Source organism: Actinoplanes auranticolor, assembly GCF_018332655.1.
GTDB lineage: Bacteria > Actinomycetota > Actinomycetes > Mycobacteriales > Micromonosporaceae > Actinoplanes > Actinoplanes auranticolor.
The window spans coordinates 1-56,506 of the sequence record NZ_BOQL01000054.1 but is presented as its reverse complement, the minus strand read 5'-3'; the positions used below and the strand labels follow the sequence as shown (position 1 = coordinate 56,506).

General features: G+C 70.4%; 50 protein-coding genes, 2 tRNA genes and 1 pseudogene (1 of these 53 cut by a window edge). 33 read left to right on the top strand and 20 right to left on the bottom strand.

The window, feature by feature from the left end; translation table 11 throughout:
• The 4 genes in view from Aau02nite_RS31845 to Aau02nite_RS31830 are tightly spaced (at most 25 nt apart) and all read right to left on the bottom strand, a layout consistent with a single transcriptional unit that may run on beyond the window.
• Positions 1 to 185, bottom strand: the beginning of a protein-coding gene (locus Aau02nite_RS31845; protein WP_212992300.1) for a DsbA family oxidoreductase. The gene continues 457 nt to the left of window position 1, outside the view; the window shows 185 of its 642 coding nt (coding positions 1-185); it begins with the start codon at positions 183 to 185; its stop codon lies off the left edge, out of view.
• Positions 182 to 607, bottom strand: a complete 426-nt coding sequence (locus tag Aau02nite_RS31840) for a SufE family protein (RefSeq protein ID WP_212992299.1) — start codon at positions 605 to 607, stop codon at positions 182 to 184. The genes Aau02nite_RS31845 and Aau02nite_RS31840 overlap by 4 nt, the downstream gene beginning before the upstream one ends.
• Before the next feature lie 22 nt (positions 608 to 629).
• Positions 630 to 1,022: a CBS domain-containing protein gene (locus Aau02nite_RS31835; RefSeq protein ID WP_212992298.1), complete on the bottom strand. Its 393-nt coding sequence runs from the start codon at positions 1,020 to 1,022 to the stop codon at positions 630 to 632.
• A 25-nt stretch (positions 1,023 to 1,047) separates the two neighbouring features.
• On the bottom strand, positions 1,048 to 2,799 hold the full coding sequence (locus Aau02nite_RS31830; RefSeq protein WP_212992297.1) for a proline--tRNA ligase: 1,752 nt from the start codon (positions 2,797 to 2,799) through the stop codon (positions 1,048 to 1,050).
• Between the two features lie 116 nt (positions 2,800 to 2,915).
• Here Aau02nite_RS31830 and Aau02nite_RS46790 point away from each other — a divergent pair.
• The 13 genes and pseudogenes from Aau02nite_RS46790 to Aau02nite_RS31770 form a co-directional block, all read left to right on the top strand.
• Positions 2,916 to 3,084 (top strand): annotated as a pseudogene (locus Aau02nite_RS46790) (SGNH/GDSL hydrolase family protein); the annotation flags it as partial.
• Positions 3,085 to 3,089: 5 nt separating this feature from the next.
• Positions 3,090 to 3,989, top strand: a complete 900-nt coding sequence (locus tag Aau02nite_RS31825; RefSeq protein ID WP_212992296.1) for a sulfurtransferase — start codon at positions 3,090 to 3,092, stop codon at positions 3,987 to 3,989.
• Between the two features lie 36 nt (positions 3,990 to 4,025).
• Positions 4,026 to 4,562 (top strand): VanZ family protein, encoded by a 537-nt coding sequence (locus tag Aau02nite_RS31820; RefSeq protein WP_212992295.1) that lies wholly within the window; start codon positions 4,026 to 4,028, stop codon positions 4,560 to 4,562.
• Positions 4,563 to 4,598: 36 nt separating this feature from the next.
• Complete coding sequence (locus tag Aau02nite_RS31815; RefSeq protein WP_212992294.1) at positions 4,599 to 6,359, top strand: HSP90 family protein; 1,761 nt, start codon at positions 4,599 to 4,601, stop codon at positions 6,357 to 6,359.
• Positions 6,356 to 9,217: a tetratricopeptide repeat protein gene (locus Aau02nite_RS31810; RefSeq protein WP_246595593.1), complete on the top strand. Its 2,862-nt coding sequence runs from the start codon at positions 6,356 to 6,358 to the stop codon at positions 9,215 to 9,217. The genes Aau02nite_RS31815 and Aau02nite_RS31810 overlap by 4 nt, the downstream gene beginning before the upstream one ends.
• 52 nt (positions 9,218 to 9,269) lie before the next feature.
• Positions 9,270 to 9,872: a TetR/AcrR family transcriptional regulator gene (locus tag Aau02nite_RS31805; protein WP_212992293.1), complete on the top strand. Its 603-nt coding sequence runs from the start codon at positions 9,270 to 9,272 to the stop codon at positions 9,870 to 9,872.
• Between the two features lie 108 nt (positions 9,873 to 9,980).
• A complete protein-coding gene (locus tag Aau02nite_RS31800) occupies positions 9,981 to 11,342 on the top strand; it encodes an acetyl-CoA carboxylase biotin carboxylase subunit (protein ID WP_212992292.1) in 1,362 nt (453 codons plus the stop codon).
• A gap of 5 nt (positions 11,343 to 11,347) precedes the next feature.
• Entirely contained in the window at positions 11,348 to 12,226 is an 879-nt protein-coding gene (locus Aau02nite_RS31795) for a hydroxymethylglutaryl-CoA lyase (RefSeq protein ID WP_212992291.1), read from the top strand.
• A gap of 182 nt (positions 12,227 to 12,408) precedes the next feature.
• Positions 12,409 to 13,500, top strand: a complete 1,092-nt coding sequence (locus Aau02nite_RS31790; RefSeq protein WP_212992290.1) for a hypothetical protein — start codon at positions 12,409 to 12,411, stop codon at positions 13,498 to 13,500.
• 235 nt (positions 13,501 to 13,735) lie between these two features.
• Complete coding sequence (locus tag Aau02nite_RS31785; RefSeq protein WP_212992289.1) at positions 13,736 to 15,022, top strand: chaplin family protein; 1,287 nt, start codon at positions 13,736 to 13,738, stop codon at positions 15,020 to 15,022.
• Between the two features lie 271 nt (positions 15,023 to 15,293).
• On the top strand, positions 15,294 to 16,775 hold the full coding sequence (locus Aau02nite_RS31780; RefSeq protein ID WP_212992323.1) for an acyl-CoA carboxylase subunit beta: 1,482 nt from the start codon (positions 15,294 to 15,296) through the stop codon (positions 16,773 to 16,775).
• Positions 16,776 to 16,787: 12 nt separating this feature from the next.
• Positions 16,788 to 17,945, top strand: coding sequence for an acyl-CoA dehydrogenase family protein (locus Aau02nite_RS31775; RefSeq protein WP_212992288.1), 1,158 nt, complete (start codon positions 16,788 to 16,790; stop codon positions 17,943 to 17,945).
• A gap of 113 nt (positions 17,946 to 18,058) precedes the next feature.
• The gene (locus Aau02nite_RS31770) at positions 18,059 to 20,518 is read left to right on the top strand and encodes an ATP-binding protein (RefSeq protein WP_212992287.1); all 2,460 of its coding nucleotides are present in this window, start codon (positions 18,059 to 18,061) and stop codon (positions 20,516 to 20,518) included.
• Positions 20,519 to 20,762: 244 nt separating this feature from the next.
• Here Aau02nite_RS31770 and Aau02nite_RS31765 read toward each other — a convergent pair whose 3' ends face one another.
• Positions 20,763 to 21,260 (bottom strand): MarR family winged helix-turn-helix transcriptional regulator, encoded by a 498-nt coding sequence (locus tag Aau02nite_RS31765; RefSeq protein WP_212992286.1) that lies wholly within the window; start codon positions 21,258 to 21,260, stop codon positions 20,763 to 20,765.
• Positions 21,261 to 21,361: 101 nt separating this feature from the next.
• Here Aau02nite_RS31765 and Aau02nite_RS31760 point away from each other — a divergent pair, with 101 nt between their 5' ends.
• Both Aau02nite_RS31760 and Aau02nite_RS31755 read left to right on the top strand, forming a co-directional pair.
• Positions 21,362 to 21,937: a YceI family protein gene (locus tag Aau02nite_RS31760; protein WP_212992285.1), complete on the top strand. Its 576-nt coding sequence runs from the start codon at positions 21,362 to 21,364 to the stop codon at positions 21,935 to 21,937.
• 210 nt (positions 21,938 to 22,147) lie between these two features.
• Positions 22,148 to 23,626, top strand: a complete 1,479-nt coding sequence (locus tag Aau02nite_RS31755) for a glutamate-cysteine ligase family protein (RefSeq protein WP_212992284.1) — start codon at positions 22,148 to 22,150, stop codon at positions 23,624 to 23,626.
• A gap of 1 nt (position 23,627) precedes the next feature.
• On the opposite strand, the gene Aau02nite_RS31750 is transcribed toward Aau02nite_RS31755, so the two are convergent.
• Positions 23,628 to 25,553: a Hansenula MRAKII killer toxin-resistant protein 1 gene (locus Aau02nite_RS31750; RefSeq protein ID WP_212992283.1), complete on the bottom strand. Its 1,926-nt coding sequence runs from the start codon at positions 25,551 to 25,553 to the stop codon at positions 23,628 to 23,630.
• 106 nt (positions 25,554 to 25,659) lie between these two features.
• Here Aau02nite_RS31750 and Aau02nite_RS31745 point away from each other — a divergent pair, with 106 nt between their 5' ends.
• Positions 25,660 to 26,526 carry a PASTA domain-containing protein gene (locus tag Aau02nite_RS31745; protein ID WP_212992282.1) on the top strand — a complete coding sequence of 289 codons (867 nt, stop codon included), beginning with the start codon at positions 25,660 to 25,662 and terminating at the stop codon, positions 26,524 to 26,526.
• 6 nt (positions 26,527 to 26,532) lie between these two features.
• Here the strand turns inward: Aau02nite_RS31745 and Aau02nite_RS31740 are convergent, their stop codons facing one another.
• Positions 26,533 to 26,832, bottom strand: a complete 300-nt coding sequence (locus tag Aau02nite_RS31740; protein WP_212992281.1) for a hypothetical protein — start codon at positions 26,830 to 26,832, stop codon at positions 26,533 to 26,535.
• A 473-nt stretch (positions 26,833 to 27,305) separates the two neighbouring features.
• On the opposite strand from Aau02nite_RS31740, the gene Aau02nite_RS31735 reads away from it, so the two are divergent.
• The 3 genes from Aau02nite_RS31735 to Aau02nite_RS31725 all read left to right on the top strand — a co-directional run bounded on the left by Aau02nite_RS31735 (position 27,306) and on the right by Aau02nite_RS31725 (position 29,040).
• On the top strand, positions 27,306 to 28,187 hold the full coding sequence (locus Aau02nite_RS31735) for a helix-turn-helix domain-containing protein (RefSeq protein WP_212992322.1): 882 nt from the start codon (positions 27,306 to 27,308) through the stop codon (positions 28,185 to 28,187).
• Positions 28,151 to 28,375 (top strand): DUF397 domain-containing protein, encoded by a 225-nt coding sequence (locus Aau02nite_RS31730; protein WP_212992280.1) that lies wholly within the window; start codon positions 28,151 to 28,153, stop codon positions 28,373 to 28,375. The genes Aau02nite_RS31735 and Aau02nite_RS31730 overlap by 37 nt, the downstream gene beginning before the upstream one ends.
• Before the next feature lie 212 nt (positions 28,376 to 28,587).
• Positions 28,588 to 29,040 (top strand): hypothetical protein, encoded by a 453-nt coding sequence (locus tag Aau02nite_RS31725; protein WP_212992279.1) that lies wholly within the window; start codon positions 28,588 to 28,590, stop codon positions 29,038 to 29,040.
• 73 nt (positions 29,041 to 29,113) lie between these two features.
• Here the strand turns inward: Aau02nite_RS31725 and Aau02nite_RS31720 are convergent, their stop codons facing one another.
• The 4 genes from Aau02nite_RS31720 to Aau02nite_RS31705 form a co-directional block, all read right to left on the bottom strand.
• Positions 29,114 to 29,791, bottom strand: coding sequence for a hypothetical protein (locus tag Aau02nite_RS31720; protein WP_212992278.1), 678 nt, complete (start codon positions 29,789 to 29,791; stop codon positions 29,114 to 29,116).
• 298 nt (positions 29,792 to 30,089) lie between these two features.
• The gene (locus Aau02nite_RS31715) at positions 30,090 to 30,893 is read right to left on the bottom strand and encodes a WecB/TagA/CpsF family glycosyltransferase (protein ID WP_438841190.1); all 804 of its coding nucleotides are present in this window, start codon (positions 30,891 to 30,893) and stop codon (positions 30,090 to 30,092) included.
• Complete coding sequence (locus Aau02nite_RS31710; protein WP_212992276.1) at positions 30,893 to 31,966, bottom strand: NAD-dependent epimerase/dehydratase family protein; 1,074 nt, start codon at positions 31,964 to 31,966, stop codon at positions 30,893 to 30,895. Before Aau02nite_RS31710 ends, Aau02nite_RS31715 begins: the two co-directional genes overlap by 1 nt.
• Before the next feature lie 313 nt (positions 31,967 to 32,279).
• A tRNA-Leu gene (locus Aau02nite_RS31705) sits at positions 32,280 to 32,362 on the bottom strand.
• Between the two features lie 168 nt (positions 32,363 to 32,530).
• On the opposite strand from Aau02nite_RS31705, the gene Aau02nite_RS31700 reads away from it, so the two are divergent.
• The 7 genes from Aau02nite_RS31700 to pknB all read left to right on the top strand — a co-directional run bounded on the left by Aau02nite_RS31700 (position 32,531) and on the right by pknB (position 41,463).
• Complete coding sequence (locus Aau02nite_RS31700; protein WP_203769381.1) at positions 32,531 to 33,316, top strand: FHA domain-containing protein; 786 nt, start codon at positions 32,531 to 32,533, stop codon at positions 33,314 to 33,316.
• A gap of 5 nt (positions 33,317 to 33,321) precedes the next feature.
• A complete protein-coding gene (locus Aau02nite_RS31695) occupies positions 33,322 to 33,804 on the top strand; it encodes an FHA domain-containing protein FhaB/FipA (protein WP_212992275.1) in 483 nt (160 codons plus the stop codon).
• Positions 33,801 to 35,231 (top strand): PP2C family protein-serine/threonine phosphatase, encoded by a 1,431-nt coding sequence (locus Aau02nite_RS31690; protein ID WP_212992274.1) that lies wholly within the window; start codon positions 33,801 to 33,803, stop codon positions 35,229 to 35,231. Before Aau02nite_RS31695 ends, Aau02nite_RS31690 begins: the two co-directional genes overlap by 4 nt.
• A gap of 80 nt (positions 35,232 to 35,311) precedes the next feature.
• Entirely contained in the window at positions 35,312 to 36,766 is a 1,455-nt protein-coding gene (locus Aau02nite_RS31685; protein WP_212992273.1) for an FtsW/RodA/SpoVE family cell cycle protein, read from the top strand.
• Complete coding sequence (locus Aau02nite_RS31680; protein WP_212992272.1) at positions 36,763 to 38,265, top strand: peptidoglycan D,D-transpeptidase FtsI family protein; 1,503 nt, start codon at positions 36,763 to 36,765, stop codon at positions 38,263 to 38,265. Before Aau02nite_RS31685 ends, Aau02nite_RS31680 begins: the two co-directional genes overlap by 4 nt.
• Position 38,266: 1 nt before the next feature.
• Positions 38,267 to 39,652 (top strand): serine/threonine-protein kinase, encoded by a 1,386-nt coding sequence (locus Aau02nite_RS31675; RefSeq protein ID WP_212992271.1) that lies wholly within the window; start codon positions 38,267 to 38,269, stop codon positions 39,650 to 39,652.
• Positions 39,649 to 41,463 (top strand): Stk1 family PASTA domain-containing Ser/Thr kinase, encoded by a 1,815-nt coding sequence (pknB, locus tag Aau02nite_RS31670; protein ID WP_212992270.1) that lies wholly within the window; start codon positions 39,649 to 39,651, stop codon positions 41,461 to 41,463. Before Aau02nite_RS31675 ends, pknB begins: the two co-directional genes overlap by 4 nt.
• Positions 41,464 to 41,484: 21 nt before the next feature.
• On the opposite strand, the gene Aau02nite_RS31665 is transcribed toward pknB, so the two are convergent.
• From Aau02nite_RS31665 to Aau02nite_RS31650, 4 genes are read right to left on the bottom strand one after another with little or no spacing between them, the layout of a single operon-like run.
• Positions 41,485 to 42,135: an aminodeoxychorismate/anthranilate synthase component II gene (locus tag Aau02nite_RS31665; RefSeq protein ID WP_212992269.1), complete on the bottom strand. Its 651-nt coding sequence runs from the start codon at positions 42,133 to 42,135 to the stop codon at positions 41,485 to 41,487.
• Between the two features lie 8 nt (positions 42,136 to 42,143).
• Complete coding sequence (locus Aau02nite_RS31660; RefSeq protein ID WP_212992268.1) at positions 42,144 to 42,428, bottom strand: hypothetical protein; 285 nt, start codon at positions 42,426 to 42,428, stop codon at positions 42,144 to 42,146.
• 9 nt (positions 42,429 to 42,437) lie between these two features.
• The gene (locus Aau02nite_RS31655) at positions 42,438 to 44,705 is read right to left on the bottom strand and encodes a class E sortase (RefSeq protein WP_246595592.1); all 2,268 of its coding nucleotides are present in this window, start codon (positions 44,703 to 44,705) and stop codon (positions 42,438 to 42,440) included.
• The gene (locus tag Aau02nite_RS31650; protein ID WP_212992267.1) at positions 44,705 to 45,514 is read right to left on the bottom strand and encodes a DUF881 domain-containing protein; all 810 of its coding nucleotides are present in this window, start codon (positions 45,512 to 45,514) and stop codon (positions 44,705 to 44,707) included. The genes Aau02nite_RS31655 and Aau02nite_RS31650 overlap by 1 nt, the downstream gene beginning before the upstream one ends.
• Before the next feature lie 168 nt (positions 45,515 to 45,682).
• On the opposite strand from Aau02nite_RS31650, the gene Aau02nite_RS31645 reads away from it, so the two are divergent.
• Complete coding sequence (locus tag Aau02nite_RS31645; RefSeq protein WP_212992266.1) at positions 45,683 to 45,946, top strand: cell division protein CrgA; 264 nt, start codon at positions 45,683 to 45,685, stop codon at positions 45,944 to 45,946.
• Positions 45,947 to 46,149: 203 nt separating this feature from the next.
• Positions 46,150 to 48,288 carry a (Fe-S)-binding protein gene (locus tag Aau02nite_RS31640; RefSeq protein ID WP_212992265.1) on the top strand — a complete coding sequence of 713 codons (2,139 nt, stop codon included), beginning with the start codon at positions 46,150 to 46,152 and terminating at the stop codon, positions 48,286 to 48,288.
• Positions 48,289 to 48,291: 3 nt separating this feature from the next.
• On the opposite strand, the gene Aau02nite_RS31635 is transcribed toward Aau02nite_RS31640, so the two are convergent.
• Complete coding sequence (locus tag Aau02nite_RS31635; RefSeq protein WP_212992264.1) at positions 48,292 to 48,951, bottom strand: GOLPH3/VPS74 family protein; 660 nt, start codon at positions 48,949 to 48,951, stop codon at positions 48,292 to 48,294.
• 92 nt (positions 48,952 to 49,043) lie between these two features.
• On the opposite strand from Aau02nite_RS31635, the gene Aau02nite_RS31630 reads away from it, so the two are divergent.
• The 3 genes from Aau02nite_RS31630 (at position 49,044) to Aau02nite_RS31620 (ending at position 52,358) form a co-directional block, all read left to right on the top strand.
• On the top strand, positions 49,044 to 50,372 hold the full coding sequence (locus Aau02nite_RS31630; protein WP_212992263.1) for a hemolysin family protein: 1,329 nt from the start codon (positions 49,044 to 49,046) through the stop codon (positions 50,370 to 50,372).
• The gene (locus tag Aau02nite_RS31625; protein WP_212992262.1) at positions 50,369 to 51,394 is read left to right on the top strand and encodes a hemolysin family protein; all 1,026 of its coding nucleotides are present in this window, start codon (positions 50,369 to 50,371) and stop codon (positions 51,392 to 51,394) included. The genes Aau02nite_RS31630 and Aau02nite_RS31625 overlap by 4 nt, the downstream gene beginning before the upstream one ends.
• A 76-nt stretch (positions 51,395 to 51,470) precedes the next feature.
• Complete coding sequence (locus tag Aau02nite_RS31620; protein WP_212992261.1) at positions 51,471 to 52,358, top strand: LamG domain-containing protein; 888 nt, start codon at positions 51,471 to 51,473, stop codon at positions 52,356 to 52,358.
• A gap of 4 nt (positions 52,359 to 52,362) precedes the next feature.
• Here Aau02nite_RS31620 and Aau02nite_RS31615 read toward each other — a convergent pair whose 3' ends face one another.
• A complete protein-coding gene (locus Aau02nite_RS31615) occupies positions 52,363 to 52,743 on the bottom strand; it encodes a hypothetical protein (protein ID WP_212992260.1) in 381 nt (126 codons plus the stop codon).
• Between the two features lie 66 nt (positions 52,744 to 52,809).
• Between Aau02nite_RS31615 and Aau02nite_RS31610 the strand changes: the two genes are divergently transcribed.
• The gene (locus Aau02nite_RS31610) at positions 52,810 to 53,412 is read left to right on the top strand and encodes a hypothetical protein (RefSeq protein ID WP_212992259.1); all 603 of its coding nucleotides are present in this window, start codon (positions 52,810 to 52,812) and stop codon (positions 53,410 to 53,412) included.
• Between the two features lie 57 nt (positions 53,413 to 53,469).
• Here the strand turns inward: Aau02nite_RS31610 and Aau02nite_RS31605 are convergent, their stop codons facing one another.
• From Aau02nite_RS31605 to Aau02nite_RS31595, 3 genes are all read right to left on the bottom strand, one after another.
• Positions 53,470 to 54,360 carry a hypothetical protein gene (locus Aau02nite_RS31605; RefSeq protein WP_212992258.1) on the bottom strand — a complete coding sequence of 297 codons (891 nt, stop codon included), beginning with the start codon at positions 54,358 to 54,360 and terminating at the stop codon, positions 53,470 to 53,472.
• Between the two features lie 575 nt (positions 54,361 to 54,935).
• Positions 54,936 to 55,009: transfer RNA gene (locus tag Aau02nite_RS31600), tRNA-Gly, on the bottom strand.
• 136 nt (positions 55,010 to 55,145) lie between these two features.
• On the bottom strand, positions 55,146 to 55,661 hold the full coding sequence (locus tag Aau02nite_RS31595) for a pyridoxamine 5'-phosphate oxidase family protein (RefSeq protein ID WP_212992257.1): 516 nt from the start codon (positions 55,659 to 55,661) through the stop codon (positions 55,146 to 55,148).
• A 75-nt stretch (positions 55,662 to 55,736) separates the two neighbouring features.
• Between Aau02nite_RS31595 and dcd the strand changes: the two genes are divergently transcribed.
• The gene (gene dcd, locus Aau02nite_RS31590; protein ID WP_212992256.1) at positions 55,737 to 56,315 is read left to right on the top strand and encodes a dCTP deaminase; all 579 of its coding nucleotides are present in this window, start codon (positions 55,737 to 55,739) and stop codon (positions 56,313 to 56,315) included.
• Positions 56,316 to 56,506: the final 191 nt, after the last annotated feature.

Sequence of the window (56,506 nt, the reverse complement as noted above, 5' to 3'; positions counted from 1 at the left end):
TCACCCACCTTGGCTGCCATGGCCCGGCGGATCGGCAGCCGCGGCGGGACCGGTGCGGGGTCGAGCTGGTACGCCCGGAAAGTCATCGACACCTCCCCGCCGAAACCGAGCAGCACCGCCTCCAGCCGGCGCTTGCCCAGGTAGCACCAGGGGCAGACGAGGTCGTACCAGATCTCTATGTTCACGACTGCTCGCGGATCTGCCGTTTGAGCCGGCCCAGGATCGCCGTGCCCCCGCGGATCCGCAGCGGGCTGATCGCCGTGGCCAGGCCCATCCGGTTGTAGAGGTCGTCCGGCACGGCCAGGATCTCGGCCGTCGATGCACCCTCCAGACCCTCGGCGAGGATGCCCGCGAAGGCGCGCGTCGTCGGCGCCTCGGGCGGGCAGTCGAAGTAGCTGCGGACGGTGTCGTCCGGCTGCACCTCGGCGCGCAGGAAGAACTGCGTCTGGCATTCCGGCACCTGCTCCATGCCCTCGTGGCCCTTGAGGGAGTCGGGCAGCGGGGGCACCGCGTCGGAGAACTCCAGCATCATCTCCAGCACGACCTCGCGCGGCGCGGAGGCGAAGTCGTCCACGATCTCGGCCAGTTTGGCAGGCATGTCACTCACGGATCGACCTTACGTCCGGCGGTCACGCCGCGGCCGAGGTCGGCACGAGGGCCAGATCACTGAGGCTGATGATGCCGACCACATTGCGGTCCGCGTCGCAGACGAGCAGCCGGCGTACGCCGCGTTCGCGCATCGCCTGGACCGCCTCCTCCACACTGGCCGACTGCTCGATCATGATCACCTCGTGGCTGGCGATCGAGGCGAGCGTCGTCGACTGCGGTGGCCGGCCCTCGGCGAGGGCCCGCACCACGATGTCGCGGTCGGTCACCAGCCCGGAGATGGTCGGGCCCTCGGTCACCACCACGTCACCGATGGACTGGTCGCGCATCGCCTGCGCCGCCTCGTCCAGCATGGTGCCGGCCGGCAGATAGACCACCCGCCTGGTCATGACGTCAGCGACAGTGGTCCTCGCCATGGGTGGTGACCTCCCCGTTCTCGTGTCACTCGTGTCCAGGCCCGTACCCGGGCCCCTGCGTCATTACACGCACCACGTCGGTGAGCGGTACGTCGTGTCGCTCGTCCGTGCGGCGGTCGCGTACCTCGGCGTACCCCTCGGCCAGCCGGCGGCCGACCACGACGATGCGCCGGATGCCGATCAGCTCGGCGTCGGTGAACTTCACCCCGGCCGACAGCTGCGGCCGGTCGTCCAGCAGCACGCGCAGTCCGCGGGCGTCCAGCTCCGCGGCCAGGGTGCCGGCCGCTTCGAGCTGACCGTCCTTGCCCGCGGCGATGACGTGCACGTCGGCCGGCGCGACCTCGTCGGGCCAGAGCAGGCCGCGCTCGTCGTGGTGCTGCTCGGCGACGGTGGCGACCGCGCGGGAGATCCCGATGCCGTAGCTGCCCATGGTCGGGCGTACGGGCTTGCCGTCGGCGCCGAGCACGTCGACCGAGAAGGCGTCGGTGTAGCGGCGGCCGAGCTGGAAGACGTGCGCGATCTCGATGCCGCGCCGGATGGCCAGCTCGCCCGCACCGCAGACCGGGCACGGGTCACCGGCGCGGACCTCGGCCGCCTCGATCGTGCCGTCGGGGGTGAAGTCGCGGCCGGCGACGACCGAGGTCGCGTGCCGGCCGGGCTCGTTGGCGCCGGTGAGCCAGGCGGTGCCGGGCGCCACCCGGGGATCGGCGAGATAGCGCAGCCCGAGACCCTGCGGGCCGATGTAGCCCTTGACCAGGTCGGGCCGGGTGGCGAAGTCGTCGAACAGGGTGGCCGTGGCCGGGCTCAGGGCGGCGTCCAGGCGCTTGAGGTCGACCTCGCGGTCGCCCGGCACGCCGATGACCAGCAGGGTGTCTTCCCGGCCGGGGTGGTGCACGGTGACCACGACGTTCTTGAGGGTGTCGGCCGCGGTCCAGTCGGTGCGGCCGTCGAGGGACTGCTGGTTGGCCAGCCCGACCAGCGCGGTGATCGTCGGGGTGTCCGGGGTGTCGTGGACGGTCAGCGGGCGGTGCTCGCGATCCGGCACAGCCGGGACGGGCGTCACCACGGCTTCCGTGTTGGCCGCGTAGCCGCAGGTGGTGCAGGCCACGAACGTGTCCTCACCCACGTCGGACGTGGCCAGGAACTCCTCCGAGGCCGAGCCGCCCATCGCGCCGGACACCGCCGAGACGATGGTGTGGGCGAGGCCGAGACGGTCGAAGATCCGCTGGTACGCCGCGCGGTGCCGGGCGTACGACTCGGCCAGGCCGGCATCGGAGAGATCGAACGAGTACGAGTCCTTCATCAGGAACTCGCGCCCGCGCAGCAGTCCGGCGCGGGGCCGGGCCTCGTCGCGGAACTTCGTCTGCACCTGGAACAGGGTCAGCGGGAAGTCCCGGTAGGAGTTGGTCATGTCCTGCACGAGCAGAGCGAACATCTCCTCGTGGGTGGGGGCCAGCAGGAAGTCGGCGCCGCGGCGGTCCTTGAGCTTGAACAGATCCTCGCCGTACTCGGTCCAGCGGCCGGTGACGTCGTACGGCTCGCGGGGGAGCAGGGCCGGGAAGGCCACCTCCTGCCCGCCGATGGCCGTCATCTCTTCGCGGACGATCGCGGCGATCCGGTCCAGCACCAGCTTGCCGAGCGGCAGCCAGGTGTAACCGCCCGGAGCCGAGCGCCGGATGTAGCCGGCCCGCAGCAGCAGCCGGTGACTCGGCACCTCCGCCTCGGCCGGCTCCTCGCGCAGGGTCTTGAGCAGCATCGTGGACATCCGCACCAGCATGGGACGCAGCTTAGGAGGCACCACCGTCAGGAATCACCCCGTTATCGAGTGTCGCCGGCGTCACGCTGACGCGCGCGGGCCGGTGCAAAACTGGTCGGTTACGCCAACTTCGCGCCGACCGGCTGCACCTCTCCGCGGCCGGGCACCGCCGGGTCGCCGCGCACGTCCTGGACGGCCGGGCAGCATCTCGCCCCCTGGATCAGAAGGCGTCTCGCCGGCGACTCCTCCGGTGACCTCGTGACCGCTAAGCGTCCCGAGCTGCGTCCCGTCGAAGCGATAGCGTGAGTGACATGTCAGTAGAGAACGATCCGGCGCCGGCCCTGCAGGCGTATGCCCACCCCGACAAGCTGGTCACCACCGAGTGGCTGGCCGCGCATCTCGGCACTCCCGGCCTGGTGGTCGTCGAGTCCGACGAGGACGTGCTGCTCTACGAGAGCGGCCACATCCCCGGCGCGGTGAAGGTCGACTGGCACCTCGAGCTCAACGACCAGCTCACCCGCGACTACCTCGACCCGGCGGCGTTCGCCGCGATGTGCGAGGCCAAGGGCATCGGCCGGGACGACACGATCGTCTTCTACGGCGACAACTTCAACTGGTGGGCGGCGTACGCCCTGTGGGTGTTCAGCCTGTTCGGGCACCGCGACGTGCGCCTGCTCGACGGTGGCCGGCAGAAGTGGGTGGCCGAGGGCCGGGAGCTGACCCGCGACCGCACCGAGCGCCCGCCGGCCTCGTACCCGGTGCCCCAGCGCGAGGACGGTCCGCTGCGGGCCTTCCGGGACCAGGTCATGGCCCACATCTCGAGCGGGCGGCCGCTGGTCGACGTGCGCTCCCCGCAGGAGTACACCGGTGAGCTGACCCACATGGCGGCGTACCCGCAGGAGGGTGCGCTGCGCGGCGGGCACATCCCGGGTGCGCTCAGCAAGCCGTGGAAGTCGGCGGCCAACGAGGACGGCACCTTCAAGCCGGCCGACGAGCTCACCAAGATCTACCGGGACGAGCTGGGGCTGGAGACCGGCGACGACGTGATCGCGTACTGCCGGATCGGTGAGCGGTCCAGCCACACCTGGTTCGTGCTGTACCACCTGCTCGGCTATCCGCAGGTCCGCAACTACGACGGCTCCTGGACCGAGTGGGGCAACCTCGTGCGCGCCCCCATCGCCAAGGGCTCGGAGCCGGGCGGCCTCTCCTGACCGGACGCTTGGCGCTCGCCGCCTAGATTCGGCGGCATGGGAGCAGCCTGGCGGGACCACAGCAGCACGATCATCGCCACGCTGCTGCTGTTGCCGCTCGCCGGCGTCGCCGCGTACCACTGGCGGCGCCGGAGCCGGTCCCGGCGGGACGCTCTCGCCGAGGTCGGCCTGCTCGGCTGGACGTTGCCGTTCCTCGGCATGCTCTTCACCCCGCAGGGCACGCCGCGCTCGGTCGACCTCGTGCCGCTGCACGACCTGCCGTCCTGGTTCTCGTCGGATCCGGGTACGGCGGTCGCGCAGCTCGCCGGCAACCTGGCGGTTCTCGCCGGGGTCGGTTTCTTCCTGCCGGTCCGGTTCGGCTGGGCCGCGTCACTGCCGCGGATGCTGGTGATCGCGGCGACGAGTGCCGTCCTGATCGAGACCCTGCAGTGGGTCCTCGCGATCGGGCGGGTCTCGAGCGTGGACGACGTGCTCGTCAACACGGCCGGTGCGGTGCTCGCGGCCACCTGTTCGGGCCGGTGGTGGGTCACGGAAAAGGCGGACACCGAAGGTCAGATCGTGCCGGTACCCTGAGCGCCTCAGCGCCGACGGGGAGGGCGACGAACCGACGTGAGCAACACCTTTCAGGTCGACCTGCGGGGCATCGTCGACCTGCTCAGCCATCACCTCTATGCGAGCCCGCGGGTGTACGTCCGCGAGCTGCTGCAGAACGCGGTGGACGCGATCACCGCGGTGCGGCAGGACGAGACCGCCGGCACCGCACGGATCAGCATCGAGTCCGCCGCCACGACCGGTGACGGCAGCCTGCGCATCAGCGACAACGGCATCGGCCTGACCGAGGACCAGGTGCACGAGCTGCTGGCCACGATCGGCCGCAGCTCCAAGCGCGACGAGCTCGGTTTCGCCCGGCACGAGTTCCTCGGCCAGTTCGGCATCGGCCTGCTCTCCTGCTTCCTGGTCGCCGACGAGATCCGGGTGCACACCCGCCGGGCCGGCGCCGCGCCGGTGCTGTGGACCGGCTACGCCGACGGCCGCTACGACGTCCAGCCCGGGCCGGAGCGCGAGCCCGGCACCTCTGTGACCCTGGTCCCGCGCCGGGGGTCGGAGATGTTCCTGGCCGGAGCGACGGTCACCCAGCTCGCCACCCTCTACGGTTCACTGCTCCCGGTCGACGTCACGGTGGACGGCACCACCGTCACCGTCGGCGAGGTGCCCTGGGCCGCCGGCCGCCGCGCCGCGATCTCCTACGCCGAGCGCACCCTCGGCTTCACCCCGTTCGACGTGATCGAGCTGGACGTGCCCGAGGCCGGGCTCACCGGCGCCGCGTTCGTGCTGCCGACTCCGGTCAATCCCGCCACCCGCGGCGGTCACCGGGTCTACCTCAAGCGCATGCTGCTGGCCGAGGCCGTCGAGGGGCTGCTGCCCGAGTGGGCCTTCTTCGCCCGCTGCGTCGTCGACAGCACCGAACTACGCCCGACCGCCAGCCGCGAGGCCCTCTACGACGACAGCCTGCTGGTCGCCACCCGCGAGGCCATCGCCGACCAGTTGCGGGGCTGGCTGGTCCGGCTGGCGTCCACCGACCCGCGCCGGCTGGCCGAGTTCCTGCGCATCCATCACCTCGGGGTCAAGGCGCTCGCCCTGCACGACGACGAGATGCTGCGCCTGGTCGAGCAGTGGTGGCCGATGGAGACCAACACCGGCCAGATGACCCTCGCGGAGTTCCGCACCCGGCACGGCCTGATCCGGTTCGCCGCCACGACCGACGAGTTCCGCCAGCTGGCCGCCGTCGCCGCCGCGCAGGACGTGGGGCTGATCAACGGTGGCTACACCTACGACGCCGAGATCATCGAGCGGTTGCCGCAGCTCGACCGCGACATCAAGGTCGAGCGGCTGGAGCCGACCGACCTGGCGACCCGCTTCGACGCCCTGGACGCCGCCACCGAGCTGCGGCTGCGCCCGTTCCTGTCGGCCGCCCAGCGCCGGCTTGACCGGCTCGGCTGCGAGGTGGTCGTGCGGACCTTCGAGCCGGCCAACCTCCCCGCGCTCTATCTGGTCAGCCGCGCCGCGCACTTCCACGAGGAGTTCACGGCCACCCGGGAGAAGGCCGACGAGCTGTGGGGCGGCGTGCTCGACGCGCTCGCCGACAGCGACCCGCCGGACCGTCCCCAGCTGGTCCTCAACCACCGCAACCCGCTGGTCCGCCGGGTCACCGCGATCGGTGACCCGGACCTGACGGCTCTGGCCGTCGAGGCGCTGTACGGCCAGGCCCTCCTGCTCGGCTACCACCCGATCCGGCCCGCGGACGCGGCCCTGCTCAACACGTCGTTCCTCGGCCTGCTGGGCCGGGCCGTCCCCGGGGAGGCGCAGTGAGCCGGTCCGTCGAGGAGCTGTGGAGCCTGCTCCAGGAGGCCCACCGGATGCCGTACGGCGCCGCCCAGATCGCCGTCGTCGAGCAGGTCATCCGGCACGCCGACGCGCTCGGCGACCGGGAGCTGGGCTATCAGGCGCGCATCCTGGCCACGACGGCGTACACGTACGGCGGCGAGGTGGCCAAGTCGTTTGTGACGTTCTCCTGGTGCCTGAGCGACTTCGACCGTGATCCGGCGCCCTTCCACGCCCGCACCGAGCAGGACCTGCTCTGGCACTTCAAGTACATGGTGTCGGCGCTGACGAAGTTCCCGGAGGTGCCGCTGGCCCGCACGTACGCGGTGCTGGACGACATGGAACGCCGTTACCTGCGGGCCGGCCACAGCCTGCAGGCCGTCCACAAGCACCGGTACGTGGTGGCCCGGCACGTCGGCCTGGAGGACGAGGCCGACCGGCTCTACGAGCGGTGGAACACGACCCCGCGCGACGATCTCTCCGACTGCGCCGGCTGCGACCCGTCGGCCCAGGTCACCTATCTCTCCAGCCGGGGCCGCGACGACGAGGCGGTGGCCCTGGCCGAGCCGGTGCTGGCCGGCCGGCTCAGCTGCACCGAGCAGCCGCAGACCATCCTGAGCGGGCTCATGGTGCCGTACCTGCGCACCGGCCGGATGGAGGAGGCGGCGGACGCGCACCGCCGGTCGTACCGGTTGATGCGCGGCAACCTCGCCGATCTGTGGGAGATCGGCGACCACATCGCGTTCTGCGCACGCACCGGCAACGAGAACCGCGGGCTGGAGATCCTGCAGCGGCACATCGACTGGCTGGACCGGGCGCCGTCCCCGGCCGCGGGCATGAACTTCGCCGCATCCTCGGCCCTGCTGCTGCGCCGCCTCGTCGGCCTGGGCCACGGCAAGACGATCGTGCACCGCCGGGAGAAGGACGACGTCACCGCCGCGGAGCTGGCCGAGGAGCTGGCCGCGTTCGCCACCGCGCTGTCGCTGCGCTTCGATGCGCGTAACGGCACGACAGCGCAGAGTCGGCAGATCGCCGCCGAGATCAACGCGCAGCCCTACGACGTGGTCCTGCCACTGTCGGCTTCCGCCCGGCGGCGCCCGGCCCCCGCACCGCAGCCGGCGCCGAAGCCCGCCGAGCCGGCCGAGATCCCGGCCGGCGCGGACGCCGACACCCTGCTCAGCCTGGCCGAGGAGCACGAGCTGCAGGACCGCGACGACGACGCCGACGCGGTCCTGGTCGTGTACGACGCCCGGTTCGGCACGGGCGAGGACGTGGTGGCTGCCGCCGACGGCGATCCGGCGGTGATGCAGCGCGCGGCCCGCCGGGCCATGTTGCTGGGCAGCCAGCGGTGGCGCGCCGATGACCAGGACGGCACGGCAGCCATGTGGCGCCGCGCGATCGAGCTGTTCACCGCGGCGGGCTCGGAGGGGGACGCCTCCGTGGCCCGGGGCCGGCTCGGCGTGTCGGTCGCGCTGGCCGGGCGGCCCGACGAGGGCCGCGCGCTGATCGAGCCCGACACCGCCTATCAGGAGGAGCACGGTGACGCCCGGCAGCGGGCGGCCGCGTGGTCCCGGCTGGCGCTGATCAACCTCGTGCAGGACCGGCCCGAGGAGGCCAACGCGGCACACGACCGGTCGGAGCAGGCCGCCGCCGAGACCGAAGACCCCCGCCTGCGCGCTTTCTACCTGGCCCGGCGCGCTTCGAACCGGGCCGCGGCCGGCCGGCACGAGGAGGCCCTGGCGGCGGCGGCCGAGGCGCGGGCGTACTTCCAGAAGCACGGCCCGGCACTGCGGCTGGCCGACGCCGCCGCTCTGTTCGGCCAGCTCACCTCCGATCCTCAGGAGGCGGCCGAGGCGTTCGGTGAGGTCCTCGCCGCGGGCGAGCCGGCGGCGGCGCTCACCGCCCGGCTCGGCCGGGGGCGGGCCCTCGTGCATCTCGACCGGCCCGGTGAGGCGATCGACGACCTGGTCGAGGCGGTAGCCCTCTGCGCCGAGCAGGATCTGGACGAGGGCGGTGCCTTCATCCGGCAGGAGCTGGCGGATGCGTACAGGCAGGCCGGGCGGATCGTGGAGGCGGCCGAGGTCGCCGAGGAGGCCCTGGCCGGGCTGGCCCGCCTCGGTCACGACGAGGCCGCTGACAACACCCGGTTCCTGCTCGCCGGGCTCTATCGCCAGCTCGGTGACAACCCCGGCTCGCTCGCGCTCTACGAAGAGCTGGTCGAGCGGCTGGCGGACAATCCGGCCGGGCGTGGTCAGATCCGGGAGAACGCCGGGGATCTGTTGTTCCGGCTGGACCGCGACGCCGAGGCGGCGGAGTGGTTCGGCGCCGGTGCCGAGGATCTGCGGGTGGCCGGCGATCCGCTCGGCGAGCTGCGGTTGCTGCGCCGCCGGGTGATGGCGCTGCACTGGGCGGACGACGTGGAGGCGGCCGAGGAGACGTACCGGCTGGCCGACCGCAAGCACACCGGCCTGCCCGCCGAGCTGGCCGACGAGTCGGGCGCGGTGTGGGAGCGGGCGATGCTCGGTTTCGAGATGGGCCGGTTGCTGCTGGCCCGGGGCCGCCCCGGCGAGGCTGTGCCGTACGTCACGGGTGCGCCGGAGCGGCTGCGCGAGATCGGGTCCGACGGCGAGGCCGACCAGGTCGCCACGCTGCTCGGCGAGGCGTTGCTACGGGCGGGCCATCCCCAGCAGGCCGAGGATCTGCTCTGGCCGGTGCTGGGGGAGATGGCCCAGGACGCGCCGCAGCGGCAGGTCACGGCCCGGGTGCTGGCCGAGGCGCTGGAGGCCGGAGGCAACCTTGAGCAGGCCGCGCGGCTGCGGCGTACCGAAGGGGTGGAGGAGGACTAATCGGCTGAACGGCCGTTAAGGCTTCGGCTTGACAGCGGGTTAGAGTTGCCAGGTGACGGTAGATCAGCAGCAGCGTCCCGGACCGCCGGCCCCCCGCCGGCGCTCGCGCCGGGACGAGATCCTCGAGATCGCGGTCGGCCTCTTCGCCGCGCGTGGATATCACGGTGTCTCGATGGACGACATCGGCTCGGCCGCCGGCGTGACCGGTCCGGCTCTGTACCACCACTTCGCCGGTAAAGAGGCCATGCTGGTGGCGGCGCTCATCCCGGTCAGCGAGGGTCTGCTGCACGGCGGCAAGGAACGCGTCGCCCGGCACCCGCAGGACGCGCACGCCGCGCTCACCGACCTGATCGAGTTCCACGTCGAGTTCGCGCTGGCCAACCCGGCCGTCATCGCCCTGCACCTGCACGAGCTGGACCGCCTGCCCGAGGAGCCGCGCCGGCAGATCCGCCGCCTGCAGCGCCTGTACGTCGAGGAGTGGGTCACCGTGCTGGCCACCCTGCGCCCCGAGCTGGAGCCGGCGGAGGCCCGGGTGCTCGCCCACTCCGCGTTCGGCCTGATGAACTCGACGCCGTTCCTCGGCGGTGAGGTCGATCGCCGCCGCCGGGCCGTGCTGCTGCGCGAGGCGACGGTGCACGCCCTCCTCGGCCGCTGACCCGGCCGGCAGCGGGAAGCCGGCGGCGAGTGGCCGGTCGCGGGAAGCCCGGCACCAGCGAGTGGCCGGCCGCCGAGACGGCCGGGAAGTACGAGGGAGAAGAGCGAGATGATCGAGTCGCTGCTCATCGCCAACCGGGGCGAGATCGCCCGCCGGATCATCCGGACCGCCCGGCGCCTGGGGATCCGGTCCATCGCGGTCTACTCGGAGGCGGACGCGGACCTGCCGTTCGTCACCGAGGCGGACGAGGCGGTCTGCGTGGGACCGGCGAACCCGGCCCAGAGTTACCGCAACACCGAGGCGATCCTGGCCGCCGCCAAGTCGACCGGTGCCCAGGCCGTGCACCCCGGCTACGGCTTCCTCAGCGAGAACGCCGAGTTCGCCCGTACGGTCGAGGCCGCCGGCCTGGTGTGGGTCGGACCGTCCGCGGACGCGATCACCGCGATGGGCGACAAGATCAACGCCCGTAATCTGATGGCCGCGGCCGGTGTCCCGGTCGCGCCCGGCACGCACGACCCGGCCGCGACCGTGGCGGCCGCGATCGAGGCCGCGGCGGGCATCGGCTATCCCGTGATGGTCAAGGCCGCCGCGGGTGGCGGCGGCATGGGCATGGCGGTCGCCGAGGACGAGGACGGCCTGCGCACCGAGTACGACAAGGTCCGCGCCTTCGCCGAGCGGATGTTCGGTGACGGCTCGGTGCTGATCGAGCGCTACTTCCCCCGGGTACGCCACGTCGAGGTGCAGATCCTGGGCCTGGCCGACGGCCGGGTGGTGGCCCTGAGCGAGCGCGAGTGCTCGGTGCAGCGCCGCAACCAGAAGCTCGTCGAGGAGGCGCCCTCCCCGGCCGTGTCACCGGAGCTGCGCGAGCGTTTCCTGGCCGCCGCGGTCAAGGCCGGCGAGGCGGTCGGCTACCGCAACGCCGGCACGGTCGAGTGCCTGCTCGACCCCACCACCGGCGAGTTCTTCTTCCTGGAGATGAACACCCGGCTGCAGGTCGAGCACCCGATCACCGAGCTGATCCACGGCATCGACCTGGTCGAGGAGCAGCTGCGGATCGCGTCCGGCGCGGCGCCGACCTTCGATCCGGCGACCATCCACGCCACCTCGGGGCACGCGATCGAGCTGCGGATCAACGCCGAGGACCCGAAGCGGTTCCTGCCGGGGCCGGGCCAGGTCACCACCTGGATCGAGCCCTCCGGCGAGGGCGTACGCGTCGACGCCGGCTACGGCCCGGAGACGACCGTCACGCCGTTCTACGACTCGCTGATGGCCAAGCTGATCGTGCTGGGCACCGACCGTACGGACGCGCTCGCCAAGGCGCGGGCCGCGGTGGCCGGCTTCGAGATCGCCGGCCCCAAGAACAACCTGCCGTTCTTCGCCGAGCTCCTGGAGCACGACGAGTTCCTGTCCGGCGACTACGACACCGGCATCGTCGCCCGGATGCGCCCGGCCAAGGTCAAGAAGGGGTAGCGCTGATGGACACCGTCTCGATCCGCGAGGTCGCGCCGCGCGACGGCCTGCAGAACGAGGAGCCGATCCCGACCGACAGCAAGGTCCGGCTGATCGACGCTCTGTCCGGCACCGGCGTGCGCCGGATCGAGGCGGTGTCCTTCGTGCACCCCCGGGCCATCCCGCAGATGGCCGACGCCGACGAGGTGTGGGCGCGGGCCTGGCACAACCCCGACGTCCGCTACTCCGCGCTGATCCCCAACACCCGCGGCGCCGAGCGGGCGATCGCGGCCGGGTTCCGGGAGATCGAGGTGGTGGTGTCGGCCAGCGACACCCACAACCGCCGCAATCTGAACCGCTCGACCGACGAGTCGCTCGACGACATCACCGGCCTCATCCCGCTGATCCACGCGGCCGGCGCGAAGCTCGAGGTCATCGTGGCGACCAGCTTCGGTTGCCCGTTCGAGGGGGACATCGATCCCGAGCGGGTGGCGTCCATCGTGGAGCGGGTCCGCGCCGACGGCGCCGACCGCATCGCGTTCGGCGACACGACCGGTATGGCGACCCCGCGCCGGGTCCGCGACCTGCTCAGCGAGGTACGCCCGGACCTGCTGCACTTCCACGACACCAGGGGTACGGGGCTGGCCAACGTGCTGACCGCTCTGGAGCTGGGCGTCACTGAGTTCGACGCGAGCGTGGGCGGGATCGGCGGCTGCCCGTACGCGCCGGGCGCCTCGGGCAACATCGCCACCGAGGAGCTCGTGCACATGCTCGAGGACATGGGTATCCGTACCGGAATCGACCTGGACAAGCTCATCACGGTGGCGGAGCTCGCCGAAGATCTGCTCGGTCGCACACTGCCGTCGGGAGTTCTGCGCGCCGGGCCCCGTACCCGATTGGTCTGAACCGCATTCTCTTTACCGTTCTTTGGCTTGACGGTGCGACGCGATCAATTTTCCGGAATGCCTGCGTGACCCTCGCTGTGCCGCTTCGTTACCAATACCGAGTGGCCGATATCGCCTTGTTCCTCCGGGCGGGCAGTCGGCCGGAGGAGCCGACGGACAGGGGCAGGACAATGACGGGACGGATGGTCGAGCGCGATGCGCGTCCGGCGTACCGCTCCGCGTCGGTCCGGCCCACCGGTGTCTCCGCGCTCATGCCGCCCCACAGCCAGGGGGCGGAGCGGCGCAAGGAGCACCGCGCGGGACGCACCGGATCCCGGTGGGGCCTGCGTGCACTGGTCGTCGGCGGTCTGGCCGGCGCGGCCTGGCTGCTCACCGGCGCTGCCGCGCACGCCGCGGACCGTGACCCGGCGGGTGAGGGGTTCTCCCTCGGCCCGTCGCTGATCGGCTCGGTCGTGCACGGTGACGACCACAGCGTTCCGGTGGTGGACCGGGTCCTCAAGGCGGCCGTCAAGCCGCTGGAATCCGATCACCACCGACGTCTCGCCGCCGCGGTGGCGCTCCCGGGCAAGCTCGTGGGAACGCCGGCCCCGGCCACGAAGAGCAACAACGACGCGGATCCCGTCCTGGGCGGGGTCGACGGCGTCGTCCGGGGGTTGACCGCCCCCCTTCGCCTTTCCGGTGAAGCGGTGGACACCCGGGAACCCGTCCAGGTCTCCGATCCGCGGGAGCTCGAGCCGCCGTCGGCGGTCACTGCTCCGGCGACGCCGGTGCGGCACTCCGCGACGCGGGTGAGCGGCTCCGAGATCTCGGGGACCGACGCCCACGTCCCGGTCGCCGACCAGTCCGATGAGGACCTGACCGGAGTCGGTGAGACCGTTGCCGACCAGGTCGGCAAGGTCGGCGAGGTCGTGGACGAGGGCGGGGAGGTACCGGCGGCCGAGCGTCAGCACGACCGGCGGCACCAGGTGGGAAAGACCGTCGCCCGGCAGCGCACGTTCGCTGCCGACCGGCACCGGGCCGCCGTCACGGCGGCCGATCCGGAGACGGTCAGCGACACACCCGGCGGTGACGGACCCGCGCCTCTGCGGGGACACCTCGGGGCAGTGAACGGCGTTCCGGCCTCCGGGCCGTCGACTGCGACGGAGGGTGGCTCCGCGGCCTTCCTTCCGGTCAAGGTCGCTGACAGCACGGTGGCGTACCACCGGCTGTTCCTCGCGACCGACGTCGAGGTCCGGCGCCATGACGCCGAGGCACCGACCGTCTCACCTGACTAGTACCGGCACCGGCCGGCACCTGCGTCCTCCGCTGCACCGGCGTGGATGCGGTGTGCCCGCACCACGGGCCTGATTCCCGAACCGCTTGCGAACAGGCGGCGAATCATCTCGGGGCCCAGCACCGGTACGTCACCGTTTCGTGAAAACGCTCGTGGCACCGCTGCGCCCGAAAGCACCGATCAATTGAATACGCGTCTCACCATTCTCTGACAATTCCGAAAGGCATCTTCTTTCCATGAAGACTTGGGTTCGTAAGACTCTCAGCGTCGGTGTTCTGGCGGCCGGCGCCCTGCTGTTCGCCCCCGGCGCAGCGCAGGCCGACGTCTCGCAGGACAGCTCCGGCAACGTCGGCATCCTCAACGGCACGCAGGTGTTCGCCCCGATCGCCGTGCCGCTGAACGTGGTCGGCAACTCGATCGGCGTGGCCGGCGAGGCCAACTCGGCCGGCTCGGGCATCAACTTCGTCGAGAGCGGCAAGAAGAGGGGCGACCGCGACTGGAACCGTGGCCGTGGCCGCAACGTCTCGCAGAACTCGTCCGGTAACTTCGGCATCCTCAACGGGACCCAGGCGTACCTGCCGATCTCCGTGCCGGTGAACGTGGTCGGCAACTCCGCCGCCGTGCTGGGCCTGGCCAACGCGTCCGGCGCCGGCGTGAACCACGTCGAGAGCACCAAGGTCGAGCACGGCAAGGGCAACCGGGGTGGCCGCGGTGGCCGCGACGGCGACCAGAACTCCTCCGGCAACTTCGGGGTTCTGAACGGCACGCAGGTCTACGCGCCGATCGACGTCCCGATCAACCTGTGCGGCAACGCGCTCAGCATCCTGGGCCTGGCCCAGTCGCAGGCGGCCTGCGTCAACGGTGTCGGTGGCGGCCACCGCCGTGAGTCCACCTCGCAGGACACCTCGGGCAACTACGGGATCGCCAACGGCACCCAGGTCTACGCCCCGATCTCCGCGCCGCTGAACGTGGCCGGCAACTCGATCGGTGTCGCCGGCGAGGCCAACTCGGCCGCCGTCGCGAAGAACGAGTCGACCCGTGGCCACGACTTCTCGCAGAACTCGTCCCGCAACGTCGGCATCCTGAACGGCACGCAGCTCGCGGCGCCGATCAGCATCCCGATCAACGTCTGCGGCAACTCGCTCGCCGTCCTCGGCCTGGCCAACTCCGCGGCGGCGTGCGCCAACGACGTCGACGGTGACCGTGGCCACGGCCACGGCCACAACGGCAACGGCGGCGACAACGGCCACGGCCACGGCCACGACGGCAACGGTGGCGACAACGGCGGCAAGGACGACGACGACTACGTGGCCGGCGACGACGACGTCAAGGACGACGGCTACGGCGACAAGGACGACAACGACGTCGACGGTGACGGCGGCAACCAGGGTGACAAGTACGGCAAGCCGGCCCGCAAGAGCACCCAGGAGGCGGGCGCCGTGGACGGCCTCACCCAGAACCTGAGCAACGCGGGTGGCCTGAACGTCGGTGGCCTGAGCGTCCTCGACACCCTCGGCAAGTAAGTAGTTGCGATGAGGCCCGGGTCACGCCGGTCCCGGGCGTGACCCGAGCGACGCCCCTGGGCGTCGGGCAGTAAACCGGCGCTCCTCCACAGCGCCGGTCGCACCAAACGGACGGGAGTCCCCGCAACCTGCGGGGGCTCCCGTTCGGCGTCTCTGGTCTCCGTCCCGCGAATGGGTTAACCTAACGATCGTTCAGGGAGCGAATGAAGGGGACCAGGTGGCACCCGACCTATATGGCGAGGACGCGCTCGCGCAGGCGCACAAGCGGGCGATGGCCGGTGGCGCCGAGCGCTATCACGCCGCCAACGCCGCGAAGGGCAAGCTGTTCGCCCGCGAGCGCATCGCGCTGCTCGTCGACGACGGTTCCTTCGTCGAGGACGGGCTCTATGCCAACAGCCTGGCGGACGGACTGCCCGCAGATGGTGTGATCACCGGAAACGCCCGGATCGACGGGCGCGAGGTGTGCGTGATGGCCAACGACTCGACCGTCAAGGCCGGGTCCTGGGGAGCGCGCACGGTCGAGAAGATCATCAGGATCATCGAGCGGGCGTACGACTACGGCGTACCCATGGTCTATCTGGTGGATTCCGCGGGCGCGCGGATCACCGACCAGGTCGACCTGTTCCCCGGCCCGCGCGGCGCCGGCAAGATCTTCCACACCCAGGTCCGGGCCTCCGGCTCGATCCCGCAGGTCTGTGCCCTGTTCGGGCCCTCGGCCGCGGGCGGCGCCTACATCCCGGCCTTCTGTGACGTGGTCGCGATGGTCGAGGGCAACGCGAGTATGTATCTCGGCTCCGACCGGATGGTCGAGATGGTCACCGGGGAGAAGACGACGCTGGAGGCGATGGGCGGCGCGCGGGTGCACTGCGCCGAGTCCGGGGTCGGGCACTTCCTCTGCAAGACCGAGCAGGACGCGCTGGACGTGGTCCGCTCGTACCTGTCCTATCTGCCGGCGAACTGGACGCAGCAGCCACCGGCGGCCGAGACGCAGGAGCCGGCCGCGGTCGATCTCGCCGCGCTGGTCCCGGTCAGCGAGCGCCAGGCCTTCGACATGCGCCGGTACGTGAAGGGAATCGTCGACAAGGGTTCCTTCTTCGAGATCCACGCGCTGTGGGCCCGGGAGCTGACGGTCGGCTTCGCCCGGCTCGACGGCCAGGTCATCGGCGTGGTCGGCAACAACTCGATGTTCAAGGGCGGCGTGCTGTTCGTCGACTCGGCCGACAAGGCCAGCCGTTTCGTCCAGCTCTGCGACGCCTTCAACGTGCCGCTGCTCTTCCTCTCCGACGTGCCCGGCTTCATGGTCGGCAGCGCGGTCGAGAAGCAGGGCATCATCCGGCACGGCGCCAAGATGATCAGTGCGATCTCCGAGGCGACCGTGCCCAAGATCTGCGTCGTGGTGCGCAAGGCCTACGGCGCCGGCCTGTACGCGATGGCCGGTCCCGGCTTCGACCCGGAGGCAACCATCGCCCTGCCCACCGCCAAGATCGCGGTGATGGGCGCGGAGGCGGCCGTGAACGCCGTCTACGCCAACAAGATCGCGGCGCTGCCCGAGGACGAGCGGGCGGCCTTCGTCGCCGAGCGGCGCGCCGAGTACGAGCGCGACATCGACATCCTGCGGCTGGCCAGCGAGCTGGTCATCGACACCATCGTGGAGCCCGCCGACCTGCGCGGCGAGCTCGTCCGCCGGTTCGCCGCCGCGCGCGGCAAGGACCGTGCGTTCTCCCGGCGCCGGCACGGCGTCACCCCGGTCTAGAAAGGACCCGTCATGGTTGACTTCCGGCTCAGCGAAGAGCAGGAGGCGCTGGTCATCAGCGTGCGGGAGTTCGCCCGCGAGCAGGTGGCACCGGTCATCGCCGAGCACTACGAGAAGAAGACGTTCCCCTACGAAGTGATCCGGCAGATGGGCAAGATGGGGCTCTTCGGCCTGCCCTTCGCCGAGGAGCACGGCGGCATGGGCGGCGACTACTTCACGCTCTGCCTGGCCCTGGAGGAACTGGCCCGGGTCGACAGCAGCGTGGCGATCACCCTGGAGGCGGGCGTCTCGCTGGGTGCGATGCCGATCTACCGCTTCGGTACGGACGCCCAGAAGGCCGAGTGGCTGCCCCGGCTGACCAGCGGTGAGGCGCTCGCGGCGTTCGGGCTCACCGAGCCGGGCACGGGTTCCGACGCCGGGGCCACCACCACCCGCGCGGTGCTGGACGAGCGCACGAACGAGTGGGTGATCAACGGCTCCAAGGCGTTCATCACCAACTCCGGCACCGACATCACCTGCCTGGTCACGGTGATGGCGGCGACCGGCACGAAGGCGGACGGCAGCAAGGAGCTCTCCACGATCATCGTGCCCTCGGGCACCCCGGGTTTCACCGTCGCGCCCGGCTACTCCAAGGTCGGTTGGTGCGCCTCCGACACTCACGAGCTGGCCTTCGACGGCGTGCGCGTACCGGCGGCGAACCTGCTCGGTGAGCGGGGCCGCGGTTTCGCGCAGTTCCTGCGGATCCTGGACGAGGGTCGGATCGCCATCGCCGCGCTGTCGGTGGGCCTGGCCCAGGGCTGTGTCGACGAGTCGGTGAAGTATGCCAAGGAACGCCAGGCGTTCGGCCGGCCGATCGGCAACTACCAGGCCGTCCAGTTCATGATCGCGGACATGGAGATGCGCGCGCACACCGCGCGGATCGCGTACTACGAGGCCGCGGCGCGGATGCTCGCCGGCGAGGATTTCAAGCACCAGGCGGCCCTGGCCAAGCTGTACGCGAGCGAGGCCGCGATGGACAACGCCCGGTACGCGACCCAGGTACACGGCGGCTACGGCTTCATGAACGAGTCCGCGGTGGGCCGCTTCTACCGCGACGCGAAGATCCTGGAGATCGGCGAGGGTACGTCCGAAGTGCAACGCATGATCATCGCGCGCGGCCTCGGACTGTAGAGCTTGGACTCCCGGTAGGTTTCTGCGGCAAATCCGACGGCGGGAGCGTCGGTTACTCGACAAATTGCATGCTGAAGTCGGCATCCATCGACGTGGGTGCCTAGGTTCGAGACATGACGTCCGATCACGGGGCGGACCATGATGGTCCGGGATTCGACGCCGTGCTGCGCAGTTACCGGCTGCGGGCAAAGCTGACCCAGGAAGAGCTGGCGGCTCGCGCCGGGGTCGGCGTGCGGACGGTGCGTGATCTCGAGCGAGGTCGCGCGTCCAGGCCGCAACGGACCACGGTGGAGCTCCTCGCTGCCGCGCTGGGGCTGGCGGGGGCGGACAGGCTCGCGTTCCTCGCCGCCGCGCGCGGTCAGCAGGCCGGTGCCTCCGCGCCGCCGCGCTTCGTACGCCTGCCCCCGGCCGGTGATCTGATCGGCCGCGACGGCGACGTCGCCGAGTTGGTCACCCGCCTGTCCCCGGCCCGGGCGGACGGGCCCCGGGGCATCACGCTGGTCGGTCTGGCCGGGGTCGGCAAGACCAGTCTCGCGCTCACCGTGGCGCACCGGGTCGCGCCCGCGCACCCGGGCGGCGTCGCCGGCATCGTGGTCACCGACGGGTTCACCGCCGGGGAAGTGCTCGGCAGTGTCGCCGCGGTCTTCGGAGTGGGCCGGCCGGACGACCTCGCGCCCCGCTTCGCCGGCCGGTCCGCGCTGCTGCTCATCGACGCGGTCGACCGCGCTTCGGAGGCTGTGGCCGAGGCGCTCAGCCGGCTGCTGCGCCAGCACTCGACCCTGCGTTTCCTGGCCACCGGCCGACACCCGGTCGGCCTGCCCACCGAGCGGGTCTGGCCGGTCGCGCCGCTGGTCGCGCCGCCGGAGGACGCCGGTTCGGAGCTCGCCGACGTGGCCGGGTATCCGGCGGTCGCGCTCTTCCTCGACCGGCTCGCCCGGGTCCGCGGCGGTGCCGTCGAGCCCGACGAGGTGGCGCCGCTGTCCGCGCTGGTCCGGCGGCTCGGCGGCCTCCCGATCGCGCTCGAGCTGGCCGCCGCCCGTGGCCGGGTGCTGACCGTCGCGGAGATCCTCGACCGGTACGGCGACCGCGTCCTCGATCTGTCCGGCCGGCCGGCCCCCGGCGCCGTGGTCTCCGTCCGGGAAGCGGTCGCCGCCAGCTACCGCCTGCTCGCGCCCGAGGAGCAGCGGGCCCTGCACCGCCTTGCGACCTTCCGCAACCGCTGGTCGCTGGACCTGGCCGAGGCGGTGATCGCGGACAGCTCGGCCACCGACGCGGTGCACCTGCTCGACCGCCTGCTGGAGCTCGGCCTGCTCAGCGCCCGCGGCGCCCGGGCCTTCCGGTTCCGCCTGCTGGACGTCGTCGGCGACTTCGCCCTGGAACGGGCGGCCGCCGACGGCGATCTGCCCGCGGCCCGCCGGCGGCACGCGGAGGTGATCGCCGACCTGGCCCAGGAGATCGCGCCCGACCTCAAGGGTGGCCGGCTCGCCGAGGCCGCCGCCCGGTTGGACGACGTCGCGGGTGACCTGGGCGCCGCACTGACTTTCGCGGCCCGCGAGGATCCGCACACCGCCCTGCGGCTCGCCGCCGCGCTGCCCCGGTGGTGGCGGTTCCGAGGGCGCGACGTCACCGGACGGCAGTGGCTGCGCCGGCTGCTGGCCGACCCGCGGACGGCCGACGCCGATCCGCTGGTCCGGGCGTGGGCGAAGGTCGGGCTGGCCCAGCTCGCCCTCGAGCACGGCTCGGGCAGCGAGGAGATCGGCTCGGCCGAGGCCGCGCTGGCCGACTTCGCGAACCTGGACGAGGTGCCGGGGCAGCTCACCGCGCATACCCAGCTGGCCATCCTGTGGATGACGGCGGGCGGCTACGAGCGGGCCCGCGGGCACGGCGCCGCCGCGCTGGAGCTGGCCCGCAGCAGCGGCCGCACCCGGGACATGGCCGTCGCGGAGAACAACCTCACCTGGCACGAGATCCGCGAAGGTGACCTGAGCGCTGCCCGGGACCGGCTCGCGGAGGTCGACCGGCTGGCCAGCCGGTGTGGTGAGCACCGGCTGCGGGCGGTCGCGGCGGCGAACCTGGCCGAGGTGGAGCGGCTCGACGGCCGCTTCGAGGAGGCCGCCCGGCTGGGCCGGGACGCGATGGCCGAGCTGGAGGACGTCGGAGATCCGGGCCATCGGCGCCGGGTGCTGGCCACGGTCGGCCTGGCGCTGGCCGAGAGCGGGCGGACCACCGAGGCGATCGTCGTGCTGAACGAGCTGCGCGGGCCCGATCCGCACGCGATCGCCGACGGGCCGACCGCGATCGTCGACGCGGCGATCGCGCTGCGGCAGGGCGACGAGAAGCGTGCGGCGGAGAGGTTCACGGTGGCGGCCGAGGCGTACGCCGGTGGCCATGATCCCCGGGACACGGTGGAGGCGCTGGTCGGCGTGGTGCGAAGCACGTCGGACCCGGATCGCCGGCAGGAGGCGCTGGCCGGACTGGCCGGGCTGTGCCGTACGGGTGGGATCACGCTGCTGCCCCGGGAGCGGGAACTGCTCGGCCCGGAGGCTCTGCGCCGGCTCGAAGAGCGGCTCTGAGCTGCGCCAGGGCGCGGACGACCGGCGCTTATGTGCCCCCCACACGCCGGTCGTCACAACGCCCCGGTAACGCGGCGTGAACGAAGGCACCCCCGTTTGCCCACCTTCGGCCTCGGCCGCGCCGCGTCCCCCTGCGGAGATCACCCTAACCGGCACCGCCGAGCGTTTTCTGCGTTTAGGCGGCTTTTGACCACGCGGTAGGAAGCTTCTGCCGGTACTTCTGCCGGTTACCGCCCCGTTCGGCTCAGCGGGTCGGCACGGCGGGTATGTCCTCCTCCGAGCTGCCCGCCGTCGCGCACGGATTGACCGCGTCGCGGATGGTCCGCAGCGACTCCAGCATCTGCGCGAGCTGGTCCGGGGTGAGCTGGTCGATGAACCAGCGCTGCACCAGCTCCAGATGCCCCGGCAGGATCTCCTCGAGCCGGGCCAGGCCGGCCTCGGTGATGACCGCGAACGAGCTGCGGCGGTCGCTGGGACATGCCTCGCGGCGGATCAGCCCGCCCCGGTCCATCCGGTCGACGACCCGGGTCACACCGCTGGTGGACAGGGAGGTCTGGCCGGCCAGGTCGGTCATCCGCAACCGGTTCTGCGGCGAGCGGGCGAGCCGCATCAGCACCTCGAACTCGACCGGGGAGACCCGGTGGTGCTCCAGCTGCGCGGCGAAACGGCTGCTCAACCCGGTGAACGCCTCGGCGAAGAGGCCGATGGCGGTGAACCGGGAGTCATCAAAGTCGGTACCCACGTGAGCCAGCTTACCAGCGGTCTCTTGACAAGGGGAATATTGCTTGGCATATAGTTGCTCCGTCAGACAACAACCTGGCTCTGCCTTCGAGAGGAAATGTCATGACCGACGTCGCCAGCACCCGCGAGTTCGAGGGTCTGCAGATCCCGGCCGCCGGCACCTACCAGCTGGACGCCGCGCACAAGCGGGTCGGCTTCGTGGTGCGTCACCTCATGGTCAGCAAGGTCCGCGGCAATTTCGCCGAGGCCGACGCGACCATCACCATCGCCGAGGACCCGCTGCAGTCCTCCGTCACCGCCTCGATCGTCACCGCGAGCGTGCAGACCGGCAATGTCGACCGGGACAACCACCTGCGTACCGGTGACTTCTTCGAGGCCGAGAAGTACCCGGCGATCACCTTCCGCAGCACCGGTATCAAGTCGCACGCCGGTGCCGAGTTCGTGCTCGACGGCGAGCTCACCATCAAGGACGTCACCAAGCCCGTCGAACTCGTCGTCGAGTTCGAGGGCGCGACCACCAGCCCGTACGGTCAGCAGGTCTTCGGCTTCAGCGCGACGACCGAGATCGACCGCGAGGACTGGGGCCTGACCTACAACATGGCTCTCGAGTCCGGTGGCGTCATGATCGGCAAGAAGGTCAAGATTGAGATTGAGGGCGAGGCCATCCGCCAGGCCTGACCTCCACCGATCCGCAGGGAAGCGCCGTCCGTTCGGGCGGCGCTTCGCCGTGTCCGGCCATCCGAGTGGCGGCATCATCGGGCGAGTGCGAGGGTAAACGTTGCGCTGCCGCGTGCTCACCCAGAGCTGATGTGTGTCCGGTTCGTCCCTGGTCTCGGTTAGCGGGTGCACATACCGTGAGAGCGTCACGCGAACGTGCCAGGAGGAACGATGGGTAAGGACCTCTCAGGGGTCGTCTTCTCGCAGGACGACCGGGTCCACTATCGGCAGAAGGTACGGCGCTGCCTCGACGTACTGGCGCTGATGCTGGACGACTTCGCCTTCGACGCGGAGAGCCCGATGACCGGCCTGGAGATCGAGCTCAACCTCATGGACGCGGACGCCGAGCCGGCCATGCGCAACGCCGAGGTCCTGGCCAACCTGGCCGACCCGACCTTCCAGACCGAACTCGCCCAGTTCAACCTCGAGCTCAACGCCCGCCCCCGGCTGATCACCGGGAACGGCTTCGCCGACTACGAGGAAGACCTCCTCGAGAGCCTGAGCCGCGCCGAGGACCGGGCGAAGAAGGCGGACAGCACCATCGTGCTCATCGGCAGCCTGCCGACCCTGCAGCCCCGGCACCTGGTGCTGGCCAACCTCTCGGCCAACGAGCGGTACCGCGCCCTCAACGACCAGATCGTCGGCGCCCGCGGCGAGCAGTTCAGCGTCGACATCCGCGGCGTCGAACGGCTGCAGACGGCCAACGACTCGATCGCACCCGAGGCGGCGTGCACCAGCGTGCAGTTCCACCTGCAGGTGCCACCGGAGAAGTTCGCGGCGTACTGGAACGCGGCCCAGGCGGTGGCCGGGATCCAGGTGGCGGTGGGGGCGAACTCGCCGTACCTGCACGGCCGGCAGCTCTGGGCCGAGACCCGGATCGCGCTGTTCGAGCAGGCCACCGACACCCGGCCGGACGAGCTCAAAGCCCAGGGGGTACGCCCCCGCGTGTGGTTCGGCGAGCGCTGGATCACCTCGGTGTTCGACCTGTTCGAGGAGAACGTCCGGTACTTCCCGCCGCTGCTGCCGATCCTGGACGAGGAGGACCCGGTGGCGGTCCTCGAAGCCGGCGGCGTGCCGTGCCTCGGTGAGCTGCGCCTGCACAACGGCACGGTCTACCGCTGGAACCGCCCGGTGTACGACGTGATGAACGGCCGCCCGCACCTGCGGGTGGAGAACAGGGTGCTGCCGGCCGGTCCGACGGTGGTCGACATGCTGGCGAACGCCGCGTTCTACTTCGGCCTGGTCCGGCAGCTGGCCGAGGAGGACCGGCCGATCTGGTCGCAGCTCTCCTTCGGCGCGGCGGAGGACAACTTCCACGCCGCGGCCCGCCGCGGCATCGGGGCGACGATGTACTGGCCGGGCGCGGGCGAGATCCAGGTGACCGAGCTGGTGCTCGAAAATCTGCTGGCCAAGGCGTACGCCGGACTCGGCCTGTTCGGCGTGGATCGGGCGCATCGCGACCGGCTGCTCGGCATCATCGAAGGTCGCTGCCGCACCGGCCGCAACGGCGCGACGTGGCAGACCGAAGCGGTGTGGTTCGCGGAACACCACCGCGGGCTGGACCGCCAGGCGGCTTTGCACGACATGTTGCTTCGATACAGCTCACTGCAGCAGACAAACGAGCCGGTCCACACCTGGCCGGTCGACTAGCTCAGTCGGTCTGGTTCTCACCGGTGCGGCGCCCCGGCCGTCGGCGGGGATCCTGCACCGGCAGCTCCGCAGTGTCCGCCTCGTCGGCCCACGGGCCGGCATCCCCCGGTTCTGCACCCTTCACCCCGGCCTGCCTCGGCCCGGTTTCTTTCGCGGCGGTGTCCTTGGGGGTGGCCGGCTTGGCCGAAGTCGTGGCTTTGCCGACCGCCGACCTCGTCTGTTTGGGAGCCGGCGCCTGGGCAGAGGCTCGCGCCGGAGTCGCCTTTGTGGACTTCGCGGGGGTCTTCGGCACGGCGGGCGTTTTATCGGAACTCGCGGTATTCGCCGGTCCCGGCCGCGGATCGGGGTCCGATGCTGCGGAGGAGCGGGGCTGCGGAGCCAGCTTTTCACCCGATTGAGCTTCGTTGATCTTCGCGATCGGGGGAGAGGCCGGCGGTGCGGCGACCGTCGAGCGGCTGTCGGAACGGCCCGGAGCGGTGGAGGCGGCGGGCCGGGCATTCCCGTCGACCGAGGGAACTCCGGATCGGGGAGAGCCGGCGGGACGTGACCTTCCGCGACCGGAGGCGGCGGTGGAGGGCGTGGCCTGAGGCTGTGCCGCGACTACAGCGGGGGCCGAGGCGGTCGCGGAAGCGGGGGCCTTGGCGCGTCCGGTCGCGATCGCCGACGGGTCGACGGCGGACTCAGCGTCACGCTCAGTTGCCTTGCCGCGCCGAAAACGATCCATGAAGGACCGCCGCGGGCCGGGCTCGGCGTCCGGTGCCGGAGCCGAGAGGGGCTGGCCGGTCTCTGCCGCAGGAGGCGTGACGGAAGCGTCCGATCCGGCACGGTCCTGGGTCTCCGAGCGACCCTTCGGCGCCGGCCGGGGTGACGGCACAACGGCCGCGCTCCCGGATCCGACGGCCGCTACCCCAGCGTCCTGTGATCGGGCGGCGGCCGCCGATCCGGCGCTGACGGCTCCGGCGCTGGCAGCTCGGGCGCTCACGGCTCCGGCATCACGGTCCTCTGAGCTGCGGGAACCCGCGAGCGAGGCCGCCTGGGAGGCCGTAATCCCCGCCGGGGAGCCGGTCGCACGACCGGCAGCGCGGCGCTGGCCGAGCGCGACCGTCATCGCCGACCCCGCCAACCCGGCAAGCACCGCATAGGGAGCGATCAGATAAGCCGACTGCAGCGGCCCGGGCGTCCCGGTCAGCTGCGGGGCCAGCACGAAGAACGCCGCCGCCACCAGCAACGGCCCGACCGCCCCGGACGAGGCGGCACCCACCCCGAGGTCACCGCGGCGCACCGCCGGCAGAGCGCCGATGACCCCCACCACCAGCGCCGCGAGCAACGTCAGCAGCGCGCTCGGCCAGGAGATGGTGCCGTACTGCTGGTCGGGGGAGTCCGGGGAGAAGAACTGCCAGCTCGACAGGTAGGTCGCCGAGGGGCGGTGCCAGAAGATCGTGGCCACGACCGCCGCCACGGCCAGGGACCACAGCCAGGCGGCCGTCGCGATCAGGTTCGCCGCCACGGGCCTCGAGACCACGGCCCAGTACGCGATCACCAGGCCGAGCAGCACGCCGATCACCGCGTACCCGCCGGCGATCGTCTGGGGTGAGAAGGTGTCCGTCCGTACCGCTGCCCGGGCCGGGAGCGCGATCAGCGCGACCGTCAGCAGGGCGCCGACCGCCGCGGACGCCGCCAGCGCGAAGCGCCAGGGCCCGCCGTTCGCGCGGCCGAGCCGGCCCGCGATCACCGCGCCGAACACCGTCGCGCTCGCCGCGATCCAGGTCGCCCAGCCGAGGCTGCCCAGCCAGACGCTGTCGTCGGCCGGCCCCGCCGGCCACACCACCACGCCCAGTCCGTAGCCCAGGCCGAGCTGGGCGGCGCCCGTCCCCGCGGCCACTCCGGCCGCGGCTGCCACTCGCGCTGTCCAGCCCTTGTCGGCCATGCCGGGCACTGTAGCCGTCGGTGACGATGCCTGCGAATCAATGAGTTGATGCAGCAAGATTGGTTAGGTTGGCGGCAGAGGACGCCCGAACGGAGAGGATCCGGCGATGTCCGACGACGACGAGCGCCGCCGCCTTGACGAGACGGGCGAGTACTTCCCGTTCACGGACGAGGAGGAAGTTCCCCCGATCGGCGGTCCCCGAAAGGATGACCCGACCGGGTTACTGCCCCGCGCCGCCGCCGACGACGACGCGACGAAGGTGACTCCGCGAGCGCCGCAGAGCGACGCCACGTCCGTGCTTCCCGCTGCTCCGATCGACGGTACGCGCACAGAGCGTCACACCCGCAGCACCGACAACTGGGCCGACGACGACGATGCGGTCTGGTCCGCCCGCGCGGGGGTCCGTCCGCCGCGCCCCGGCTACGACGACGCCACCAGCACCGACTGGGCGGCGGTGCCGGCCGACGAGCCGCGGGGCCGGTGGTGGACGCCGATCGTGGTGGGCATCGTCGCGTTGCTGCTGCTGGCCCTGCTGGGCTGGGGCATCTACCTGATCATGCAGTCCACCGGCGACGAGGCCACGCCGGGCGGGACGCCCTCCCCGGCGGCGCCGGTCACCACCGCCGCCGCGACGACCGGGCCCACCAGCACACCGCCGTCCACGGAGCCTCCGACGACCCGGCCGACGACGACTGCGCCCGCCACGCCGAGCGACGTGACCGTGCCCGCGCTGAAGGGACTGTCCTCGGAAGAGGCCCGGGGAGCTCTCGACCGTAAGGGCCTGAACTACCGCCTGCGCTATGTGACCAGCGAATCTCCGGCCGGAACCGTGATCGACAGCGACCCGGCCGAGGGTCAGCAGGTGCCGGCGGACACGGTGATCACGCTGATCATCGCGGCCGAGCCGACGGCGCCCGCGACCCCCACGCAGACAGCGACCACCGGGCCGGCCGGTCAGCCGGACGAGGACTGACTCCGGTCAGCGGTTGGCGCGCAGGGCGCGCGCCTGGATCGCGCCCGTGGTCATGCCGGGCTGGCGACCGTTACGGGTACGCGGGTCCGGTGCCTTGCCGACCTGTCGCAGGCCGCCGACCTGCACAAAGATGGATCGGCGCTCGACGGCGTCGCCGGAGCCGTTGAGCTCGTAGCCGTCCAGCCAGATCCAGCCCTCGTACGTCGGCCAGTCGTGCACCCGGATGACCCGGAAAAGCATGGGCGCCGCGAATTGGACGCTGGCCGCCTTCGTCACATGTATGACATCGCCGGACCGAGGAAGCACGTCATCTCCTGTCCTGAACCCAGTAGGGGCAAATTGCACTTTGCCGCACGGTGAACACAGATGGTCCAGTGTGCCCGGCTGGTGCATCTTTGCACCATAACGATTGTGCCAATCATCGCAACGGTGCGGTTTGCCGCTTCCCGGCCCGGTCGCTGCTCGCGGACTTCGAAAGTCCTCCGAGGACAGTCGGCTACGGTCGGTCCCCCAGTGCACGGCGTCGCTTTTGGTGCATTGCTGTGTACCCCGGCGCGCGTATCTCAGCTACCTGCAAGAACGCTAAGTGACGTCCGCCATACGGAAAGATTGCACCACGAGGCTAATCGATGCAAGTTGCAGGTCAGCCGAAAGTGACTAAACGATCACTGTGGACGCTTGAGGGATCAAGAGACCACCAGAGAGACTGAGGGCGACAACGCCGTACGGCCGAGCCCTCGCCGTCCGGTTGCATGATGCCACGCAGCCCGGAGGTGAGCGTGAACCCGCGCCGCAGCCCCACCATCCGCCGCCGCCGACTCGGTGCTGAGCTTCGCAGATACCGCGATGCGGCCGGCGTGACCATCGACGTGGTGGCCGACCGTCTCGGCTGTTCACCGTCCAAGGTGTCCAGAATCGAGACCGGCCATACGAGCGCCACTCCTCGCGACGTAAAGGACATGCTGGACATTTACGGCGTCAATGGCGTCGAGTCCGACGAACTAGTGCAAATATCCCGCGAAGCCCGCCAAAAGGGATGGTGGCATCCGTTCAGTCCGGTGCTCACCGGCGCGTATGTCGGTCTCGAGGCCGCCGCGCGCTCGATCAGGGCGTACGAACAGCAGGTGGTGCCCGGTCTGCTTCAGACCGATAAGTATGCAATTGCCATGATCAGAGCTGCCCGATTGGGTGACACTGACCGAGAAATAGAGCAACGGGTACGCGTCCGGATGGCCCGCCAGGCGTTATTGATTCAGGACGATCCGATCGATCTTCAGGTGGTGCTCGATGAAGCGGTGGTGAGTCGCCCGGTCGGCGGCGATCAGGTCATGCGTGACCAATTGCTGCGATTGGTCGAGGCGAGCCGGCTGCCGAACGTCACTCTGCAGATCCTGCCGTTCGCGGCGGGAGCCCACGCCGGCATGGACGGCACATTCGCGATCCTCGACTTCCCCGACGCCGAGGACCCCAATGTGGTGTTCGCCGAGAACGCGACCGGCGGGCTTTTTCTGGAGAAGAGCGACGAACTGGAAAAGTACAACTCCATCTTCGACACCGTCCGATCGTCGGCCCTCTCACCCGAGGAGTCCAGAGACATGATCGTTATGCTGGCAGAGGAGCCATTGTGGAAAGCGAGACCAAGGGTTTCCGGATCGACCTGAGCCGTGCGCAGTGGTTCAAGAGCACACGCAGTGGCCCGAACTGTGACAACTGCGTGGAAGTGGCCTTCATCGAGCAGGCCATCGCCGTACGCGACTCCAAGGACCCGTCGGGACCTGCTTTGATCTTCACCGCCGCCGAGTGGGACGCCTTCGTCGGCGGGGCCAAGGGCGGCGAGTTCGACCTGTAGAGCACGAAATCCCCGGCCGCCCCCGCCGAGAACGTGGGGGCGGTCGCTGCATTTTGCCCCTTTTGCGCCGTCGCCCGTTCGGGTCGGCCTCGTTGAACGCTCTAAGCGCGGACCGGACCGCGCGGAGAACCGCGCCGGCCCGTACGGCTGACCGTCCCCCTCGCGTGACGGTGCGGGCCGGCGATCCATACGAGCGAGGCAAGGCGAAACAGATGACGATGGGTTCCGACAACCTCAGCAACGGATCCGTGACCGCGCAGGACCGCTTCAGCGGAGGCGTGAGCGCGTACCGGCAGACCCGCCGCGATGCGGCCCTGGCCGCGGAGAACGGCGACGGTGAACTGGTCTCGCGCGGCAGCGGCGGAACTGGTCTGTCCGGCCTGCCGACCCGCACGCCGATCGAACCGACCAGCGCGCTGGACCGGGCGGCCAAGCTGCCCTCGCTGGACCTGCCGGGCCTGACCGAGCCGGTCTTCCCGACCAGCGGCGGCTGGGTCGACGCGGGCAGCTCGCAGTCGATGGCGGACCACCCGCTGCTGCGCGGGCTGCTGCTGGAGCTGCCGGTGCGCGGCACGATGCCGGATGCGGCCTGGCTGGACCGCTGGTTCGAGGCGGCCCGCTCGATCCTCGAACTGCTCTACGTCCAGGAAGCCAAGCGCAAGTAACTCCCCGCGGCGCCGTGCCCGGGCAGGCCCGGTGACCCTCACCCGGACCGCCTGCCCGGCGGCGGGTGGGGGGCTATGCGGCCCGGCGCGCCGAGGACGCGTAGTTCTCGGCCGGTCCGGTTTCCAGCGGCAGCGCGGTGTAGGTCTCCGCCGCGGTGTGGCGCACCGGGACCGGCCGCAGCCGGACCTTGCCGATCGGCGCGAAGACCTTGACGTTCAGCCGGCTGTGCCGGATCGCGTGCCGGATGCCGAGCGCGAGCACCGCGACTCCCACCACGGTCAGCACGATCCCGGCGACCTGCGCGCCGGGCACCTCGATCACCCCGGCCGCGATCGGCACGCCGGCCAGCGCGGCCAGGCCGGTGACCTGCAGTGGCGTCGCCACCAGCGGATGCGCGGCGGCGGCCAGCAGTGCCGGCGGGGCCGGCGTCAGCGGCGCGGTGGCGAACGCGCCCGCGCCGCGCCGGACCTGGGCGAGGCGACGCGTGGTCACCAGCACCACGATCAGCGCGGGTACGGCGGGCAGCACGGCCGCGGCCGGTGCCGCCGAGGTCCCGGACAGGATGCCGGTGACCAGCGGTACGGCGATGAACACCGCGACCCCGCCACCGACCAGCATGGACAGTGTGCGAGCGCGCCGGCGCAGCTCGCGAGCCGTGCGAGCGCCCGGCAGGGCGTCCGCCAGCAGTCCGGCGGTGAGCCAGACCCCGGCGAGTGCGCCGATCAGGATGAGATCCGTTGCGGTGTTCACATCGACAGCCTTCACCCGTCGCGCAAGTGGCGAAACCGGGATATGCCCGGACCGGGGACCCGTAGGGGTGCAGCCGTGACGTTGTGTGGTCGCTCTTTTACGCAGCGACCTCATCCCAATGGGCGAAGAGGACAATGCCCCCTGTCGCGGTCGTGACCGGTGTCCTAGTGTCGGGTGCCAGACGGCATCGATGCATCGGTGCCGCCCACGGGCTCGACCTGGGGAGGTCGGCCGGGGTTTCCGGTGGTGACACCGCGGGACCCCGGCACCCGCCCGGGCCGGGATCCGCGGACCGCTCTCAGACCGCGAAGGTCCGGACTGCCTCGGTGGCCGGTGCGGGCGGGGTCGCCTTCCACACGCCGAGCTTCTGCAGAGCCAGCCGCGCGAGGTACGCGGGGTTCAGCAGGATGTAACGTTTCCACAACCGTTTCGGCTCCAGCCCGAGGCGCCACAGCCACTCCAGGGCGTACTTCTGCATCCACGCGGGCGGGTTCTTCAGCAGCCCGGCGTGGTAGTCGAAGGCGGCCCCGACCGCGAGCAGAGGCATGTCGAGCAGCGGGCGCATCGCGTACGTGAAGACCTCCTGGCGCGGGCAGCCCAGCCCGACCAGGACGATGCGCGCGCCCGACGCCTTGATCCGGTCGGCGATCTCCACGTCCTCGCCGGGCTGCACGGCGCGGAACTTCGACGCCTCGACCCCGGCGAGCTTCAGCGCCGGGAACATCCGCTCCAGCGCCGGTACGAGCTTGCTGAGGGTCGGTTCCGTGGAGCCGTACAGGTAGACCGGCAGGCCCTCGGCCGCGGCCTGGCGCAGCACGCGCAGGGTGAGCTCGGGGCCGTAGACCCGGTCGGTCAGGCCGGCGTGGTGCAGCAGGTTGAGCGCGCCGCGGACCGGCTGCCCGTCCGGGGTGATCAGGTCGAACGAGTTGAGCCGGGCGTTGTGCGCCTTGTCCTGCACGCCGGTCATCACCCCGTGCACGGCGAGCGCGGTGACGGCGTAGTGCCGGCGCTCGCGGGCGGCGTCGAGGATCTGGGCGACGGCGGCGTCGTAGTCGACCACGTCGACCAGCACGCCGAGGACGTTCTTCTTGCCCTGCGAGATCACGGCTGGGGCACCCACTTGTCGACGTTGGCCTCGTAGATCTCCTGCAGGATCATCGGGACGTCGTAGACCTGCTTCCACTGCGGGTAGTCCGCCTGGAAGGCCGCCATCGAGCCGATCCACCACTGGTGGTCGCCGATCCGGTTGTCGTCGACGTACTCGGTGACCATCTCGGTGCCGCTGATCTTCTCCGCCAGGGCGAAGGCCTCGAGGTTGGAGCAGTTAGAGTGCCGGCCGCCACCGAGGTTGTAGACCGCCGCCGAGCGCGGGTTGCGGAAGAACGCCTCGAACGCGCTGAGCACGTCGTGGCTGTGGATGGCGTCGCGGACCTGCTTGCCCTTGTAACCGAAGATCCGGTAGAGCCGCCGCTCCATGTTGGCCCGCATCACGTAGCCGAGGAAGCCGTGCAGCTCGGTCGCCGAGTGCGCGGGCCCGGTCAGGGTGCCGCCGCGGAAGATCGCCGTCTTCATGCCGAAGTAGCGGCCGTACTCCTGGGCCATCACGTCGGCGGCGACCTTCGACGCGCCGAAGACCGAGTGCAGGCACTGGTCGATCGACATGTCCTCGGTGATGCCGTCGGCGTACGGGTGCGCCGGGTCGATCTCCCAGCGGGTCTCCTGCTCGATCAGCGGGAGGCGGTTGGGGGTGTCGCCGTACACCTTGTTGGTGGAGCAGTGGATGAACGCCGCGTCGATGCAGTGCTCGCGGGTGTTCTGCAGCATGTTGAGGGTGCCGCCGGCGTTCACGTCGAAGTCGGTGAACGGGTCCCGCACGGCCCAGTCGTGCGACGGCTGGGCCGCGGTGTGGATGACGACCGCGATCTCCTTGCCGTACCGCTGGAAGATCCGCGACAGAGCGTCGCGGTCCCGGATGTCGACCCCGTGGTGCGAGTACGCCGACCCGAGATCCGCGGTGAGCTGCTGCACGTTCCAGGCCGTCGACGCCTCCGCGCCGAAGAACTCCTGCCGCATGTCGTTGTCGATCCCGACGACGTCAAGGCCCAGCCCGGCAAAGTGCCGAACCGCCTCAGAGCCGATGAGACCACCTGATCCGGTTACCAGGGCGACGGCCACGAGCAAACTCTCCCAGAGGTCTCGGGGGCAAAACCAGTCGAGAGCATAACGCCACCCCCCTCACGCTCCGCTGTCACCCAAAGGAGCAGGCACGAACCCAGGAGACAAGAAGGAGGGGAAAGAAGGTGGGGGGAGAGACGAGCCACAGGCCCCGATGCCGAGCGAAGCGAAGGCGAGCCCACGACCAGCGCGACACGATCACTCACCGTGCCCACCGCAACGCGGGGCTTCCGGGGGCTCGGCCCCCGGAGCAGAAATGCCGATCGCCCCCGGTCCGCGCGTTCCGCGGACAGAGGGCGACCAGGTGATCGGGTGGGGATGGGGGGAGTTGAACCCCCACGTCCTTTCGGACACACGGACCTGAACCGTGCGCGTCTGCCATTCCGCCACATCCCCGTGGCATTCAGTTAGCCGGAACAGACTACGCTGTCCCTCGTTACACCGCGAGCAGATACTGCCCTTGGCGCCAGGGAAGACTAGCACGGCGTCAGGGGCCGCAATACGAGGGTCAGGAGCGACCGGTTGCTCTTCGCAGAGATGCGGAAGCGGCGGCCGGATACCATCATGTCCTCGGAACCCGAGGAGGAGCCGGTGAGCGTGCTGCAGCGCTTTGAGAAGCGGTTGGAAGGCCTGGTCGAGGGTGCCTTCGCGAAGGTGTTCAAGGGTGTCGTGCACCCGGTGGAGATTCTTAATGCCATGCAGCGGGAGGCCGAGGCGCACAAGGCTATCCTCGCTGGTGGTCGCACCTTGGTGCCCAACCGCTACGTGATCGATCTCTCGCCGTACGACCACAGCAGGCTGGCACCGTATGCCGCTGCACTGGCCCAGGAGCTGGCCCAGTCGCAGGCGGAGTTCATCGGTGAGCAGGCCTGGACGGTCTACGGCGACGTCATCGTCGAGATCGAGCGCGGGGACGGGCTCGATACCGGCATGTTCCGCGTCACGGCGGAGGTGTACACCGGCGGCGAGGTCGCGCCTGTGCAACAGCCCGCCTACGACGCTGCGCCGGCGTATTCGCCGTACGACCAGCAGCAGGGCGGGTATCCGCCGCACGGGGGGCACAACGGGCGCAACGTCGGCCTGGTCTCCGGTGACGGCCGCACCTATCCGCTGCAGATGGGCTCGACGGTCATCGGCCGTGGGGACCAGGCGAATCTGCGCCTGCCGGATGTCGGGATCTCCCGGCGCCACGCCCGGCTGGACTACGACGGCAGTCAGGTCGTGCTGACCGACCTGGGCTCGACGAACGGCACGATGGTCAACGGTCAGCGCGTGTCGGCCGTGGCGCTCAACCCGGGCGACATGATCCAGTTGGGGACGACCACCCTCACGTTCCGAGTGGACGGCTAGGCACCTTGCCAGAATTTGTCCTCACCGTCGCCCGCTTCGGCTTCCTCATCCTGCTGTGGATCTTCGTGTTCACGGTGGTGGGAGTCATCCGTAAGGATCTCTTCGCCGGGGTCCGGTCCAAGAGTCTCGTCGCCTCGCCCCGAGGGGTGGGTGGCGTGGTGCCGCAGGGCCGGCCGGCGAAGGCGAAGCGGGGCAAGGCTGCCCGGCAGCTGGTAGTGACCGCCGGTCAGCTGGCCGGCACCAAGATCACGCTCGGTGAGGCTCAAATCACTATCGGACGGGCGGAGGACTCGACGCTGGTCATCACGGACGACTTCGCGTCGGCCCGGCACGCCCGGCTCGTGCCGCGGGACGGTCAGTGGTTCGTCGAGGACCTCGGCTCGACGAACGGCACCTATCTCGATCGCGGTAAGGTCTCCGGACCTACTCCCGTCCCCCTTGGCGTGCCGATCCGGATCGGCCGCACTTCACTCGAGTTACGGCCATGACCCTGACCCTGCGCTACGCCGCCCAGAGCGACCGCGGTCTGATCCGAGACGGAAATCAAGACTCCGTCTACGCCGGACCGCGGCTCCTTGCCGTCGCCGACGGCATGGGCGGCATGGCCGCCGGTGACGTCGCCAGCAACATCGTCATCGCTGCCATGGCTCCGCTCGACGAGGACGTTCCCGGCGATGCGCTGGTCGACGCCCTCCGGCACGCCGTGGGCACGGCCAACCAGACCCTGCGCGACACCGTCGACGCCAATCCGCATCTGGAGGGGATGGGCACCACGCTGACCGCGGTGCTCTTCTCCGGCAGCAAGATCGGCATGGTGCACATCGGGGACTCGCGCGCCTACATGCTGCGCCAGGGCGAGTTCGCCCAGATCACCAAAGACGACACCTACGTCCAGATGCTGGTCGACGAGGGCCGGATCAGCCCGGAGGAGGCGAGCAGCCACCCGCAGCGGTCGCTGCTCACCCGGGCGCTCGACGGCCGGGACATCGACCCGGAGTATTCGGTCCGCCAGGTACTCAAGGGCGACCGCTATCTGATCTGCAGCGACGGGCTCTCCGGCGTGGTCAGTGCCGAGACCATCGGCGAGAGCATGCGGGACATCCAGGACCCGCAGGCCTGCGTCGAGCGGCTCGTGCAGCTCGCGCTGCGCGGCGGCGGGCCGGACAACATCACCGTGGTGGTCGCCGACGCGACCGACGCGGACATCGTCGAGCAGGCCCCGATCGTGGGCGGCGCGGCCGCCCGGGACCGCGGCAACTCGACCGTCGCGGACGCTTCCAGTGCCGCTGCCCGCGCGGCGGCCCTGCAGGCACCACCGCGGCCCGCGCAGCCTTCCGGCCCGGCGTACGACCGTGAGGAGCCGGAGCCGCAGCCGAAGAGGCACCCGGTCCGGACCAGCCTGTTGCTGCTCGTGCTGCTGGGCATCCTCGGCGGTGGCCTCTATCTGGGCTGGCAGTACACCCAGAAGCAGTACTACGTCGGCGCCACCGAGCAGGGCCAGCTCGCGATCTTCCGCGGGGTGCCCGGCCAGATCGCCGGCCTCGACCTCTCCAGTGTCAACGAGACCAGTCCGGCTCGCCTGGACGACCTCACCTCGGTCGCCCAGGACCGGGTCAAGCAGGGCATCCACGCGGACAATCAGCCCGACGCCCAGCGGATGCTGCAGGAGCTGACCAGCGACGAGCCGTCCAACCCCAACCTGAAGCCGATCTGCGTGGCCGGTAGCGCCGCGCCGACGGTGTCGCAGCCGGTGCCCCCGGCCGGCGCGCCGTCCGTGGCCGGGAAGACGTCCGCTCCCGGCCGGCCCACCTCCTCGTCGGCGCCGGCCCTCGCGCCCACCATCACGCCGGACGCCCTGCCCTCGGAGTCTGCCCCGCCGGTCGTCGACCCGGTCGGGTGCCGGCCCGTCGACTGAGCGTCCGCTCACCGAAGTCTGGGGACTCCTTCTTGACCGCGCCCGCCCTTCCGGCTCCCACACCCGCGACCACGGGTGAGATGCCTCGTGTCCCGGGCACGAAGACGGGGCGCAACGCGGAGCTGGGTCTGCTCGCGCTGGCGATGATCATCGTGGCCGCGTACGGCGCCACCGTCGAGGCCAACCAGTTCGACAAGATCACGCCGACGTTCTGGGTGCCGGCCGCGTTGCTGAGCGCTCTGTTCGTCGCCCTGCACCTGGTGGTCCGCTTCACCGCGCTGTACGCCGACCCCGTACTGATCCCCACCGTGGCCCTGATCAACGGCCTCGGCGTCGGCTTCCTGCGCCGGCTCGACCTGGCCCGGGCCATTGCGCAGAAGCAGCCGGAACCGGGCATCTTCGCCGGGGTGGGCGGCCGTCAGCTCGCCTGGACGCTGGCCGCCCTGGTGCTCGCCGCGGTGCTGCTCATCGTGATCCGCGACCACAAGACGGTCTCGCGGTACGCGTACACCCTGGGCCTGGTCGGCATCGTGCTGGTGATGATCCCGGCGGTGCTGCCGGCCAGCATCTCGGAGATCAACGGCGCCCGCCTGTGGATCCGGATCGGGTCCTTCTCCATCCAGCCCGGCGAGTTCGCCAAGCTGGCCCTGGTCTCCTTCTTCGCGTACTACCTGGTCCGCAAGCGCGAGGTGCTCTCGCTGGCCAGCCGCCGGGTCCTCGGCGTCGACTTCCCCCGCGGGCGCGACCTCGGCCCGGTCATCACGGTGTGGATGCTCTCGCTGCTGGTGCTCGTCTTCGAGAAGGACCTCGGTACGGCCCTGCTCTACTTCGGCCTGTTCGTGGTGACCCTCTACGTCGCCACCGAGCGGGTCAGCTGGCTGATCATCGGCCTGGTGATGTTCTTCGGCGGCGTCTACGTGGCGTACCTGCTCGGCGCGTCGGTCGGCGGCCCGTTCGCCAACTTCTACGACCGCGCCACGGTCTGGCTCGACCCGTTCGCCGCCGAGAACTACAACCGCGTGGGTGGCAGCTACCAGCTCGTCCAGAGCCTGCTCGGACTGGGCACCGGCGGTCTGTTCGGCACCGGCCCGGGCGCCGGCTCGCCGAGCAAGGTCCCCGAGGTCCGCACCGACTTCATCTTCGCCGGCATGGGTGAGGAGATCGGCCTCTTCGGCCTCTCCGCGCTGCTGATCTGCTACCTGCTGATCGTCGAGCGCGGCCTGCGCGCGGCGCTGGGCGTACGGGACTCGTTCGGCAAGCTGGTCGCCGGTGGCCTGGCGTTCACCCTGGGTTTGCAGGTCTTCGTCATCCTTGGTGGTATCACCGGGCTGATCCCGCTGACCGGTCAGACGACGCCCTTCCTGTCCGCCGGTGGTTCGTCGCTCATGGCGAACTGGCTGCTCATCGCGATGTTGCTGCGGATCTCCGACGCCGGCCGCAGACCCGCGAGCGGCGGCCCCGCGCCATCGTCCGGTGGACCGAAGCAACCGCCCGCCCAGCTGCACGGCGCCATGACGGAGGTGATCAAGCCGTGAACGCACCTCTGCGCAAGGCCGGCGTGGTCATCCTCGTCCTGTTCGGCCTGCTCTTCGCCAACCTGAACTGGGTTCAGGGGTACAAGGCCGACGAATACCGCACCAACGACTACAACGGCCGGGTCCAGGTCGCGGAATACGAGGTGCCGCGCGGGATCATCGAGGCCGACGGCCAGGCCCTCGCCTCGAACAAGCTGACCGACGACGAGCTGAAGTACCTCCGGCAGTACCCCAAGAAGCAGATCTACGCGCCGATCGTCGGCTACAAGCCGGTGAACCTCGGTGAGGTCGGTATCGAGCGCGCCGAGGACGAGTTCCTCTCCGGTGCGAGCGACAAGCTCTTCGCCGACCGGGTCAGCGCCATGTTCACCGGTGACGAGGCCGGCGGTGGCAACGTCGTGCTCTCGGTCAGGACCAAGGCCCAGGAAGTCGCCTGGAAGCAGCTGACGGGCAACGAGCGTGGGGTCAAGAAGGGCTCGGCGGTCGCCATCAACCCGCGTACCGGCGCGATCCAGGCCATGGTGTCGATGCCCAGCTACGACCCGAACCCGCTGGCCACCCACGACACGGAAGACGCCGCGGCGGAGTACAAGAAGCTGAACGCGGACAAGGACAAGCCGCTGCTCAACCGCGCCGTGGCCGAGACCTACCCGCCCGGCTCGACCTTCAAGGTGATCGTCACCGCCGCTGCTCTGCAGAACGGCTACGACCAGAGCACCCAGATCCCGGCCGGACCGCTCTACACGGCGCCCGGCTCGGGTGCGCCGATCAAGAACTCCTCGGCCGGCACCTGCCCGGAGCGGCAGGTCAACCTCAAGGAGGCGCTGACCGAGAGCTGCAACACCGGCTACGCCCAGCTCGGCGTCAAGCTGGGTGGCGACAAGGTCAAGAAGGCCGCCCAGGACTGGGGCTTCGAGCAGGAAGACCTGACGGTCGGCAGCCTCGAGGGCACGGGCCTGGCCGTGGCGGCCAGCCGGATGGGCAAGATCCAGAACCCGGACGGCAGCACCGACCTGGCCGGGCTGGCCCAGTCGTCGATCGGGCAGAAGGACGTCCGGATGACCACCATGCAGGGCGCGATGATCGCGGCCACGGTGGCCAACGGTGGTAAGCAGATGCGGCCCTATCTGGTCCAGCAGCTGCTCAGCCCGGACCGGCGACCGATCTACAACGCCAACCCCCAGACGTTGCGGACGCCGGTCAGCAGTGACATCGCCGACGACCTGCGCGAGATGATGGTCAGCGTCGTCGAGAACGGCACCGGTAAGCGGGCCCAGGTCGACGGATTCGAGGTCGGCGGCAAGACCGGTACGGCGGAGAACGCCGAGGGCGCCGACGACCACGGCTGGTTCATCGGCTTCGCCTACAACGACAAGGGTGAGGCAGTCTCGGCAGTCTGCGTCATGCTGGAGAACGTGCCCGGCGGACACGCGAGTTCCGAGGCGGCCCGGATCTCCGGGCTCATCTTGAAGGCCGCGGCGGGCCAGGGAGGGGACTGACATGATCAGCCCTGGGGTCACCCTCGGCGGCCGGTACCGCTTGGACGAGCGGATCGCCGGCGGCGGCATGGGCGACGTGTGGCGCGGCACCGACGAGGTGCTGGGCCGGACGGTCGCCGTGAAGATCCTGCTCCCCGCCCTGCTGGACGAGCCCGGCTTCGCCGAGCGGTTCCGCGGCGAGGCCCGGACCATGGCCACGATCAACCACCCCGGCGTGGTCGACGTCTACGACTACGGCAGCGACCAGCAGCTCGCCTTCCTGGTGATGGAGTACGTCGAGGGCGACGCCCTGTCGCGCACCCTGAGCCGGGTCGGCCGGCTGACCCCGGCGCGCACCATGGCGCTGGTCGCCCAGGCCGCCGACGCGCTGCAGGCCGCGCACGCGAACGGCATCGTGCACCGCGACGTCAAGCCGGGCAACCTGCTGGTCCGCCCGAACGGCACGCTGGTGCTCACCGACTTCGGCATCGCCCGCTCGGCCCTGGTCGGGCAGCTCACCGTGGCCGGCTCGGTGCTCGGCACGGCCTCCTACATCTCCCCCGAGCAGGCCTCGGGCGCGGTCGCCACGGCCGCCTCCGACGTGTACGCCCTGGGCGTGGTCGCCTACCAGTGCCTCTCCGGGCACCGGCCGTTCGACGGCGCCACCCCGATCGAGATCGCGATGAAGCACGTCCGGGACACCCCGCGACCGCTGCCGGCCGACATCCCGCCGGCCGTGCGCGCCATCGTGGACCGCGCGCTGGCCAAGGATCCGGCCGCGCGCTGGCCCACCGCCTCGGCGATGGCCGCGGTGGCCCGGCAGGCCGCCTCGTCGCTCACCACGCAGGTGCAGCAGCCCGCGGTGAACGGCTCCGCGCCGATCGGCCGCCCGCAGTCGGGTGGTCCGGCGATGAACAGGCCGCAGTCCGGTGGCCCGGTGGTGGCCAACCGCCCGCACTCCGGCGCGCCCGCCTCCGGCCCGCCCGGACATCCGGTCTCCGGTCAGGCCCGCCCGCCGTATCCGCCGGTGCCGCGTCCGGTCTCGGGGGCTCAGGCGCGCGGTGCGGCCTCCGTGCCGTCCGGTCAGCCGCCGTACCGGCATCCGTCGGCACCGCCGATGCAGCAGCAGCCGATGCAGCCGGGCAAGCAGCCGGAAGGCTCCGGCGGCCGGCAGGTGCTCATCGTCCTCGCCGTCGTTCTGGCCCTGCTAGTCCTGCTCTGTGCCGGTGTCATCTCGTTCCTGCTCAAGCAGGGCAACACCGCGATGGGCGGGAGCGGCCCGCGTGCCACAGTCGTGCAGGCGAACTCGGCTGATCCACGGGCGCCGGTGACGTCGTACCGTCTTACGAAGCAGGCTGCGGCTCCGCTCAGCCTGAACCAAGCGACCGAAGGACGACAGACGCTATGACGGCGCAGGCCCGCCTGCTCGGCGGCAGGTACCAGGTCGGCGAGCTGCTCGGCTACGGCGGCATGGCCGAGGTGCACAAGGGTCGTGACCTCCGGCTCGGCCGCGACGTCGCGATCAAGATGCTTCGCACCGACCTGGCGCGCGACGCCACGTTCCAGGAGCGGTTCCGCCGGGAGGCGCAGAATTCCGCCGCCCTGAACCACCCGGCGATCGTCGCCGTCTACGACACCGGCGAAGAGGTGTCGTCGGCCGGCGAGAAGCAGCCGTTCATCGTCATGGAGTTCGTCAACGGCCGGACCCTCAAGGAGGTCCTGGCGGCCGAGCAGCGGATCCAGCCGCGCAAGGCCCTGGAGATCATCGCCGACATCTGCGCCGCGCTGGAGTTCAGCCACCGGCACGGGATCATCCACCGGGACATCAAGCCCGGCAACGTGATGATCACCCAGGGCGGTCAGGTCAAGGTCATGGACTTCGGCATCGCGCGGGCCCTGGCCAGCGGGGCCACCACGATGACCCAGACCAGCGCGGTCATCGGTACGGCGCAGTACCTCTCCCCCGAGCAGGCGCGCGGCGAGTCCGTGGATGCCCGCTCCGATGTGTACGCCGCCGGTTGTGTGCTGTTCGAGCTCCTGGTCGGACACCCGCCGTTCGTCGGGGACAGCCCGGTCAGCGTGGCGTACCAGCACGTCCGCGAGGACCCGAAGGCGCCCAGCGACATCAACCGCGAGGTCCCGCCGGACGTCGACGCCATCGTGCTCAAGGCGCTGGCCAAGAACCCGCTCAACCGCTACCAGAGCGCGCAGGAGATGCGCGCCGACGCCCTGCGCGCGGTCGCCGGGCGCCCGGTCATGGCCACCCCGGTGATGTCCGAGGCCGAGACGATGGCGATGTCCGGTCCGCCGATGCGCCAGCAGACGCAGATGACCCGCACGATCCCGGCCGGTGTCGGCCCGCGCGGCCCGCAGCCACCGGAGCGCAAGACCTCGTCGTGGGTGATGGCGGTCCTGGCCGCCCTCGGCGTGCTCGCGGTCGTGGCGCTGGGCATCGGCCTGGTCCTTTCGCAAGGCAACGACGACAAGGAACCCGACCCGGTCGCGAGCGCGGCGGTGCCGAAGGTGGAGGGCCTGTCGGAGAGCGAGGCCAAGGCCAAGCTCACCGAGGCGGGTTTCCTGAAGGTCACGGTCGGTGATTCCATCCAGACCGACGACTGCAAGAACAGGGTCGAGAAGCAGAACCCGCCGCCGAGCCAGACGCTGACGGTCGACACGCCGGTCACCCTCCAGATGTGCGCGAGTCCCGAGCTGGTCCGGGTGCCGAGCGATCTGAAGGGCAGCTCCCGGGACGCCGCCGACTCGGCGCTGCGCCGGCTCAAGCTCGATCCGGTCTTCGAGCAGGCCAACAGCGATCAGGACGAGGGCACCGTCATCTCGGTGGAGAAGGCCGGCGAGAACGTCAAGCCGGGCACGAACATCACCGTGAAGATCTCCCGGGGCAACCTGGTCGAGGTGCCGTCGGTGGTCGGCAAGACCGAGGATGTGGCCAAGGCGCTGCTGCAGCAGCAGGGCTTCACCAACATCGACGTCGAGCAGTCGAACCAGCAGGGTACGCCGGGCACGGTCGTCGAGCAGACCCCCAACGCCAAGCAGAAGAAGGCCAAGGACACCCAGATAACGCTGATCGTCATCGCCGAGCAGGAACCGACCCCGGACGATTCCGGCTCGGCCGACCCGCCGGGCGACGAGGACCCGCCCGGCGGCGACGGCGGCGGGACGGGCAACGGCACCGGTACGGTCGGCGGCCTGCTCAACTGAGCTGAGGGCGGTCCGCCGGGGTCAGGCGGTGGCGAAGGCAGAGCGCCGGCGGCTCTCCACCTCGGCGGCGAGCTCCGGAGCCCGGTCCAGGGCCTCCGGCAGGCCGCACGAGGCCAGCCAGTTTGCCAGCATGGTGTGGCCGCCCTCGGTCAGCACCGACTCGGGGTGGAACTGCACACCCTCGATCGGCAGAGTGCGGTGCCGCATGGCCATGACCACGCCGGACTGCGTCCAGCCGGTCACCTCGATCTCCTCCGGCAGGGTCTCCGGCAGGACGGCCAGCGAGTGGTAGCGGGTGGCAGTGAACGGATCGGGCAGGCCGGCCAGGACACCGGTGCCCTTGTGCTGCACCGTCGAGGTCTTGCCGTGCAGCAGCTCCGGGGCGCGGGTGACGGTGCCACCGAACGCGGCGCCGATCGCCTGGTGGCCGAGGCAGACGCCGAACATGGGCAGCTTGCCCGCGTACTCGGCGATGACGTCCATCATGATGCCGGCGCGTTCCGGCGTACCCGGGCCGGGGGAGAGCAGCACCCCGGCGGCGCCGAAACCGGCCACGTCGGCCACGGTGATCTCGTCGTTGCGCCGGACCTCGCACTCGGCGCCCAGCTGACCGAGGTACTGCACCAGGTTGAAGACGAACGAGTCGTAGTTGTCGATCACGAGGATGCGCACGGGATCACCTAGCTGGCAGTCGGGGCCGGATTGTTCGTGTGCACGTCGTACGGGATCTCGTCGGGTCCCAGCAGCGAGTCGTCGCCGCCCGGCACCGCGTTCGGGTCCTGCTCTGCTGAGCCGCCCTGCTCGGTGCCGTTGCCCACCTGCACGTCGTCGAACGGCAGCAACGGGGTGGCCCACGGGAAGACGACGTACCAGAGCAGCGCACCGACCATCGTGACCAGGGCCAGCGAACCGGTCAGCTTGCCCCACAGGCCGAAGGGCAGCTTGCGCCAGATCCAGGCATACATCGCTACCTCCTAGGCCTTCGTCTTGCCGATGTCGGCGGGCCGCCCGGCGCCGGGCTGCGAGGCGTCCCGCTTGACGGTGTCGACCAGCTCGGCGTGCACGATGAGCCGCTCGTAGTTGTTGAACTTCGGGTTGCAGGTGGTCAGCGTGAGCATCGCCTTGCTCGCCTTGGCCTTCGGCTTGCCCGGGACCGGGGCCACCACCTCGACGGCGCTGGGCTTGACGATCAGGCTCTCGCTGACTTTGTAGACGTACCAGTTGGTGCGGGTCTCGACGCCGATCACGTCACCCGGCTTGAGCTCGTCCAGCCGCCAGAAGATCCTGCGGATGCGGTGGCCGGCCACCGAGAAGTTGCCGACCTCGCCCGGCTCCGCGGTCTCCGGGTAGTGCCCGGGCGCGTACCGGATGTCTTGCGGCCGTACGCCGTTGACCACGACCCACTGCATGCCCAGCTTGGGGATGTAGAGCCGCCCGACCAGGTTCTTACCGGGGGCGGCGGGCGCCGCCTTGGTGGGCGTGCTCGGCGCGACGGTCGGGTCGTTCCACTGGTCGTCGAGCTCGGTGGCGAGGGTGTCCTGCTCGTTGTCGACCTTGGCCGAGTTGCCGAACACCTCGTACCCGGCGAAGAGCAGCACGATCAACCCGAAGGTGATCATCAGCTCGCCGGAGACCCGGACCGCGGACCGGATGCGGGAACCCAGCGTCGGGCGGGTCAGCTCGGAGTACACGCTCTTGTAACCCTCGTCGGTCTGCTCGGGCCGCAACTTGACGACCTTTTCACCCCGCCGCGGCTTGGCGTCGTCCGCCGCGCCGTCGCCGGGATCGGGATCAGCGGCGACGGCAGCTGCCGCGGCGGCGACCGAAGCGGCACCGACGGTGCCGGACCCGCTGGCCAGAGGGGTACGCACCGGGCTGCTCACATCCGGGACCGACGGGGAACCGGCCTTGGGCCGGACCGAGGGCAGCAGACCGGTCGGCGCATCAGCGGTACGGATGATCGCGGTGGCGGACGGATCCGGCGCCTGACGCGGCGGCAGGGCACCGCTGCCGGCCGCGAGCAGCTCAGGACCGTCCTGATCGCGAGGGCTGCGCCTGCTGCTGGGGACCGCCGGACGGTCCCCCGTGACCGGCGGGGTGGGCGTGCTCGGGGACCAGTCGCCGCCCGGGGTCGCGCGGCGGTCGCTGCGGGACCGGAAAGCATCCGCCACCGAAGGGGTCCCGCCGGCGAAGGCGCTCGAGGCGAGCCGATCCCGTCCGGAACCGTAGGCACCGTTCGAGGACTGCTGGTCCGCGCCGGTGGGCCGGCGGCCGAAGCCGTTCGCCGCCTCGGCATGGCCGGTGTCCTGGCGGTAGCCGCCCGAAGGCTCTGGATACGTCTCCGGAGCCGGCGGACTGTCGGCCCCCCTGAAGCTGTCGGAGAGGGCCCGGCGCGGCATGGTCTCGTCCGCGGCCGTACGGCGGGGCGCGATGTCCTCCGCGGCGGCGCGGCGCGGCATGGCCTCGGCTGCCGTCGCGGGGTGTGGCGTCGCGTATCCGTTGATCGACACGGGCTGCCCGTCAGGCGCGATCGCGGTGGGCTCGAAGGGGTGCTCGGCCGGTCCGCCGCGCCGCGATGCCCGGTCCTGACCACGGAAGCTGCTGGTCGGCGCTGGATAGACGTCGTTGTCCGCGCTGTGCGCCGGACGCGGGACCGAGCGGTCCGGGCCCTCGGCGGTCAGCGCCGCTTCCCGGGCGACCCGGGCCTCCTCGGCCGCGGCCGCGAAGAAGTCGAAGCCGGCGGGGGGTGCAGGAGCGGGCGCGGCCACCGGCACAACCGGGGGCACAGGCACCGCGGCCGCTGCACTGGTGACGGCGGGAGAATCTGTCCGCGCCGCCGCCCGGGCAGCCGCGGCAGCACGAGCCACCACCGGATCAACCGGCCCGGAAGGCGTCTCGGTTCGCAGCACAGCGGTGTCGGCGGCCGAGACCGGCGCATCGGGCCCGGTAGCGCCGGCCGGGGCGGTGGGTGCCCGGAAGGCCGGTGCGGACGAGGAAGAAGCCTGAGCGGGCACTGAAGGGCCCTGCGCGGGCGACGTCGGATGGGTCTGGACCACCGGACCGGAAGGGGCGGGCCACGGCGCGGCCGGGCCGAGGCTGGGCGGTGGGTCCAGCGGACCGCCGGGTACGCCGTCCGGCGAGGCGTCGGTGATCCGGGGGATGAACGCCGTCTGGGCGTCGCCGTCCGGTGCGCGGTGCCGACCGGAGTTAGCCGCGCCCGACCGGGGGTCCGACGTGTCCATCACTCCGTGGCCTCGGCGGATCGGAGGTCACTCGACCCGTCGTACGCCCGCACAGTCACGTTCCTCTCGACGGTTTCCTGATAGCCGAGTCCGAAGTCGGCCACTGCGGCACGGAATTGCTGGACTCCCTCTGCGGACTCCAACGCGCGATGCATCGCCGTGGGTTCGCCGATCGCCGTGATCTTGAATGGCGGCGAGAAGACCTGGCCGTGGAGCAGCAGCGTGTTGCCGACACAGCGTACCGCGCTCGTGGAGATGACGCGGACATCCATGATCGCCATTGCCTCGGCCCCACCTGCCCACAATGCGTTCACCACCGCCTGGACGTCACCCTGGTGGACGACGAGATCGTCGTTCTCGGGGGCGTCCGTGCCCGTGCCGGTGGTCCGCTGCGGGGAGTCGTTCAGCACGACCGTGATGCCGGGACCGCGCAGGGCGGTGAACCCCGCACCCCCGCGCATCGCGTCCGCGCGCTGGCGGGCGCGCTTGACCGGTTCGTCGACGTTCGCCAGCTTCGCCGCGTCCTGGTCGACGGCCGCGCGCAGGCCGGCGGCCCTCTGCTCACGATCCTCGAGCCGGGTGCGCTTGTCGGCGATGAGCTGGGCGAGCTGCGGCCGGCGGTCGTCGCGCAGCGCGGTGCCGTCCGCCGTCGTCGCCGAGGTGGTGAACAACAGGCCGGCTGCCAGTCCGATCAGTGGGACCGCGACCGACCATCCGCGCTGCCGTTGAGCCTTGCGACGGGGGCGTAGTCCGCCCAGGGCTCGTCGCAGGACAAGTCGCCACGAGGGCGCCCCCGTGGTGTACTCCACGTCGGTTGTCCTCCCTGGCTCGGCCGAAAAACGCACCGGCGGGTGCCTGTACGCGCGCCGCCTTGACTACGCTAGCTATCGAACAGTATTCGCCACGGGCAGCATTCGGGGTCCCCGGAGCCGCTCAGGGGTGGGTTGTTCACCACTTGTTGCCCTCAGGAGAGCACCGTGCCGAAGTCACAGGTTCGCAAGAAGAAGGTCTACACCCCGCCGACGGACATTCGTCCGGCCGCGACAGCGGCGTCGAAGAAGCCGAGTCCGGTGTGGGTGCCCATCACGGCAGTCGCGCTGATCGTCTTCGGCATCAGCTGGCTGGTGGTGTACTACCTCTCGGAGCAGCAGTACCCCGTCGAGGCCTGGCGGTACTGGAACCTCCTGGTCGGCTTCGGCTGCATGGTCGCCTCGCTGGGCATCCTGTCCCGCTGGCGCTAGTGCCGAGCCTGCCGTGCGGCCCCCGGGCCACGCGGTAGCGTGATCTTCGTCTGAATTGTCCGGCAGCGCACCCCGGCGCGGGGTGCGCTTTCGACTGTGCTCGGCCGGACGACCGCAACACCTTCCCGGACTGCCGCTCGCATTCTGATTACTCATGGGTAACATAGGTCGGCGAGCCAGCTGACTCCAGGAGGCGCAACCACATGGGCACAGTGCAGATCGTCGCGACCGTCCTGGTGGGCGTCGTCACCCTTGTCGCCGTTGTGCTCGCGGTGCGGGCTGTCATGCAGATCACCGCGGTGATCCGGCAGGGCCGGCCCGACCCGGAACGGTTCACCGACAAGGGCACCCGCACCCGGACCATGCTGGTCGAGACCCTGGGTCACACCCGCATGCTCAAGTGGAGCGTGATCGGGGCCGCGCACTGGCTCGTCATGGTCTCGTTCATGATCCTGTTCCTGCTGGTGCTCGAGGCCTACTTCGAGGTGGCCGACCCCGCCGGCGGTCTGCCGATCATCGGGCACTGGACGGTGTACGGCCTGGTCACCGAGGTCATCGGCGTCCTGGGCCTGGTCGGCATCCTGGTGCTGATCGCCATCCGCCAGCGCGACAAGCGCCAGAAGGTCTCCCGCTTCACCGGCTCCACGATGTGGCAGGGCTACTTCGTCGAGGCGGTCATCGTCGGCGTCCTGATCTGCGGCTTCCTGATCCGCGGTTTCAAGGTCGCCAACGACACCTTCGAGTACGCCGCCTGGGCCACCCCGGTCAGCCATGGCGTCGGCGCGCTGCTGCCCGCCGCGGCCGACGGTCCGACCTGGGTGGCGCTGGTCAAGATCTTCATCTCCATGGGCTGGCTGATCACCATCGCGCTGAACGTGACGATGGGCGTCGCCTGGCACCGCTTCCTGGCGTTCTTCAACATCTTCTTCAAGCGCAGCCCGGAGAAGCCGGCCGGCTCGGGCCTGGGTGCGCTCAAGCCGATGATGAGCGACGGCAAGCCGCTCGACTTCGAGGAGGCCGACCCGGAGAAGGACCAGTTCGGGGTCGCCCAGGTCGAGCAGTTCACCTGGAAGGGCCTGCTCGACTTCTCCACCTGCACCGAGTGCGGCCGCTGCCAGTCGCAGTGCCCGGCATGGAACACCGCCAAGCCGCTCTCGCCCAAGCTGCTCGTCCTCTCGCTCAGGGACCACGCCTACGCCAAGGCGCCGTACCTGCTCGGCGGGGGCGGCAAGGATCTGACCGGCGAGGAGAAGGCCACCGAGGCCCAGCTCGCGCACATGGACGTGCTGGCCTTGGCCGAGGGCAACCGGCCGCTGATCGGCACCGAGGCCGAGGGCGGCGTGATCGACCCGGACGTGCTCTGGTCCTGCACCACCTGCGGCGCCTGCGTCGAGCAGTGCCCGGTGGACATCGAGCACGTCGACCACATCGTCGACATGCGCCGCTACCAGGTGCTGATCGAGTCGAGCTTCCCGGCCGAGGCCGGTGTCATGCTGCGCAACCTGGAGAACAAGGGCAACCCCTGGGGTGCGCCGCAGAACACCCGCGAGGACTGGACCAAGGGCCTCGACTTCGAGGTGCCCCGGGTCGGCGAGACCGAGGACTTCGACTACCTGTTCTGGGTCGGCTGCGCCGGCGCCTTCGAGGACCGGGCGAAGAAGACCACCCGCGCGGTCGCCACTCTGCTGCACGAGGCCGGCGTCAAGTACGCCATCCTCGGCGAGGGCGAGACCTGCACCGGCGACCCGGCCCGCCGGATCGGCAACGAGTTCGTCTTCCAGATGCTGGCCCAGCAGAACGTCGAGACGCTGCAGGAAGCCAACGTCAAGCGGATCGTCGCGACCTGCCCGCACTGCTTCAACACCCTGGGCAACGAGTACTCGCAGCTGGGCCTCGAGGTCGAGGTCGTGCACCACACCCAGCTGCTCGCCCACCTGGTCAAGGAGGGCAAGCTCACGCCCGTCCAGCCGATCGAGGGCGACGTGACCTACCACGACCCCTGCTACCTGGGCCGGCACAACCGGGTCTTCGACGCTCCCCGCGAGGTGCTGGGCGAGGCGGCCAACCTCGTGGAGATGCCGCGCAACTCCGAGCGGTCCTTCTGCTGCGGCGCCGGTGGTGCCCGCATGTGGATGGAGGAGAAGATCGGCAAGCGGATCAACGTGGAGCGCACCGAGGAGGCTCTGGCCACCGGCGCGAAGACCATCGCCGTGGGCTGCCCGTTCTGCTACACGATGATCGGCGACGGGGTCACCGGCAAGGGCGAGCAGGAGAACGTCGAGGTCGTCGACGTGGCGAGCGTGCTGCTCCGGTCGATCAAGGGCGACAAGGCGCCCGCCTGACGGTCAGGAGGTCGCCGCGCTCACGGTGGAGGCGGCGACCACCGCGACGATGACCGCGGTCTGGAGCTCCTCGACGGTCTGCCGGACCGCCGAGGCGGCCCAGTCGCCCGCCGAGATCTCGCGGAGCCGCTCGACGACCCGCTTGCGGTCCCGCGAGCCGAAGACCTTGCGGTCGAGGTTCGTCGCGGCCACCAGGGCACAGAGCGCAGCGGTACGCGGGTCGACCGGCCCCGTCCCGGAGACCGCTGCCGTCAGCCGTTGCCGCGCCTGCGTCTCGGGGACCGGCTCCACCCCGTTCGGCGCCGGATAGCGCGTACGCGGGAAGACCAGCAGCACCTTGTCCTGCTCGCGGGTCAGCACGCCCTGGTCGACGAGCCCGTCCAGGGCCGGCTTCCGGGTGTCGGCGAATTTCCTGACCCAGTGGGCGGGCTTGCGTGGCCGGCCGTCGGCCACGATCCGCTCGAGAGCCTGATCGACCAGCGGGTCGCCGGTGGCCGCCGGGTCCAGCACGACGACCTTCTTGTCCTCGACGCCGACCCGGCCGCTGATCGCCAGCTCCAGCAGCAGGGCGCCACCCAGGCCGTGGTCGAGGCGGACGCTGTCGGTGTCGGGCACGCCGTCGTCGCCGTAGGCGAGCAGCACGAACTCTTCGGCGAGGTTCATGACCCGACGGTAGCCGGGTGATCCGCGGCACCGGCCACGACCGCCCGCACGATGCCGCGTTCCGGCACAATGAGGGCCGAGGTGAACCGATCATGGACGGCCCGCTCCTGACGACGGTGCTCCCGTTGGCTGCCTTCGCGTTGCTCACGGCGGGCAACGCGTTCTTCGTCGCCGCCGAGTTCGGCCTGGTCACGGTCGACCGGGTGGAGATCGGCAAGCGCGCCGACAGGGGTGACCGGCGCGCGCGTACGGTCCGGAACGCCCTGCACGAGCTCTCCTTTCAGCTCTCCGGCACCCAGCTCGGGATCACCCTCACCGCCCTGCTGACCGGCTATCTGGCCGAGCCCGCGCTGTCCCGGCTCTTCCGGCCGGCCGTCGAGCCGATCGCCGGTGGCGCCACCGAGACCGTCACGCACGTGCTCGCGCTGGTGCTCGCCACGATCGTCTCCATGCTCTTCGGCGAGCTGGTGCCCAAGAATGCGGCCCTGGCCCGGCCGATGCGCGTCGCGCTGGCCACCGCCGCCCCCTTGCGCGCCTTCTCCAAGCTCTTCAAGTGGCTGATCGGCACGCTCAACGGCTCGGCGAACTGGCTGGTCCGCCGGATGGGCATCGAGCCGCAGGAGGAGCTGGCCAGCGCCCGTTCCCCCGAGGAGCTCGGCCTGCTGGCCGCGATCAGCGCCCGGGCCGGCGCGCTGCCGACGGAGACGGCGACGCTGCTGCGGCGCACGATCCGCTTCGGCGAGAAGCGCGCGGCGAAGGCGATGACCCCGCGCGTCGACGTGGTCGGGCTCAAGACCACCGCGAGCGTCGCGGACCTCATCAAGGCGGCGCGCGAGACCGGCCACACCCGCTTCCCCGTGTACGAGTCGACGCTCGACCTCGTCGTCGGCGTGGTCGGGGTGTCGGACGCCCTCGGGGTCCCGCCCGAGCGCCGGGCCTCCACCGCGGTGTCCACGGTCGCGCGCGAGCCGGTCCTGGTGCCGGAGAGCCTCGTCCTGGACAAGGTCCTGGCCGCCCTGCGCGCCGCTGACGCCGACATGGCGATCGTCGTCGACGAGTACGGCGGCACCGACGGCGTGGTCACGGTCGAGGACCTGGTCGAGGAGCTGGTCGGCGAGATCGCGGACGAGTACGACGTGGACTTCCCCGACGCCGGCAGCGAGGGGCTGACCGCCCCCGGTGACGACAAGAAGTTCCTGGTCGACGGGCTGCTGCGGGAGGACGAGGTGGCTGAGCAGACCGGCTTCCGGCTGCCCGAGGGCCCGTACGAGACGCTCGCCGGCTTCCTGCTCTCCCGGCTCGGGCACATCCCGGTCGTCGGTGAGTCGCTCGAGGACGACGGGTGGGAGTTCACCGTGATCGAGGTCGACCGGCACCGTATCGGGCAGGTCCGGGTGGTTGCGCCGCCGGAGTTCCGATGACTGAGCTGCTGGTCACCGCCGTGCTGCTGCTCGGCAACGCGCTCTTCGTCGGTGGTGAGTTCGCGCTCATCGCCTCCCGCCGTACCGCTCTCGAGCCGCTGGCCGCCACGTCCCGGCCCGCCCGCTGGGCCCTGTCGGCGATGAACCAGATCCCCCTGATGATCGCCGGCGCCCAGCTGGGCATCACCATCTGCTCGCTGGGCCTCGGCGCGATCGCCGAGCCGGCCCTGGCGCACCTGCTGGAGGGCCCGTTCACCGCGATCGGGATGCCGGAGAACGCGATCCACCCGGTGGCCTTCGTGCTGGCCCTGGGCGCGGTCGTCTTCCTGCACACCGTCGTCGGCGAGATGGTCCCGAAGAACATCACCCTGGCCGGCCCGGAACGCTCCGCGCTGGTGCTGGGGCCGTTCATGCTCGCGTTCTGCACGGCGACCAAGCCGTTGCTGGTCGCGATGCGCTGGGCCTCGCGGATGGTGTTGTCGCTGTGGAAGATCGAGGCCACCGACGCGGTCAAGACCGTGTTCACCGCCGAGGAACTGGCCGGCATGGTCACCCAGGCGCGGGCCGAGGGCCTGCTCGGCACCGAGCAGTACGCCCGCATCCACGCCGCGCTGGGCCTCAACGACCGGACCGCGGCCGACACCCTGCAGCCCTGGGCGGGCGTGACCACCGTCGCCGACGACGCGTCGCCGGCGACCATCGAGGCGGTGGCGACCCGCAGCGGCCGGTCGCGGCTGCCGGTCGTGCAGCGCGAGACCCGGCTGGTGCTGGGCTTCGTGCACGTCAAGGACCTCCTCGGGTACGAGGGAGCGCAGCGCAGCCTGCCCATGCCGGCCGAGATGATCCGCCCGCTGGCCGTGGTGTCGCCGGACCGGACGCTGGCCGACCTGTTGCTGACCATGCGGCGCGACCGGCGGCACATCGTGCTGGTGAGTGACGGAAGGCGGCCGCTCGGCGTGATCGCCCTGGACGACGTCCTGCACGCCGTCATCGGGGAGCCCTCCGTTCGGCCGACCTCGTAAGGGTGCTTTAGCCCACATTTGCGCTCGAACGGAGTTTGTACCCGCTAGTTAAACCGGCGATCCGGACAATAACCGCATGTTCGACTCTCGACGGTTCCCGCGAGGCGCACGCCGGCGCGTCACCCCCCTCGGCGCGCTGGTTGCGACCGCCGCCCTCGGCTCCGGCCTGTTCGCGGCCCAGCTGGTCCAGCCCAGCACCACCCCATCCCGGATCAGCTCGCAGTACGTCGCCCTCCAGCCGCGCCCGTCCGGCGGCGTGCTCACCAGCACGAATCTCGGCTTCGCCGCCGTACCTCCGGCGGGCGGCCGGGTGGGAGTGGCCAAGTCCCCGGTCACCGTCCGGTACACGTTCGACGGTGGCGTGAACCAGCCCCTGACCGACACGCACGGCGCGTACGCCCTGCGCGCGCTCGGTCAGAACGGCGGCACCCTGAGCCTGGTCCCGCAGGGCAACGGCCTGGCCGTGCAGTACCCGACCCGCTGCACCCTGGCCCGCGAAAGGCAGTGCCCCCGCGCGATCCTCGAAGGCTTCCGCGACGACGCCCTCAACCCCGGCACCCGCCCGATGCGCTACGGCGCGTCGATCATGATGACCCACCGGGACCTGGCCGACGGCGCGAACGTCTTCCAGAAGGGCTACTCGGTGGGCGGGGTGAGCCAGTTCAAACTGCAGGTGGACCACCGGCAGGGCCACCCGAGCTGCGTGATCGCGGGCCGGACCCAGATCTACCGGGCGGAACCCCTGATCGACGTGGCGGACGGCCGCTGGCACAACCTGATGTGCGCCCGTACCCGGGACCGCCTGACCTTGATCGTCGACGGCCAGGAACGCGCGTGGGTCCGGCTCCCGGCGAACCTGTCGATCGCCAACGCGGAACCGCTGCGGGTGGGCGGCAAGGGCGCGGGCAGGGGAAACGACCAGTTCTCCGGCCAGATCGACAACGTCTTCCTGACCATCGCCTGAGGGCTCAGAGGCCGCCGATCGCCGCGATCTCGACATTGTCGGCCGGGCACCGCCACACTGCCCGCTCCTGACTCTCGACCGCGGCCAGCGGATGGCTCTGCGGGTGACGGGGGCAGGGCGGCCAGTTGGTGGGCCGGCCCAGCGACCACAACGCCTCGACCGCCCAATCCTGCACCCGGTCAGCGAGCTCGGCGACCTGGTGGTGGAACGGCTGCCCGAGTGCGACCGAGATCCCCTGCCCGGACCCGTCCTGGGCGAAGAGGTAGGCGCTCGCGGTGGCGGGCAGGTCGTTCCACTCCTTGTCGCGGATCTCGGGAAGAACGCCCTCGGGTCGGCCGAGGTCGGTCAGGATCGGTGCCAGGGCAGCGGCCAGCTCGGGATGCACCCATCCAGTCTGCTACCACCGCGAAGTCGGATGAAGTCCGATCGCTCCCTCCCTACACTCGCAGCGGTGAGCTACGGGACCTATGAGCGGCGGGTGCGCAACGATTCGCTGCCGCACGGTGTGCGCCTCGCCGCATTCAATGGCTGCCTGGAGCGCTACCGCCCGATCGGATGGGAGGCGTCACTCGGCTACCTGGAGCTGTGCGCCGGCCCGTTGGAGCGCGATACCTCGGCATTGCTCCGAGCGGTGGACATGTTGACCACAAGCAGAAACCTGTGGCTCGTCGAACGCGCGGCGTACGAGGAGACCCGGCGTGCCGCCAAACGCTGCGGCCGGCGTACAGCCGGAAAGAACGAGCCGTCCCCCGGTGGGGAGTGGCTCTGGCTCGGTGCGGAGCGCGCCGCGGCCTTGTTCGCCCTCGAGTTCGAATACCGCAGTCGAGGGGCTGTGCAGCCTGGCCTGAAACCGCTGGTTGAGCGCAGCCTGGCCAACGGTGGTGTGCTGGACGCGAAGGACCGCGCTCTCCTCAGCCGGCTACGGGCGGATGTCGACTATTACCGCACCCGCGGCTTCTACCGGGAGAAGCCCGACTGGATGGCCTGGCACCGGTCGTCGGACACCTTTCGCCTGCTCGCTCACATCCGCAACGCCGCCTACGCCCGCAACTAATCCTGCGCGCTCGTGCCTTGGCGGAGGCGTTAACCGCCCGTGGCACGCCGTCACCGGCTATGCGTTGTCAGCTACCTGCCAAGGGCGCCATTCGAGCATGCTGGCCTGCCCCGGAAAAGCTACGGCCGACGTTCGATACTCGATGACTTTGGAGCCGTCCGGCCGTACCTCGACATTCTTGTCGAGAGTCACGCCGCCCAGCTGCACGATCGAAATATCGAGGTCGTCCACAGCGTCTCCGCGAATCAGGAACACCTGTTCCAGGACGACTCTGTTCTGAAACAGGGGAAAGTAGTCGGATCTTCTCCGGGTCGTCGCGACTTTCCGCAAGTTCTCGTATTCGCCCCGGAAGGGGATTTTAGCCGCATCGGTCAACGTGGACTGGTCAAGTACGGTGCGTCCGCTGCTCTGAATCTTGAGCGCGTTGAGAAGCTGGAGATCTCGCCCAGAATATTCGACGCCTTTGGTATGCCGGCTACGGAATGACCAGAGCTTGTATTCAGACGGAGTGCCGTCATGTCTGGCGAAGACGAAGACCGTGTCCAAGGGCCGGAATCCCCTCCGGTCGAGCACGACCCCTTCAGCTCGAACCAGCACCTCCAGCTCGACAGTGTCATCGCGGCGGTTGTCGCTTCGCGAGAGGTTGATCTCGTAGGTGCATCTCCGTATGTAACCGCTGGGTGCCGCCAGCGCCTGCAGACCTTCTTTGAAGTCATCGGGGGCATCTGGGCTGAAGATCGACCAGTACAGATCTCGGCCCCACTCTACGGCGAGTTGGTGTTGCGCCAGAGGGTCGACGAGAAGAGACAGGACGACGGCCACGATCAACGCCTCCCCGAGTGAATTCAGTACACCTTTCCAGGGGAAACCCGGCCCCGTTTGGATGATGTTGGAGTTGGCAAGCAGAGTGAGGGCGATGCCGGCCAGCAGTGTTAGCGACAGTCCCACGACAAAGATCGGACGTCTATGAATGAATGCCCAGATCCGACCGCGCACGGCACGTCCTCCTGTCCGCGGCGCACCTCGGATGGACTGATCTTGGACTAGCCTCTACGCCGCCGTGTGTCCATGGTGGCAACGCGCGTCGACGTCGGAAATAGGTCATTCGGGGTATTGCGCAGATAACTTCATGACACTCCGCCCAAGACGGATGCCTGCCATCGCACCATCACTATTCCTGAAGCTTTTCACCTCGACGTGCGGGCACATATGCAAGTGGACCGGCCGGTGACTACGGTCGGCTGCCCGGCTTCACTTCCGCGACCTCCGGCATACCGGAAACACGCTCACATCCACTTGTGCAAGCCGGTAGACCTCATGGCACGGACGGGGCACAGCTCGAGACGTGCCGCGCTGATTCACCAGCACGCCGTGCGAGAGCGGGGCGAGGAGATCCTGGACGCACTCAGGGCCGGGTCACCCGCGACCTTGATCGGGGGACGTGACAGGCACGGTGACTGATCGGCGCCGGAAATGACAAAGACCCAGGTCCGGGATCATGCCCTGGCCTGAGCCTTCGTACGTGGAGCGGGTGACGGGAATCGAACCCGCACTGTCAGCTTGGGAAGCTGATGTTCTGCCATTGAACTACACCCGCGAGCGGCCCCACTGTACCCGATTCCCGGGTCTCGTGGCGGAGCCGCCCCGAGTAGGCACCGGCCGGACCTGGCGCGGCCCAGCTCCCTCCCGAACCTGGCAGCGCCCCGCGACGCAGAGCGGTGGCCGGCCGGTGCCTACGAACGTGCGGCGGCGACCAGCGGGCGGCCTAAGTTGGCGGCCGGGTCGCGCCACGATCGGGTGATCGGTGGGTAGCGCAAGGTCATGGCCAGGGGCAGGGCGCCCGCCCGGCCGTGGCGGCGGAGCATGACTGTGGTGATGTCGAACTCGAACAGGCGCCAGTCGACCATGGGGGAAGCGCGGAGGGCTTCGGCCAGGTGGTTGATCACTGACGGGTCGGTGACCGGGCGGGCGTGGCCGGTCACGTACGCCTCGTCGTCGCTCTCCTCCGGTGGATACGAGTGCAGGGCGTAGCGGCCGTCGCGTTCCAGGTCGCGGCGTTTTGCCGAACTCACCACGAAGCAGTAGAGGCCCTCGTCGGTGATGACCGGCGACACGGGGTGCACGCGGGGCCCGCCGTCGGCGCGGACTGTCGCGAGGTAGCCCATGCCGGGGCCGTACTGCTGGAGCAGTGCGCGGACGGCTGCGGCGAGCTCGGGCTCAGCCGCAGCGAATTCGGACCAGGAAGCCATGCGAACATCATATCGAACATATGTTCTAGTCGACCACTGAACACGCACCCCAATGCCGGTCGGTATGGTGTGGCGATGCTGCTCTCCGACCGTGACCTGGTCTCCGAGATCAAGTCGGAAAATCTCGCTCTCGAGCCGTTCGCGCCGGAGCTGATGCAGCCGTCCAGCATCGACGTCCGGCTGGACCGCTTCTTCCGCGTGTTCAACAACCACCTGTACACGCACATCGACCCGGCCGAGCAGCAGGACGACCTGACCGCCGAGGTGGAGACCGCCGACGGTGAGCCGTTCGTGCTGCACCCGGGCGAGTTCGTGCTGGCCTCGACACTCGAAGTCATCACGCTCGGTGACCAGCTCGCCGGTCGCCTGGAGGGCAAGAGCAGCCTCGGCCGCCTCGGCCTGCTGACCCACTCGACCGCCGGCTTCATCGACCCGGGCTTCTCCGGGCACGTGACGCTGGAGTTGTCCAATGTGGCCAACCTGCCGATCAAGCTGTGGCCGGGCATGAAGATCGGCCAGCTCTGCATCTTCCGCCTGTCGTCCCCGGCGGAGCACCCCTACGGCTCGGCCGTCTACGGCTCGCGCTACCAGGGCCAGCGCGGCCCGACCCCGAGCCGCAGCCACCACAACTTCCGTACCTGGCCGACGGCCTGACAAGCCAAGACGCCTGACGGATCAAAGCGCCTGACGGGCCAAGGCCAGGATCAAGGCCAAGGTCAAGAGCAGAGCCAAAATCAAGGTCATGTCGTGCCTGGTTGCATGGCTCGGACCGTCGCTCCCGCCGAGGCCGGGCGAGGGCGGCCATTCGCCTGGCGGCTCATGAACCAATGCCACTCAGCTTAGGT

What these genes read in the sequence shown, in the direction of transcription:
- dcd (WP_212992256.1), top strand. Translation starts at nt 55,737, where the DNA reads ATGCTGCTCTCCGACCGTGACCTGGTCTCCGAGATCAAGTCGGAAAAT.
- Aau02nite_RS31790 (WP_212992290.1), top strand. Translation starts at nt 12,409, where the DNA reads ATGGTCGAGCGCGATGCGCGTCCGGCGTACCGCTCCGCGTCGGTCCGG.
- Aau02nite_RS31785 (WP_212992289.1), top strand. Translation starts at nt 13,736, where the DNA reads ATGAAGACTTGGGTTCGTAAGACTCTCAGCGTCGGTGTTCTGGCGGCC.
- Aau02nite_RS31655 (WP_246595592.1), bottom strand. Translation starts at nt 44,705, where the DNA reads ATGGACACGTCGGACCCCCGGTCGGGCGCGGCTAACTCCGGTCGGCAC.
- Aau02nite_RS31755 (WP_212992284.1), top strand. Translation starts at nt 22,148, where the DNA reads ATGGGTAAGGACCTCTCAGGGGTCGTCTTCTCGCAGGACGACCGGGTC.
- Aau02nite_RS31675 (WP_212992271.1), top strand. Translation starts at nt 38,267, where the DNA reads ATGATCAGCCCTGGGGTCACCCTCGGCGGCCGGTACCGCTTGGACGAG.
- Aau02nite_RS31800 (WP_212992292.1), top strand. Translation starts at nt 9,981, where the DNA reads ATGATCGAGTCGCTGCTCATCGCCAACCGGGGCGAGATCGCCCGCCGG.
- Aau02nite_RS31820 (WP_212992295.1), top strand. Translation starts at nt 4,026, where the DNA reads ATGGGAGCAGCCTGGCGGGACCACAGCAGCACGATCATCGCCACGCTG.
- Aau02nite_RS31625 (WP_212992262.1), top strand. Translation starts at nt 50,369, where the DNA reads ATGACTGAGCTGCTGGTCACCGCCGTGCTGCTGCTCGGCAACGCGCTC.
- Aau02nite_RS31660 (WP_212992268.1), bottom strand. Translation starts at nt 42,428, where the DNA reads ATGTATGCCTGGATCTGGCGCAAGCTGCCCTTCGGCCTGTGGGGCAAG.
- Aau02nite_RS31770 (WP_212992287.1), top strand. Translation starts at nt 18,059, where the DNA reads ATGACGTCCGATCACGGGGCGGACCATGATGGTCCGGGATTCGACGCC.
- Aau02nite_RS31725 (WP_212992279.1), top strand. Translation starts at nt 28,588, where the DNA reads ATGACGATGGGTTCCGACAACCTCAGCAACGGATCCGTGACCGCGCAG.
- Aau02nite_RS31690 (WP_212992274.1), top strand. Translation starts at nt 33,801, where the DNA reads ATGACCCTGACCCTGCGCTACGCCGCCCAGAGCGACCGCGGTCTGATC.
- Aau02nite_RS31835 (WP_212992298.1), bottom strand. Translation starts at nt 1,022, where the DNA reads ATGGCGAGGACCACTGTCGCTGACGTCATGACCAGGCGGGTGGTCTAT.
- Aau02nite_RS31620 (WP_212992261.1), top strand. Translation starts at nt 51,471, where the DNA reads ATGTTCGACTCTCGACGGTTCCCGCGAGGCGCACGCCGGCGCGTCACC.
- Aau02nite_RS31760 (WP_212992285.1), top strand. Translation starts at nt 21,362, where the DNA reads ATGACCGACGTCGCCAGCACCCGCGAGTTCGAGGGTCTGCAGATCCCG.
- Aau02nite_RS31595 (WP_212992257.1), bottom strand. Translation starts at nt 55,661, where the DNA reads ATGGCTTCCTGGTCCGAATTCGCTGCGGCTGAGCCCGAGCTCGCCGCA.
- Aau02nite_RS31750 (WP_212992283.1), bottom strand. Translation starts at nt 25,553, where the DNA reads ATGGCCGACAAGGGCTGGACAGCGCGAGTGGCAGCCGCGGCCGGAGTG.
- Aau02nite_RS31630 (WP_212992263.1), top strand. Translation starts at nt 49,044, where the DNA reads ATGGACGGCCCGCTCCTGACGACGGTGCTCCCGTTGGCTGCCTTCGCG.
- Aau02nite_RS31745 (WP_212992282.1), top strand. Translation starts at nt 25,660, where the DNA reads ATGTCCGACGACGACGAGCGCCGCCGCCTTGACGAGACGGGCGAGTAC.
- Aau02nite_RS31795 (WP_212992291.1), top strand. Translation starts at nt 11,348, where the DNA reads ATGGACACCGTCTCGATCCGCGAGGTCGCGCCGCGCGACGGCCTGCAG.
- Aau02nite_RS31635 (WP_212992264.1), bottom strand. Translation starts at nt 48,951, where the DNA reads ATGAACCTCGCCGAAGAGTTCGTGCTGCTCGCCTACGGCGACGACGGC.
- Aau02nite_RS31830 (WP_212992297.1), bottom strand. Translation starts at nt 2,799, where the DNA reads ATGCTGGTGCGGATGTCCACGATGCTGCTCAAGACCCTGCGCGAGGAG.
- Aau02nite_RS31825 (WP_212992296.1), top strand. Translation starts at nt 3,090, where the DNA reads ATGTCAGTAGAGAACGATCCGGCGCCGGCCCTGCAGGCGTATGCCCAC.
- pknB (WP_212992270.1), top strand. Translation starts at nt 39,649, where the DNA reads ATGACGGCGCAGGCCCGCCTGCTCGGCGGCAGGTACCAGGTCGGCGAG.
- Aau02nite_RS31640 (WP_212992265.1), top strand. Translation starts at nt 46,150, where the DNA reads ATGGGCACAGTGCAGATCGTCGCGACCGTCCTGGTGGGCGTCGTCACC.
- Aau02nite_RS31775 (WP_212992288.1), top strand. Translation starts at nt 16,788, where the DNA reads ATGGTTGACTTCCGGCTCAGCGAAGAGCAGGAGGCGCTGGTCATCAGC.
- Aau02nite_RS31780 (WP_212992323.1), top strand. Translation starts at nt 15,294, where the DNA reads ATGGCCGGTGGCGCCGAGCGCTATCACGCCGCCAACGCCGCGAAGGGC.
- Aau02nite_RS31700 (WP_203769381.1), top strand. Translation starts at nt 32,531, where the DNA reads ATGTCCTCGGAACCCGAGGAGGAGCCGGTGAGCGTGCTGCAGCGCTTT.
- Aau02nite_RS31685 (WP_212992273.1), top strand. Translation starts at nt 35,312, where the DNA reads ATGCCTCGTGTCCCGGGCACGAAGACGGGGCGCAACGCGGAGCTGGGT.